General features: G+C 67.5%; 59 protein-coding genes, 3 tRNA genes and 2 pseudogenes (1 of these 64 cut by a window edge). 34 read left to right on the top strand and 30 right to left on the bottom strand.

Annotated features, from left to right (window positions below; all coding sequences use genetic code 11):
• Positions 1–30: the end of a hypothetical protein gene (locus ACIRVF_RS11295; RefSeq protein WP_402816051.1), read on the top strand. Its footprint begins 111 nt before the window's first position; only the last 30 of its 141 coding nucleotides appear in the window; the start codon falls outside the window, past its left edge; it ends in the stop codon at positions 28–30.
• On the opposite strand, the gene ACIRVF_RS11290 is transcribed toward ACIRVF_RS11295, so the two are convergent.
• Positions 9–290: a hypothetical protein gene (locus tag ACIRVF_RS11290; RefSeq protein ID WP_402816050.1), complete on the bottom strand. Its 282-nt coding sequence runs from the start codon at positions 288–290 to the stop codon at positions 9–11. The genes ACIRVF_RS11295 and ACIRVF_RS11290 overlap by 22 nt on opposite strands.
• Positions 291–363: 73 nt before the next feature.
• On the bottom strand, positions 364–1,284 hold the full coding sequence (locus tag ACIRVF_RS11285; RefSeq protein ID WP_402816049.1) for a hypothetical protein: 921 nt from the start codon (positions 1,282–1,284) through the stop codon (positions 364–366).
• Positions 1,285–1,433: 149 nt separating this feature from the next.
• On the opposite strand from ACIRVF_RS11285, the gene ACIRVF_RS11280 reads away from it, so the two are divergent.
• Positions 1,434–2,195 (top strand): toll/interleukin-1 receptor domain-containing protein, encoded by a 762-nt coding sequence (locus ACIRVF_RS11280; protein ID WP_402816048.1) that lies wholly within the window; start codon positions 1,434–1,436, stop codon positions 2,193–2,195.
• Here the strand turns inward: ACIRVF_RS11280 and ACIRVF_RS11275 are convergent.
• The 12 genes from ACIRVF_RS11275 to ACIRVF_RS11220 all read right to left on the bottom strand — a co-directional run bounded on the left by ACIRVF_RS11275 (position 2,161) and on the right by ACIRVF_RS11220 (position 9,800).
• Positions 2,161–2,553 (bottom strand): hypothetical protein, encoded by a 393-nt coding sequence (locus ACIRVF_RS11275; RefSeq protein ID WP_402816046.1) that lies wholly within the window; start codon positions 2,551–2,553, stop codon positions 2,161–2,163. The two genes, ACIRVF_RS11280 and ACIRVF_RS11275, sit on opposite strands and share 35 nt — an antisense overlap.
• Positions 2,550–2,897, bottom strand: coding sequence for a hypothetical protein (locus ACIRVF_RS11270; RefSeq protein ID WP_402816045.1), 348 nt, complete (start codon positions 2,895–2,897; stop codon positions 2,550–2,552). Before ACIRVF_RS11270 ends, ACIRVF_RS11275 begins: the two co-directional genes overlap by 4 nt.
• On the bottom strand, positions 2,894–3,220 hold the full coding sequence (locus ACIRVF_RS11265) for a hypothetical protein (protein WP_402816044.1): 327 nt from the start codon (positions 3,218–3,220) through the stop codon (positions 2,894–2,896). The genes ACIRVF_RS11270 and ACIRVF_RS11265 overlap by 4 nt, the downstream gene beginning before the upstream one ends.
• Positions 3,221–3,603: 383 nt before the next feature.
• Positions 3,604–4,680: a hypothetical protein gene (locus ACIRVF_RS11260; protein WP_402816043.1), complete on the bottom strand. Its 1,077-nt coding sequence runs from the start codon at positions 4,678–4,680 to the stop codon at positions 3,604–3,606.
• Between the two features lie 20 nt (positions 4,681–4,700).
• The gene (locus tag ACIRVF_RS11255) at positions 4,701–5,261 is read right to left on the bottom strand and encodes a hypothetical protein (protein ID WP_402816042.1); all 561 of its coding nucleotides are present in this window, start codon (positions 5,259–5,261) and stop codon (positions 4,701–4,703) included.
• Positions 5,262–5,336: 75 nt separating this feature from the next.
• Positions 5,337–6,743: a phage portal protein gene (locus ACIRVF_RS11250; protein ID WP_402816040.1), complete on the bottom strand. Its 1,407-nt coding sequence runs from the start codon at positions 6,741–6,743 to the stop codon at positions 5,337–5,339.
• Between the two features lie 42 nt (positions 6,744–6,785).
• Positions 6,786–8,363, bottom strand: coding sequence for a hypothetical protein (locus tag ACIRVF_RS11245; RefSeq protein WP_402816039.1), 1,578 nt, complete (start codon positions 8,361–8,363; stop codon positions 6,786–6,788).
• A gap of 14 nt (positions 8,364–8,377) precedes the next feature.
• Positions 8,378–8,800 (bottom strand): hypothetical protein, encoded by a 423-nt coding sequence (locus ACIRVF_RS11240; RefSeq protein ID WP_402816037.1) that lies wholly within the window; start codon positions 8,798–8,800, stop codon positions 8,378–8,380.
• Between the two features lie 259 nt (positions 8,801–9,059).
• Positions 9,060–9,130, bottom strand: a tRNA-Gly gene (locus ACIRVF_RS11235).
• 56 nt (positions 9,131–9,186) lie between these two features.
• Positions 9,187–9,262 (bottom strand) — tRNA-Trp (locus ACIRVF_RS11230).
• 31 nt (positions 9,263–9,293) lie between these two features.
• A tRNA-Pro gene (locus ACIRVF_RS11225) sits at positions 9,294–9,366 on the bottom strand.
• A 113-nt stretch (positions 9,367–9,479) separates the two neighbouring features.
• The gene (locus ACIRVF_RS11220) at positions 9,480–9,800 is read right to left on the bottom strand and encodes an HNH endonuclease (RefSeq protein ID WP_402816036.1); all 321 of its coding nucleotides are present in this window, start codon (positions 9,798–9,800) and stop codon (positions 9,480–9,482) included.
• Positions 9,801–10,188: 388 nt separating this feature from the next.
• Between ACIRVF_RS11220 and ACIRVF_RS11215 the strand changes: the two genes are divergently transcribed.
• The 19 genes and pseudogenes from ACIRVF_RS11215 to ACIRVF_RS11125 all read left to right on the top strand — a co-directional run bounded on the left by ACIRVF_RS11215 (position 10,189) and on the right by ACIRVF_RS11125 (position 23,237).
• The gene (locus tag ACIRVF_RS11215; protein WP_402816035.1) at positions 10,189–10,686 is read left to right on the top strand and encodes a hypothetical protein; all 498 of its coding nucleotides are present in this window, start codon (positions 10,189–10,191) and stop codon (positions 10,684–10,686) included.
• Between the two features lie 244 nt (positions 10,687–10,930).
• A complete protein-coding gene (locus tag ACIRVF_RS11210; protein WP_402816033.1) occupies positions 10,931–11,290 on the top strand; it encodes a hypothetical protein in 360 nt (119 codons plus the stop codon).
• Between the two features lie 14 nt (positions 11,291–11,304).
• Complete coding sequence (locus tag ACIRVF_RS11205) at positions 11,305–12,075, top strand: RecB family exonuclease (protein WP_402816032.1); 771 nt, start codon at positions 11,305–11,307, stop codon at positions 12,073–12,075.
• 122 nt (positions 12,076–12,197) lie between these two features.
• Positions 12,198–13,013: a hypothetical protein gene (locus tag ACIRVF_RS11200; RefSeq protein WP_402816031.1), complete on the top strand. Its 816-nt coding sequence runs from the start codon at positions 12,198–12,200 to the stop codon at positions 13,011–13,013.
• A gap of 77 nt (positions 13,014–13,090) precedes the next feature.
• A complete protein-coding gene (locus ACIRVF_RS11195; protein WP_402816030.1) occupies positions 13,091–13,438 on the top strand; it encodes a hypothetical protein in 348 nt (115 codons plus the stop codon).
• Positions 13,431–13,853 carry an endonuclease VII domain-containing protein gene (locus tag ACIRVF_RS11190; RefSeq protein WP_402816029.1) on the top strand — a complete coding sequence of 141 codons (423 nt, stop codon included), beginning with the start codon at positions 13,431–13,433 and terminating at the stop codon, positions 13,851–13,853. Before ACIRVF_RS11195 ends, ACIRVF_RS11190 begins: the two co-directional genes overlap by 8 nt.
• A 109-nt stretch (positions 13,854–13,962) precedes the next feature.
• A pseudogene (locus tag ACIRVF_RS11185) lies at positions 13,963–14,142 on the top strand (CHC2 zinc finger domain-containing protein); the annotation flags it as partial.
• Positions 14,143–14,176: 34 nt separating this feature from the next.
• On the top strand, positions 14,177–14,875 hold the full coding sequence (locus tag ACIRVF_RS11180) for a topoisomerase (protein ID WP_402816028.1): 699 nt from the start codon (positions 14,177–14,179) through the stop codon (positions 14,873–14,875).
• On the top strand, positions 14,875–15,069 hold the full coding sequence (locus ACIRVF_RS11175) for a hypothetical protein (RefSeq protein ID WP_402816027.1): 195 nt from the start codon (positions 14,875–14,877) through the stop codon (positions 15,067–15,069). The genes ACIRVF_RS11180 and ACIRVF_RS11175 overlap by 1 nt, the downstream gene beginning before the upstream one ends.
• Positions 15,066–15,539: a DUF3310 domain-containing protein gene (locus ACIRVF_RS11170; protein WP_402816026.1), complete on the top strand. Its 474-nt coding sequence runs from the start codon at positions 15,066–15,068 to the stop codon at positions 15,537–15,539. Before ACIRVF_RS11175 ends, ACIRVF_RS11170 begins: the two co-directional genes overlap by 4 nt.
• A complete protein-coding gene (locus tag ACIRVF_RS11165) occupies positions 15,536–15,745 on the top strand; it encodes a hypothetical protein (RefSeq protein ID WP_402816025.1) in 210 nt (69 codons plus the stop codon). The genes ACIRVF_RS11170 and ACIRVF_RS11165 overlap by 4 nt, the downstream gene beginning before the upstream one ends.
• Positions 15,742–16,551, top strand: a complete 810-nt coding sequence (locus tag ACIRVF_RS11160) for a metallophosphoesterase family protein (RefSeq protein ID WP_402816024.1) — start codon at positions 15,742–15,744, stop codon at positions 16,549–16,551. Before ACIRVF_RS11165 ends, ACIRVF_RS11160 begins: the two co-directional genes overlap by 4 nt.
• Positions 16,551–17,102, top strand: coding sequence for a hypothetical protein (locus tag ACIRVF_RS11155; protein WP_402816022.1), 552 nt, complete (start codon positions 16,551–16,553; stop codon positions 17,100–17,102). Before ACIRVF_RS11160 ends, ACIRVF_RS11155 begins: the two co-directional genes overlap by 1 nt.
• A 1-nt stretch (position 17,103) precedes the next feature.
• Entirely contained in the window at positions 17,104–17,313 is a 210-nt protein-coding gene (locus tag ACIRVF_RS11150) for a hypothetical protein (protein WP_402816021.1), read from the top strand.
• Between the two features lie 14 nt (positions 17,314–17,327).
• A complete protein-coding gene (nrdJ, locus tag ACIRVF_RS11145; RefSeq protein WP_402816020.1) occupies positions 17,328–19,334 on the top strand; it encodes a ribonucleoside-triphosphate reductase, adenosylcobalamin-dependent in 2,007 nt (668 codons plus the stop codon).
• Positions 19,335–19,404: 70 nt separating this feature from the next.
• A complete protein-coding gene (locus ACIRVF_RS11140; RefSeq protein ID WP_402816018.1) occupies positions 19,405–19,947 on the top strand; it encodes a hypothetical protein in 543 nt (180 codons plus the stop codon).
• Between the two features lie 493 nt (positions 19,948–20,440).
• Positions 20,441–22,267: a DNA polymerase gene (locus tag ACIRVF_RS11135; protein ID WP_402816016.1), complete on the top strand. Its 1,827-nt coding sequence runs from the start codon at positions 20,441–20,443 to the stop codon at positions 22,265–22,267.
• 123 nt (positions 22,268–22,390) lie between these two features.
• The gene (locus ACIRVF_RS11130; RefSeq protein ID WP_402816015.1) at positions 22,391–22,639 is read left to right on the top strand and encodes a hypothetical protein; all 249 of its coding nucleotides are present in this window, start codon (positions 22,391–22,393) and stop codon (positions 22,637–22,639) included.
• A gap of 52 nt (positions 22,640–22,691) precedes the next feature.
• Positions 22,692–23,237, top strand: coding sequence for a deoxycytidylate deaminase (locus ACIRVF_RS11125; protein ID WP_402816013.1), 546 nt, complete (start codon positions 22,692–22,694; stop codon positions 23,235–23,237).
• A 50-nt stretch (positions 23,238–23,287) separates the two neighbouring features.
• On the opposite strand, the gene ACIRVF_RS11120 is transcribed toward ACIRVF_RS11125, so the two are convergent.
• Complete coding sequence (locus ACIRVF_RS11120; RefSeq protein ID WP_402816012.1) at positions 23,288–24,823, bottom strand: recombinase family protein; 1,536 nt, start codon at positions 24,821–24,823, stop codon at positions 23,288–23,290.
• A 146-nt stretch (positions 24,824–24,969) separates the two neighbouring features.
• On the opposite strand from ACIRVF_RS11120, the gene ACIRVF_RS11115 reads away from it, so the two are divergent.
• From ACIRVF_RS11115 to ACIRVF_RS11105, 3 genes and pseudogenes are all read left to right on the top strand, one after another.
• Positions 24,970–25,995 carry an NADP-dependent oxidoreductase gene (locus ACIRVF_RS11115; RefSeq protein WP_402816010.1) on the top strand — a complete coding sequence of 342 codons (1,026 nt, stop codon included), beginning with the start codon at positions 24,970–24,972 and terminating at the stop codon, positions 25,993–25,995.
• A 63-nt stretch (positions 25,996–26,058) separates the two neighbouring features.
• A pseudogene (locus ACIRVF_RS11110) lies at positions 26,059–26,925 on the top strand (NADP-dependent oxidoreductase); the annotation flags it as partial.
• A 357-nt stretch (positions 26,926–27,282) separates the two neighbouring features.
• On the top strand, positions 27,283–27,777 hold the full coding sequence (locus tag ACIRVF_RS11105) for a DUF3145 domain-containing protein (protein WP_218197899.1): 495 nt from the start codon (positions 27,283–27,285) through the stop codon (positions 27,775–27,777).
• 90 nt (positions 27,778–27,867) lie between these two features.
• Here the strand turns inward: ACIRVF_RS11105 and fabF are convergent, their stop codons facing one another.
• The 5 genes from fabF to ACIRVF_RS11080 all read right to left on the bottom strand — a co-directional run bounded on the left by fabF (position 27,868) and on the right by ACIRVF_RS11080 (position 32,908).
• A complete protein-coding gene (gene fabF / locus ACIRVF_RS11100) occupies positions 27,868–29,130 on the bottom strand; it encodes a beta-ketoacyl-ACP synthase II (protein ID WP_402816009.1) in 1,263 nt (420 codons plus the stop codon).
• A gap of 182 nt (positions 29,131–29,312) precedes the next feature.
• A complete protein-coding gene (locus ACIRVF_RS11095; RefSeq protein ID WP_396236109.1) occupies positions 29,313–29,561 on the bottom strand; it encodes an acyl carrier protein in 249 nt (82 codons plus the stop codon).
• 80 nt (positions 29,562–29,641) lie between these two features.
• Positions 29,642–30,673 (bottom strand): beta-ketoacyl-ACP synthase III, encoded by a 1,032-nt coding sequence (locus tag ACIRVF_RS11090; RefSeq protein ID WP_402816008.1) that lies wholly within the window; start codon positions 30,671–30,673, stop codon positions 29,642–29,644.
• Positions 30,670–31,620 carry an ACP S-malonyltransferase gene (locus ACIRVF_RS11085; RefSeq protein WP_402816007.1) on the bottom strand — a complete coding sequence of 317 codons (951 nt, stop codon included), beginning with the start codon at positions 31,618–31,620 and terminating at the stop codon, positions 30,670–30,672. The genes ACIRVF_RS11090 and ACIRVF_RS11085 overlap by 4 nt, the downstream gene beginning before the upstream one ends.
• Positions 31,621–31,699: 79 nt before the next feature.
• On the bottom strand, positions 31,700–32,908 hold the full coding sequence (locus ACIRVF_RS11080; protein ID WP_046386013.1) for a CdaR family transcriptional regulator: 1,209 nt from the start codon (positions 32,906–32,908) through the stop codon (positions 31,700–31,702).
• A 207-nt stretch (positions 32,909–33,115) separates the two neighbouring features.
• Here ACIRVF_RS11080 and ACIRVF_RS11075 point away from each other — a divergent pair, with 207 nt between their 5' ends.
• Positions 33,116–33,892 (top strand): pirin family protein, encoded by a 777-nt coding sequence (locus tag ACIRVF_RS11075; protein WP_402816006.1) that lies wholly within the window; start codon positions 33,116–33,118, stop codon positions 33,890–33,892.
• Positions 33,893–33,946: 54 nt separating this feature from the next.
• Here ACIRVF_RS11075 and ACIRVF_RS11070 read toward each other — a convergent pair whose 3' ends face one another.
• The gene (locus ACIRVF_RS11070) at positions 33,947–34,780 is read right to left on the bottom strand and encodes a serine hydrolase domain-containing protein (RefSeq protein ID WP_402816005.1); all 834 of its coding nucleotides are present in this window, start codon (positions 34,778–34,780) and stop codon (positions 33,947–33,949) included.
• Between the two features lie 118 nt (positions 34,781–34,898).
• Here ACIRVF_RS11070 and ACIRVF_RS11065 point away from each other — a divergent pair, with 118 nt between their 5' ends.
• Together ACIRVF_RS11065 and ACIRVF_RS11060 are read left to right on the top strand one after the other, a co-directional pair.
• On the top strand, positions 34,899–35,402 hold the full coding sequence (locus tag ACIRVF_RS11065; protein WP_402816004.1) for a MerR family transcriptional regulator: 504 nt from the start codon (positions 34,899–34,901) through the stop codon (positions 35,400–35,402).
• Entirely contained in the window at positions 35,399–36,412 is a 1,014-nt protein-coding gene (locus ACIRVF_RS11060) for an aldo/keto reductase (protein ID WP_402816003.1), read from the top strand. Before ACIRVF_RS11065 ends, ACIRVF_RS11060 begins: the two co-directional genes overlap by 4 nt.
• 156 nt (positions 36,413–36,568) lie before the next feature.
• Here the strand turns inward: ACIRVF_RS11060 and ACIRVF_RS11055 are convergent, their stop codons facing one another.
• Positions 36,569–37,147: a TIGR03086 family metal-binding protein gene (locus ACIRVF_RS11055; RefSeq protein ID WP_402816002.1), complete on the bottom strand. Its 579-nt coding sequence runs from the start codon at positions 37,145–37,147 to the stop codon at positions 36,569–36,571.
• Between the two features lie 114 nt (positions 37,148–37,261).
• On the opposite strand from ACIRVF_RS11055, the gene ACIRVF_RS11050 reads away from it, so the two are divergent.
• The gene (locus tag ACIRVF_RS11050) at positions 37,262–38,263 is read left to right on the top strand and encodes a helix-turn-helix transcriptional regulator (protein ID WP_402816001.1); all 1,002 of its coding nucleotides are present in this window, start codon (positions 37,262–37,264) and stop codon (positions 38,261–38,263) included.
• Here the strand turns inward: ACIRVF_RS11050 and ACIRVF_RS11045 are convergent.
• The 7 genes from ACIRVF_RS11045 to ACIRVF_RS11015 form a co-directional block, all read right to left on the bottom strand.
• Entirely contained in the window at positions 38,248–39,462 is a 1,215-nt protein-coding gene (locus ACIRVF_RS11045) for an alpha/beta hydrolase (protein WP_402816000.1), read from the bottom strand. The genes ACIRVF_RS11050 and ACIRVF_RS11045 overlap by 16 nt on opposite strands.
• Before the next feature lie 185 nt (positions 39,463–39,647).
• Positions 39,648–39,995, bottom strand: a complete 348-nt coding sequence (locus ACIRVF_RS11040) for an MmcQ/YjbR family DNA-binding protein (protein ID WP_402815999.1) — start codon at positions 39,993–39,995, stop codon at positions 39,648–39,650.
• A gap of 113 nt (positions 39,996–40,108) precedes the next feature.
• Positions 40,109–41,338 carry an acyltransferase gene (locus ACIRVF_RS11035; protein ID WP_402815998.1) on the bottom strand — a complete coding sequence of 410 codons (1,230 nt, stop codon included), beginning with the start codon at positions 41,336–41,338 and terminating at the stop codon, positions 40,109–40,111.
• 60 nt (positions 41,339–41,398) lie between these two features.
• Positions 41,399–42,520: an alpha/beta hydrolase gene (locus ACIRVF_RS11030; RefSeq protein WP_402815997.1), complete on the bottom strand. Its 1,122-nt coding sequence runs from the start codon at positions 42,518–42,520 to the stop codon at positions 41,399–41,401.
• 143 nt (positions 42,521–42,663) lie between these two features.
• Positions 42,664–43,338, bottom strand: a complete 675-nt coding sequence (locus ACIRVF_RS11025) for a response regulator (RefSeq protein WP_402815996.1) — start codon at positions 43,336–43,338, stop codon at positions 42,664–42,666.
• Positions 43,335–44,639: a sensor histidine kinase gene (locus ACIRVF_RS11020; RefSeq protein WP_402815995.1), complete on the bottom strand. Its 1,305-nt coding sequence runs from the start codon at positions 44,637–44,639 to the stop codon at positions 43,335–43,337. Before ACIRVF_RS11020 ends, ACIRVF_RS11025 begins: the two co-directional genes overlap by 4 nt.
• 105 nt (positions 44,640–44,744) lie before the next feature.
• Positions 44,745–45,425, bottom strand: a complete 681-nt coding sequence (locus ACIRVF_RS11015) for a TetR/AcrR family transcriptional regulator (protein ID WP_402815994.1) — start codon at positions 45,423–45,425, stop codon at positions 44,745–44,747.
• A gap of 219 nt (positions 45,426–45,644) precedes the next feature.
• Between ACIRVF_RS11015 and ACIRVF_RS11010 the strand changes: the two genes are divergently transcribed.
• On the top strand, positions 45,645–47,246 hold the full coding sequence (locus ACIRVF_RS11010) for an MFS transporter (protein ID WP_402815993.1): 1,602 nt from the start codon (positions 45,645–45,647) through the stop codon (positions 47,244–47,246).
• Between the two features lie 70 nt (positions 47,247–47,316).
• Here ACIRVF_RS11010 and aceE read toward each other — a convergent pair whose 3' ends face one another.
• A complete protein-coding gene (aceE, locus tag ACIRVF_RS11005) occupies positions 47,317–50,067 on the bottom strand; it encodes a pyruvate dehydrogenase (acetyl-transferring), homodimeric type (RefSeq protein WP_402815992.1) in 2,751 nt (916 codons plus the stop codon).
• 517 nt (positions 50,068–50,584) lie between these two features.
• On the opposite strand from aceE, the gene ACIRVF_RS11000 reads away from it, so the two are divergent.
• From ACIRVF_RS11000 to ACIRVF_RS10980, 5 genes are all read left to right on the top strand, one after another.
• On the top strand, positions 50,585–51,025 hold the full coding sequence (locus ACIRVF_RS11000) for a DUF3052 domain-containing protein (RefSeq protein ID WP_402815991.1): 441 nt from the start codon (positions 50,585–50,587) through the stop codon (positions 51,023–51,025).
• Between the two features lie 272 nt (positions 51,026–51,297).
• Positions 51,298–51,756 (top strand): peroxiredoxin, encoded by a 459-nt coding sequence (locus ACIRVF_RS10995; RefSeq protein WP_402815990.1) that lies wholly within the window; start codon positions 51,298–51,300, stop codon positions 51,754–51,756.
• A 189-nt stretch (positions 51,757–51,945) separates the two neighbouring features.
• Positions 51,946–52,521, top strand: a complete 576-nt coding sequence (locus ACIRVF_RS10990) for a TerD family protein (protein WP_402815989.1) — start codon at positions 51,946–51,948, stop codon at positions 52,519–52,521.
• 279 nt (positions 52,522–52,800) lie between these two features.
• On the top strand, positions 52,801–53,379 hold the full coding sequence (locus tag ACIRVF_RS10985; RefSeq protein ID WP_396236129.1) for a TerD family protein: 579 nt from the start codon (positions 52,801–52,803) through the stop codon (positions 53,377–53,379).
• A gap of 167 nt (positions 53,380–53,546) precedes the next feature.
• Positions 53,547–54,641 (top strand): DUF475 domain-containing protein, encoded by a 1,095-nt coding sequence (locus tag ACIRVF_RS10980; protein ID WP_402815988.1) that lies wholly within the window; start codon positions 53,547–53,549, stop codon positions 54,639–54,641.
• The last annotated feature ends 145 nt before the right edge of the window (positions 54,642–54,786 follow it).

Genomic DNA, 54,786 nt, shown 5'->3' with positions numbered 1-54,786 from the left:
GACTTGGATCAGTTTCCCGAGCCGGCCTGAGCCTGGTTGACGCGGTCAGCGAGGGCCTGAAAGTCACGGATGGTGGGGCGGGTAGCGCGGTACGCGGCCCAGGTCTCCTCACCGACGATCAGACGAACTGCCTCAACCTCGGACTCGGCCTCCAGAATCTCAAGCGGCATGTCCAGAGGGGCAGGAACCGAGAAGGTGATACCGGCGTGCTCAAAGGTCGTCGGCTCGTCGGTGGCCTCCGCCTTCGCGGCAGCAGTCTTTGGGGCAGCGGTCTTCTTGGCAACGGCCATAGGGAACTCCAGCATCTAAAGGGAAGAAGGGGGCCGGGGACTATTGCCCTCCCCGGCAGGGGCCATCGGCTGGTTAGCCGGTAACGACGGTGCAGGCCTTCGAGGAGCCAACCTGGGTCTTGTCGGTCACGGTGTAGCAGTAATCCACACCCGCATGAGTGATCTTGAGCTCGGCAGTTGCCTGGCCCTTCGGAATGGTCACGTCGTAGTTGCCGTCAGCATTCAGCGTGGTCTGAAGCTGGAAGGCGGTGCCGGCAGCGTTGAGCAACTTCACGGTAGCCGGGCTGGTAACGCCGGTAACGGTCACACGGGCGGTCCACGAGGCATTTGCCGAGTCGTTGGACGCGTAACCCGGGACTGCAACCGTGGAAGCGAATGGAGCCGGTGGAGTGACACCACCGCCAGTGCCCTTCACGTTGTCATTAGTGAGGACGTAGCCCAGGGAGCCATTGGCGTCCAGGGCGCTAATCGTCAGCTCGTACTTCTGTGCCTCGGTCCGCTGAAGGGTGATCGCGCCACGGTCGGAAATCATGGCCCGCGGAATCACACAGCGGTACAGGGTGCCGGCCTGGGACCAGTCCACAGCCAGGGAGATTTCCTGGAGGTCCGGGGTCGAGGATAGGTCCAAGCGATAGGTGCCAGTCGCCTGGCCCTTGTCGTCCTTCACAGCCACCCATGGGGCGCCCCAGAAAAGCTCAGACGTGAGCTGGTTGGTCTCCAGAAGGGTCGCCTTGATCTGCATCGACGCAGACTTGACGTTGTAGAGAACCGGGGTGGCAGACTGCCACGCGTTAACCGGATCGGTCTCGATGCTCGGCGTAATCGTGACGCCGCCCTGGTCGACATAGCCGAAGGCCTTGTAACCGGCCGGGACGGCCTTACCGTCACCTACATCTACCGGAAGCTGAGTGCCGCCGGGAAGGCCGTTCGGGGCAGGGGCAACAAAAACGCCCCCGTTGGGGGCAAAGCGGATCTTCTGGGCGTCGTTAGCCATAGGCACTCCAAAGCAGGGGGAGGGGAACAACAAAGGCCGCGCTAGGCGAGGCTTGATGAAGAAGAAAGGGACTGCCATCCGCCTCAGGTGGCGGCCCGTTGGAATAAGAGAGAGACTGAGGGCAGAGAAGCGACCAAGGCAGGTCCGCTATGAAAGTCTTCATCTCGTGGTCGGGAAGGCGCAGTAAGGCTGCGGCAAAGGCTCTTCAGGAATTTCTGGGCGCTCTAGTGCAGCAGGTGGAGTTTTGGATGTCCGACCAGGACATTCGATCGGGCGTCAGGTGGTTCGAGCAGATTGGCACGCAGCTCGATAAGTCTGACTTCGGAGTCTTGTGCGTTACCGCCAGCAATCTGGAATCGAAATGGATGCTGTTCGAGGCTGGAGCCTTGGCGAAAAGCGTTAAAAAGGGAAGAGTGGTGCCACTCTGCATTGACCTGGAGCCTCATGAATTGACGGACCCCCTGTCTTCCTTTCAAGCGCGCAAACTTGAGCGGGAAGAATTGCATAGATTGGTGCGAGACATCTACGATCAGGCTGCCATAAAGATTAACGAAGGCAGGGTTGAGACACTCTTCAATGCGCTCTGGGATGATTTCTTCGAAGCGATTTCTAAGGCAAAAGCAATCGATGAGGCGGCAGCCGTGCATCCGCCTCGGAAGGTTGACGATATGGTCGGAGAAGTGCTAGACCGTGTCCGCGACCTCCAAAGGCTGGCCGAGTTGAGGAGGGGAACTATTGAGCCAGACGCGACCGCCTTCGAGGGAGCCCTCAAGACGTTGGATCCGAAACGTGAAATGCCGGATAGATGGAAACGCATGGCTGTCTCGGCATGGTTGGTATCCGCCCTCAGGATGTATGATGAGGATAGGCCGCTGTTTAATTACGATTGGTATAAGTCAAGAACAGAGTGACCTCGCCGCCATACATGTGCTCTCGACTCACGCTGTCCGGGTAGTACCGGGGACGGGAGATCTCGGCGACGTCGAGCACCAGGGCGCCGCCAGCCTCCCGGCCTGGCAGCTCCTCCAAGAGGGCCTGGCGGACCAGGAGCGCGAGGCGCTTAGCCTCTGCGCGGTCTTCGGCGTACACGTCGTACTCGACGTCCACTCGGTCCATGCGATCCCGGACCAGACGGAACCCGCCGGATTCATTCAGGTACACGGTCGCCTGGCCGGCCTCCCGGCCCACCAGGTCCCCGGTGACACAGCCACTCGGCAGACCAGGCAGTGAACTCAGGTACTCCCAGACAACCTTGACGGGATCTGTCACTCGATCCTCGCCTTCTCCAAGGCTGCCTTGAGGAAGAACCGCCCGGGGTGTCGGCGGCCCTTGCGGTCGCGCCAACCGAGTTCCTGAAGCATGGTGTGTCGAACATCCTTGTCGAACTCAATAACCACCTGGCCGTACCAACCGCTCTGGTAGAGGGTGACCATGGCCTCGATGTTCTTCTTGATCGAGTTCCAGTTACCTCGGGTCGCGCTCGCCCGCGGGGCCTCCTTGATGGCCAGGGCAGCAACGTCTGCCGTGTGGAGCTCGACAATCTCTCGGGCCTGGGGGAGAGACAGAACCTCGCGCTCCCATCCCTTATCCATGCGAAGGGTGAACCGGCTCATCGTCTGACTCTCACCGCCTTGATTACGACGTGGGACAGGACGCCGGCCCGCCAGTGGGCGGGCTCGTCCTCGATCTGGTAGGTGATCCCTCGGACCGTGATGCGGTCCGCGGAGTCAACATCAGCGGTCGGCGGGAGGTAGACGAGGAGCCGATCAACCGTGGTCTCTCGCTCCGGACTTCGGACCGTGTACGGCTTGCCCGGTTGGACCGAGGCGAGCCCCGACCACACCCGCTCTGCGTGCTCCCAGTCCCGCCGGTTGGTGTACGCGTCCGCCACCAGGGCGGCACGCGAGATTTCTACGGGCTCGGTGTACCGGGGCATGGTGGTACCTCCCGCGTGAGGTGGATAGAGGAGAGGCCTCGCCGGTAGCGGCGAAGGCCTCCCTTGGCAGCCTCGGACAGTCCGGACGTTGCGGCGGAGGCCGCGAACTGGACCTCCAGCTCGCCGGTGCGCTCGCTCACCACACCGGGTGTCACAGCAAGCCACCGGATTACCTCGGCGCAGGCCACAACCTTGAACGACGCCGGAGGGGCCGCATGGTCCCAACTGCCGTTACAGTAGTCGGAGATGAGTGCCGAGACGTCCTCAAGGAAAGCCTGAACTCGGGGCCTCTCGTCGTCGGAGACGGGCCGCCCAAGACGGGCGGCCACGTCATCAACGGATGCGTAGAGCACCAATACCCTCCCTTCCGTGAGGGAGGTCGATCACGGAGCGGTCGGCGCCTTGATCGCGCTGTTGTGGGCTCGGATCTCCGCCTCAACACCCTGAGCAATGAGAAGCTGCTCGGGCCGGCACACCTTCGCGTCGTAGATGACGCGGGACTTAACCGCACCAGTGAACTTCTTCTCAGGGTTGTAGGCGGCCATCTCGGCGAACGGCATCACAACCGAGACCGCGGAAGTTGAACCCATGAAGAGATCGACGGAACCGAACTTCTCATTCCCCTTCTTGATGACCGGGGAGTTCGGGCGGGTGTGGTTACCCAGCGCGTTAGCCACGATGACCGGCAGGCCCAGGATGGTGCCGATCTGACCCGAGGCGACGACGGAGCCGCCGCCACCGTGCTTCGAGGCGTCGATGAACTTCTCGTCCCGCAGCAGCAGCGAGCGCATGCGCGGGGAGACGTACAGCCAACGGTCCTGTGGGGCCGAGCGGGTGTCGAGGACTTCGAGCATCGAGACCACGTAGTCGTAGACCGACAGAACGTCAGTCGCGGCCTGATTCACGTCGGCCGCCTGGACCTTCGAGATGGGACCCAGCTCCAGAGCCGGCAGGCCGGAAACAGTCGCGTTCCGGTCCTCGGCGCCGTTCAGGTCCTTGCCGGAGAGGCCGGCCAGAAGGGTCAGGGCAACCAGCTCGTCAATGGAGCGAGCGGTAGCGCGGGCGCGCTGAGCGACCAGGTTGGACATCAGGTCGATGCCGCTCTGAGTCTGGAGCTGGTGAAGAGCGTCGATCTCCAGGTGGAAACTGGAGCCCTTGGCAACGGTCATCTTCATGTACTCAAGCTCAGCGTGGTCCGCGGCGCCGATCTCGCCGTACGCCTTGACGATGCCCTTGTCAGTGACAGTGCCGTCAACGAAGTGCGGGATGCGGACAACATCGCCGGACCGGCGGAATTCGCCCTCATAGTCCCGGTTCGTGAACGGGGACGCGGAGAGAATCAGATTCTCCTCGATGTCCTGGAGAAGCTGAGAAGTCCAGACCTCGGGAATGAACTGACCCGGAGTAGTCTGGAGCTGGCCGGCACCAGTGTTATTGCCGGTCTGAGAGTAAAGTGCCATGCGGTTACCTCACGGTCGAATCAGATTTCGCCTCGCATCAGGGCATCGAGCTGGCCTGCCTTACGGGCCGCATTGATTTCCTTGGGAGACATGCGGGAAAGGTCGTCACGGGTGAACTGGACAGGGCCAGAGCCGCCCTGACGACCGAGGCCAAGACCCTGTGCGAACTCGGGCTCAGAGACCGGCTTGGGAAGGGACGAGACGAAGTTCGAGACCAGCCCGGCGTTCACCGAACCGTCCTCACCGAGGAACTTGGAGAGGTTCAGGAACTCGGCGGCCGGAAGCTCAACACCAGCCTTTGCGGCCTGGGCGCGAAGCTCCGCGTCAGCAAGGCGAGTACCGACCTCGGCGAAGGCCGCGTTACGGGCCTCCGTACGGGCAGACTCAAGGGCCTTGTCCGCGTCGCTCATCTGCGACTGCCGAAGGGTCTCCAGCTCGCTGGAGGCGTCGTTCCAACGCTTCTCGTTGGTTCGGGAAAGGGCCTTCCACTTCTCGACCTGAGCCTGAAGCGACTCGATAGTCGGAACCTCCGGACCAGCGGCCGGCGGAGTTGTGCCCTCGGGGGTGTTCGTCTCAGTCATACGATCCATCCATTTCGGCGGCATCAAAAAAAGCCCCCATTGCGGGAGCCAGCGTGTTGAAAGGGATTGAAGGGATCAGCCCTTCACCGGGTTCACAGCCTTGCGGGCTGCGTTCCCTGAGTTGCCCTGTGGCGGCTTGTTGGCGGCCCTCTGGGCATCGAGTGCGGCACCGTCCTGCTGTGGAGGCTGAGGTGCCGGGTACTTCTTCGCCAGTTCCATTGCGGTCTTGGCATCGTCTTCCCGCATCGACTTGAAGCGGGCGATCTGCTGCGGGGTGTAACCCGCATCGGAAAGAAGCTGGTCGGTCGGAACACCGATCATCTTCAGCTTGAGAAGAGCGTCCATGTGCTGAGCCTCGGTGCGGTTCTCGGGGTCACGCCAGATGACTTCAGCGCTCCACGCTTCCGCCCTCTTGTCTTTGAGTACCTTGAAGCACAGACGCATTACGCGTTCCCATGCCTCGCCGAAGTGCAGCATTCGCTCTCGTGTCTTGGCAATCAGGCCCGCTTCGGCGGCGGTAATCGACTCGCCGGAAGGGACGACACCACCATTCAAAAAGTAGTGGAACGGGATGCGGCTCGTACTCGCCATGTGCTGTACGAGCATGTCCGCGAGCTTCACGTAATTCCCGAGGTCGGCAGCCTCGAACTGGCCGAACGTCACGTTCGGGTCCTCCGCCTGGAGGAGCTTGTCCACTGCCACCTTGAACGGCTCGACGGGGTTACCGTCCTGGTCCTCTACGATCTCCAGGCCCGTGACGTAGCGCTGTGGCCAGGCCGCAAACTCGGACGCCAGCAAGGCGTCAGACACGATCTTGTTCACCGCATCCTGAAGCGGGATGACCGTTGCAAGGTCGGAGACCGGAGATGTGGTGAGGCGGCTCCGGTTGTTCAGCGGAATGACCGGGACCTCGCCAAGCGGGTTGCGCTCGCTGCGAGTTGCAGTCGCATCGTTCCAACCGAAGGTGCCGGCCGCGAAGGTGTAGACCCGGTTCGCAAACCAGAGCGTTGCCCAGTCACGACCCCAGTCGTCTATGTAGAACTTGGCCGCGGCCTCGATCTCCCTGCGGGAGCCGGGCTTGTACTGCACGACGATGTGTTCGGCAGACTCCATCGTGATGGTGGGCTGGCCGTCCTGGTCGGCCCAGACGACCGCGTACGCAGAGCCCTGCACCATGGCATCGAGGTGGCCGGCGTTCGACTCGGCGTCCATGAAGTTGCGTTGCCAGATGTCGCGGGCGTCCTTGTCCGCGTCGGGCTCGTCCGTCATCCGGAAGCCGTCCACGGCAATGCGCTCGTTGACCGAATCCACGATCAGGCCGCAGAAGTTGTCACGCCACTTCTCGAAGACGTGACCGAATTCGCTCACGTGACGTGCCTGAGCAAAGGCTAGCTTCTGGTGATCTCCGTCGTAGTAGCGCGAATAGACCCTCACCTGTGCCCGCTGCTTCAGCAGCTTGGCATGAAGGTAGTCGAGCCACATCCGAGGATTCGTCGGCACGGGGCCGACAACAAGTCCATCCATTTACCAGCCCACCACTCTAGAGCGTCGTCGTGTAAGCCGCCCATCTGCAATCGCATCCGCCCTCGCCTCGAAAGCGAGGATGGCACACACGGCCAGGTCGATTTTCTTCTTGGAACGCGGGCTGTCCTTGGTAATCAGGAATCCCTGTGGAACCTCGCGTGTAACCGCGTTGAGGACGTGCCGGGAGAGGTCTTCGTTCCCGTCGTGGCGGAGATCCTTGACCATGGAGGCCGTACGGAACCGCTCAATGGCCTGGACCATCCGCGTGGGCTTATTGGTCCAGTATTCGAAGACGTAGTCAGTACCTCGGCCGTCGTTGTGTTCCAAGGCCCACCGGCCGATGTTCTCCTGCCAGTACGGCGGGTCCGCGTACATCCACTCAACCCGATAGGTGGAGAAGGCACGAGCAACAGCGGCTTCTACCGCCAGGACATCAACTTCCCAGTCAGGCTGACGGGGGTCGCGCGGGTTCTCCCACAAGCCAAGGACGAAGAGCTTGCCGTCTCGAAGCCGACAGCCGACAAGGCCTGTCGCATCGCCGCGGATCGAACCGTCGAAGCCCACTGCGATCTGATCGCCAGGCTTGATCGGATCGTCGTCGTCCTGGCAGGCCTCCCACTCCGCCTTGCTCATCCACCCGTCGGAGGACTCCGCAATGGTGTTGAAGAAGAAGCGGAGGTAGGTACTGTCCGGCGTCGTACGGTCGTGGAGGATCGTTCGAGTCAGGCCGGGAATGTCGGCCCAGGTGGCGTCACCGTACGCCTGGACCAGGGCGGCCTTGACCTTCTCCTCGTCCCGAAGCTCACCGGCCTCAATGTCGCCCTCGATGCAGTCGTAGAGCCAGTAGCCCTGACGGACCATGTCTGACTCGTGAATCTGCTGGGCGACGCTATCTTCGTTCGGATTGTACGCATTTGTGGTGGAGACCCACCGAGAACCCGCGGATGTCGTCTTCTCGATGTTTCGCTTAAGAGTCTGGAAGAAATCCGGACCCCCGTTTGACCCCACCCAGTGATGGCATTCGTCCATCAGGCAGAAGGTCGGCCGGTTACCTTCATTCGTTCGGCCGGCAGTCGCCTTCGGTCGGATCGTCCCCGGCTTGCCAGACTTGAACTGGATGACTGCCTTGCCGATGTCGAGATTGAATTCCTTCTCGGCAGGAGACTCCGAGAGCATTCCACGGATCATCTCCATGGTCTGATCGGTCTGGTCAAGCGCAGTGGCGCCGATCTGCACCGTTGGCAGCGGCACCCGCTTGGCTACCGGAAGCCCGAAGGCATCCCAGTGGGAGAATCGACAAGGGCCGATGAATTCCACGATGGCAAGGGCCGCCAGGAGCGGGGTCTTACCCCAGCCCTTGGCTCGCCTCAGGGTTCCGGCGCTGTAGCGCCAAGTTCCATCCGGGTTGATGGCATAGAACCAGAGGACAAAGCGAAGCTGTTCCGGGGTGAACTGCCAAGGCTCACCAGCTCGTTCACCATCAGGCTGGACGATGTACCTCTGGCACCAGCGGATGACCTGGTAACCAAGCGTTTCACTCGGGGAGGGAACCCCTGCGGGCAGGTTGCCTGTCTGCAAGGGCAGTCACCTCGTCACGAATTCAGCAGTCGGTACAGCTCCTCATCGAGGTCTGTGGGGGTGTCGGCCGGCGCCTGGTCGGCGCCCTGGTCCTGGTTCTCGTCCTTGATGGACATGCGAAGGCGGGCCCTGTCCTCCGTGGTCGCGCCCCACTTGGCGACGCGCTGGCGGATCTCGCCTGCAAGCCTCAAGTCGCCCTGGTAGAGGCCGTCCACGAGCTTCGTTGTGATCTCCAGCTCGGCCCAGTCGGTCTCAGTCCATGCGGAGGTCTGGGGGGCTGTGGACCAGGTCTTCCAGAAGCGCTTTGCCCCGGCAGTCGTAATGCCGAGCCCGCGGGGGAGTTCCCGGCCCGGCTGAGCCTCGGCGCTGAGCTCCTGGGCGTGTTCATGCTTGTTGCGCCTGACAGCGTTCTCCTTGGGCCGAGGTCCGCGAGTCATCGGATCCTCACCCGGCTCAGGTCGACGTCGTAGAGGTCACCCAGATCGTCAAGCTCCCCCTGGGCGTCCTGGCGCCAGTCCCGCCGGCTGGAGGCCTTCGAGGGACGCACAGGCACCGGGTTGCACCAGGTATACGGGCAGTCCTCGCAACGGCCGATGCAGTCGGCAGGCATGGGCGGTCCTTCCAAGGCAGTAAGGGAGGTGGGCGTGTCGGACCCCCATGGCACGCTGAAGCAGCTGCAGCAGAGAGGGGGTGGGGTGTGCTGGACCGGATTCGAACCGGTGTCGCCTCCGGGCAGGAGGGGTCCTAGGCCGCTGGACGACCAGCACCGCCCATCCGTCCCCTGATCAGGGGGAGGTTCAGGGCACTGCGGGAGCTACCCGCATGGCAGGGGCGGGAGGGCTCGAACCTCCGGCATGCGGTGTTGGAGACCGCTGCTCTACCAGCTGAGCTACACCCCTGGATCCCGTGTTACGCGGCACGGGCACCTCGTCTGATCGGCAGGGCATGATCCTGCGGCCTCTCGGTCCCAAACCGAGCGCTCTTCCAACTGAGCTACGACCAGAAGTCCGGTTGATTCAAGTGACACCGGAACACACGTACTGGGCAGCTTTAGACGAAGGGTCGAACCTGCAATTCGTCGCTCTCTGCCGCAAGGCAACTGTTAAGGACTAAACCTCACCCTCGGTCACCGTGAGTCTTGCTTCGATGACAGGACCGACAAAGGACCCAGAGGTTTTCCAGCTTCCACGAGCCCCCCCGACTGACAGGGATGAGGTGATCCACCTCAAGTGCTTCCCGAGCCCCGCAGCGTTGGCAGCGGAATCGGTCCCGAGCAAGCGTCCGTGCTCGTCGGCTGGACCAGTCGCTAGGACGGTCTAGGTTTCGGGCCGAGGGCCGGTCCCAGCTCCGCCGCAGCTGGTGGTCTAGACACCGACCGTCCCGTGTAGTCCGGGAAGTACAGCCAGTCACAAGGCAGATGCTCGCAGCTCTGGGCATGATGCTCCTCTCGGACTGGTGGTGTGTGCGGCCCCGGCCGGATACTGGTCTGGCAGCCGGGGCCGGCCTCACTGGACTCAACTCGGAGGTAGAAGCCTTCAACAAGAAGTCAACAGTGAGAAACTTTAGAAAGATTTATCTTTCAATGGGTAGAGATGTTCAAGTTCGAACGTGGGCCGTTCGTTCGCTCGTTTCACTCGCTCTCTCACTAATGATGTATGTGTCAACCGGAGGCAAGTTCGGGCCGATGCGGCAAAACTGTGGCGAGCGTCACAATCGAACACAGTTACGAGTGTTGTTCTGGTTGATGTGGGGGGTATCAACAGGTAAGCTCCACCGGACCGAGCCCCATATCTTTCAATCGTTGCAGAGTCAAGGGACCAAACACATGGCGAAGCTGCCGCCCGACGCCACTCTGTCTAAGCTCTACGCGCTAGGGCGAACAGACCGGCAGATCGCGGAGGAATACGGGGTTACGGTGCAAGCCGTCAACAAGAGGTTGACGGGCATGGGGCTGGCTCGCCGCCCCGTCGTGAACGAGGTCAGTGCCCTGCTGAAGCAGGTTTGGACTATCCAATCCCACGCCGGCCCTGGCAGTCATCACGACAGGAGCCCCGCGCAGTCTTTGAAGCTGTGGCTAAGGCTGAAGTTGCGGGATCAGGACATGAGCGAGAGGCAGCGGAGCACGGCTCTGGCCTTCGAACGCCGCCTGAAGCGTGAAGGTGCGGTCCTTTCCTACGCCCCGGACGAGGGTTGGTCGTTCGTCCCCAGAGTCGCTGCAGACGAGAACCTGGCCATTCGGTGGCCGAGTGACCGGCCGAGGCCCGAGGGGTCGACCCTGGACGTCTGGAGGCTCAACGAAGACACCGCGAACACTCCCCAGTAGGTCTGGGTTGAGCAAAGCGTGCACTAAGAGCAGGTCCCACGGTGAAGTGGGGCCTGTTTTGTTATCTAACCTCATGTCATCTGATATCTGACTCCCAGTCAGTTCACAACCTCGCAGGTAGAGGCGGGTTTTCTCCCAGGCATGTGACGAGCGTCACAGTTGAAGTGGGGGGAATGTCGGCGCCCTGTGAGATAAGTTGAACCTCGCCACAAATCCTCAAGTGGCTGAACTAGGAGGCGGGTACATGAACCTCACGCTTCGCCCATCCCAGCCGGCAGTTTTGCCGCGCCGGGAGCTGGTAGCGGCGGAGATTGAGGCGAGTAGGACCGTTTCTACGCGGGTAGTGCGGTCTGACTCACTTCTGATTATCCATCACGAAGCGTGCCCGGTGGGTGAGTACTGGGACATCTGCTACGGGAACAACCTGACCGACGCCGAGATCATTGAGTTCCTTGACCTTGAGGATGAGGTTCTTAGGCGCATCAGCGCTCGACTTCAGGACATCGAGGTTGAGCGACAGGAAAATGACTGGCCGCACCCCTTCTTCCCCGACAGCCCTCGACACACGTACGTCCGACTTTGCCCCAAGGTGGTGGAGGCTTGACTAACATCGAAAGCATGCCCCGGAGCGTCAGCCAGACTGAGCAGTATGAGAAGTGTGGCTGGCGGTTTTGGCTTCAGCGCATCGAGCGCGTAACCCCCCTGCCGGCGGCCTGGTCGCACCACGGAACGGCCTTCCACAGTGCCGCTGAGGCGGTTGAACGCTCCAACCGGAAGATGGGTGTGGAGGAGGCTGTACAACTCTTCTCGGACGAATACAGCGTACTGGTGAACAGGGCGCTGGACCGGGAGCCTGACACCAACAGGTGGCTCTCCGCCTCCGGCTCCGGCGGGGACGACATCGAGCGCCGGTACGTCCTGGGCCAGGAGCAGACAGCCCGGTACGTCGAGTGGGCCCAGGAGCACCAGCCGGCCATCTGGCAGGCCGGCGAGGACAAGCCGGCCTTGGAGCTGTACTTCAAGGTCGAGTTGGGTGGCGTCAAGGTTCGCGGGTACATAGACCAGCTCGTGACCGAGGCCGACGACTCGGTGAGGGTCCGCGACCTCAAGACCGGTACGACCAAGTCGAAGTTCCAGCTGGAGACGTACGCGGTCGCTGTTCGCCTGGCGTTTGGCGTCGAGGTCTACCGCGGAGACTGGTACCTCGCGAAGAACGGAGGGCTGTCCCGGGCGGTCGACCTCAGGGAGGTCACCGCCGAGCAGGTGGGAGAGCGGTACGCGGCGATGGACGCCGGGGTCAGAGCTGGACGCTTCGAGCCGAAGCCGGGCTTCGCGTGTCGGTTCTGCGACATGCAGCACGCGTGTTCTTTTTCTTCTCAAAGAAGTTGAAGTGGGGGAACTGGTGATGTAGGTTGAAGCCAGAGGAAGGGCCCGCTCTCGGCGGGCTATATTTTGGCCCTAGAAGTTGAAGTGGGGGAGTCTAGAAAGGCTCCCCCAGGGAAGGAGGTGTCTTGTACTCTCTCGCACAGTCGATCACGGTAAAGGGTGCGGCCGGCGAACCTCTGCCAAATCCGTTCCGGGGCCTGTCCAAGCATGAGGTCGAGTTCAGGCGGGGAGAGCTCAGTCTCGTAGTAGCCGGCCCGGGTACTGGTAAGTCGCTTCTCGCAGTGAACTTGGCTATGTACGGAAATCTGCCGTGCCTGTACTTCTCGGCAGATTCCGGTGCGGCCACTCAGCTTTCTCGGGCTACGGCCATTATTACTGGGGATGATGTCAAGGAGATCAAGAAGAAGCTGGTTGACGGCGACTTCGAGGAGTACACCCCGGTCCTGGGGAAGCGTTGGTGGGTCCGCTTCAACTACGAGGCCAGGCCCACGCTTTCGGACATGGAACTCGACCTTGACTGCTACTTCGAGATATTCGGCTGCCATCCCCACTTGATCGTGGTCGATAACGTGACCAATGTTGATGCCGGCGCGGTCGGCGACGCTGAGAGTTTCACCTTTTCCCTGGAGGGGCTGTGTGAATACCTCAGCGAGATGGCTCGGGTTACCCGGGCCCACGTTCTTGGCCTCCACCACGTGGTTGGGGAGCACTCCGACGGCTTGAAGCCGATTCCCCTTTCCGGCGTCAAGGGGAAAATCGGGCGAGTGCCCGCACTGATCCTTACGATCTTCAAGGAAATTGACGGGATGGATGGACGAGTTCTCCACATCTCGCCGGTCAAGAACCGTGAGGGGTTTGAGGATTCATCGGGGGAGACCTACTCCTCGTACGACTTCAATCGCACCAATATGCGCCTCACTGACGTGATGGCCACCTTCTAGTTGACCTCGCCCAGGCGCCACAAATGCGGTTGAGTGGGGGCCTCTGGCGACTAGTATCGAATCGGAAGGAAGACGCAATGGGAAAGTTCTCCGGAAGCGGCTACGTCATTCAGCCGGAGATCGTTTCGGCTCTCCTGGCCAATAACCCTTCGATCTCCGAAAAGGAGATAGAAGAAAATGGCGGCGGTCTCGTGGTTGTCGTTCTCAAGATCCACGACAGGCGCCGCATCAACCTCCGACAGCTGGCCCGTGACCTCATAAGGATGGCCGGGACTGGCATCGAGCTGGCCGTAATCTCCGCACCGCTCTCCGGCGGGCCGACCTGGAGCATTGTCAAGTTGGATCAACTTCGCGAGCTGGCCCAGGGCCTCTACGACATGAAGCAGCAGCTGCGACTTGAGCAGACGTTGAGGGCCCGTGCCTGACCCGCGCGCCGGCTATCGGACCTGCAAGAAGTGCACCAAGAACCGGGCGCTCAAATTCTTTACTCCGCGGGGAAAGACCTGCTCCACGTGTCGCAAGACGTCTCGAAGTAGGGCCGCGCGAAACGCCCGCATTCAGGCAACCTACGGGCTCTCAGCCGAGGACTACAAGGCGCTCTTCGAGGCTCAGGGCGGCGCGTGTGCCATCTGCCGCGAGACCCGCCGCAACAATCTCGCAGTCGATCACTGCCACAAGACCGAGGCTATTCGAGGTCTCCTCTGCCAGAGGTGCAATGGGCAACTGCTGGCCCGTGGAGCCCGCGACCGGCCAGAGGTGCTGCGGCGAGCGGCTGACTACCTCGAAAGTTACCCGGCCTGGAAGGTGCTCGGGCCCCGGTACACCTACGACAAGGACTAAGCCATGTGCGGTATTGCATTTGACTTCCGGAAGTGGCGCGGCGAGCACGAGACCATGAACGGTACCTACCGCCAGTACAACTTCCCCGTGACAGTTCGGAAGGTCGGAGATGACGCCCAGCCCGAAACCGCCGATCGCTGAAGTTCTGCGGCACTTTTACGGGGTCCAGCTCCAAAGCCGTGGGGGGTGGCAGAAGATTCTCTGTCCGCTCCACTCCGAGGAGAATCCGAGCGCATCGGCAAATACCGACAAGCAGCGGTGGTCATGCTTCGTCTGTGGTGTGACGGAGGACAGTTACGACGTGATTCAGAGAGAGAGGGGCTGTGGCTTCCGAGAAGCACAAGAGTTCGCACATGAGTGGTTCGGTGGAGGCGGCGAAGGCGTACTTCCAGCAGTACAGCAACAGCCCCGCCGAGTCGTACATGAGCGCCCGCGGTTTGGGAGCGGCGGCGCTCAAGTTCGGAGTGGGATACGTCGGTTCGGCACTCACCGGTCATGAGCGGTACACCGGCATGCTTGCGGTTCCGTACGCACGGCCGGCCGGCGGCGAACACGGAGTCGCAACCGTGCGCTTCCGTTGCATCGCCGACGAGTGTGTGAAGGACGAGGCCGGGAACTACCTCGCCCCAACGCAGAAGGAGCGCCACGAGGGCCACGGCAAGTACCGGTCTGTTCCCGGTGACCACCCCCGCCTATACAACACCGCCGCTCTGATCCGACCGACGCCGTTCATCGCCTTGTCCGAGGGCGAGTTCGACACTCAGGCCTCGGAGGAGGCCGGCGTCCCCTGTGTGGGCACCCAAGGCGTATCAGCTTGGCGCCCCCACTTCGACCCGGCATTCAAGGGATTCGAAACGGTCTACATCATCGCCGACGACGACAAGCCCGGGCTTGATGCCGCAGACGCGCGGGCCGCCGAGATGCCAAATGCCAAGGTCATCGTCCTTGGCGGAGGGCACGACATCAATTCGTTCATCTACACCCACGGCAACGAGGCATACCGAAGGAAGCTGGGTCTCTGATGATTTTGAAGAGCAAGTGGCAGCCGGGTGCGCGGGTTCGAGTGAAGGCAGGCCTCGACAGCCTTTCCGGCGAGACCGGCACCGTTGAAGACGTGTGCTACGCAAAGGTCAGCGAGGAAACCTCCGTTATTCTCGACATGGATCCGGACGGGCCCGGGGCCTGGTTCTACGATCACGAGCTGGAGGCAGAGTGACTGCCATCCTTCAGTTCAAAGTCGGTGATCGAGTTGTCATCGCAAGTCCGCCCGACAGGGAGTTGAGTCCGGCTGCGAAGCTCTACGCTGACAACCTTGGCGTCATCGTAGGAGTGAACCCGGAGTACGTCCCATACCCCTACCAGGTGCGCTTCGTAGGTGTCGGAGTGATCTCCTTCGCGCCTGATGAGCTTGTTCACGAAAGCGAGGCCCTGTTGGCTGCAGCCGACCTTTTTTCTGACACAAACGTTGAAGTGGGGGGAAGTGATGCGGTGAACCACCCGGATCACTACACGTGGCTCCCTGGTGGGCTCGAAGTCATCGACATAACCCGGAACTTCTCCTTCGTGCGGGGAAACGCAATGAAGTACCTGTTTCGGGCCGACTTCAAGGGCAACCCCCTCGAAGACCTCAAGAAGGCCCGTTGGTACATCGATTACGAAATCAGCCAGTTGGAGGCTCAGCAGTGAAGCGCATTCAGTTTGGTGATGTACCTCTCGCCGAATGCAGCTACTTCACGGTCCAGACGTTCGGCAGCGCGTTCATCGGAATTGACCTTGTCGAGGACAGTCCGTATGGGCTGAATCGCGTTCCTGCCAACATCTCGATTGAGGAGGCGCGAAAGCTTCGCCGGGCTCTCAAAAACGCTATCAAGGTCCTGGAAGGGCGTGCATGAAGCGAATCGTCGTCATCAGTGACACCCAGATTCCCTATGAGGATAAGCGGGCGCTGAAAAACGTCATCGAGTTCATTGGGGAGTACCAGCCAGACGAAGTGATTCAGATTGGCGACCTGGTGGACTACCCGGCTCCGTCCCGGTGGTCCGTCGGCAGCAAGGCTGAGTTCGAGGGCAACGTCATTAAGGACTCCGAGTACGCGAAGCGTGCGTTCCTCGCACCGCTTCGCGAGGCCTACCAGGGACCCATCAAGGTCCTGGAGGGCAACCACGACGAGAGGCCGCGGAAGTACCTCGCGTCCAGGGCGCCAGCGCTCGCAGCGGAGGACCAGTTCTACCGGTTCGAGAGCCTGTTGGACTTTCAGGCCTACGAGGTAGAGAAGGTGGAGCCCTATTACGGTTTCGCACCTGGCTGGGTGGCCATCCACGGGCACGAGTCCCCAGGGCTCAACCAGGTGCCTGGTGCGACCGCCCGCATGAAGGCGGTCAAGGCAGGCGTGAGTGTGGTCATGGGGCACACTCACCGGCTCGCCATCTCGCCCCATACGACTGGCCACAACGGCAAGCTCAAGACGATCTACGGGTTCGAGGTCGGACACCTGATGGACGTGCGTCAGGCCGGCTACCTCAAGAACGGGCCGGCCAACTGGCAGAGAGGCTTTGGCCTTTTCTACGTCGGAAAGTACGGCGCAACACCCCAGGCAATCCCGGTCGAGGATGACGGCTCTTTCGTCGTCGAGGGGAAGCGGTTCGGAGAGATCAAGCGTGTAGGCGGAAGGTTCGCCAAGAAGAAGGAGTCCGCGTAGTGCCAGAGCTGAATTGGAAGCGGGTCGATGAGATCGCCCGCAAGGTGGCCAAGGAGATGGCACTTAAGTGGGCCATCGTTGAGGCTGACGACGTGCGGCAGGAAATTATGCTGCACGTGGTCGAGCAAGCCTCTCTTGTAGCCCAGAAGGCGGACGACGATGAATTCATTCGGCGCCTCGCATGGCGAGTAGCAAAAGCCTATGCGTCCAAGGAGCAAAACTACCGTGACCTGGTTGATGACCAGTACTACTACACCCCTGATGAGGTGCGAAACACCCTCCGCTCCTTCATCTACACGGATGAAGAGGTCTCCAGCATCCTGGGGAAGAAGGACGACCTTTCGAAGTGTCGAATCTCCGACAACATCACGTCTGCCCGACTTGATGCAACTGCAGGCCTGAAGAAGCTAACCGATCAGTACCGCGAGGTGCTGGTACGGCTCTACATCTACGGGCTGCCGGCCCGAAGCGATGGTGAGCTTCGAACCGGATACCGGGCGGTCGACGCCCTAGCAATCGCGATGAACTCTCACCTGCGGACGGGGCGGTGACGTGATCGAGACCCGGAAGAGCTACCGGCGCCGGCTCAGCGAGGGCCGAGCCGTGGAGATCGAGGTCGTCTACGACGACTCGGTATCCAGTAAGACGCTTATCACCATCACCACCGAGGCTGGAACAGCCGAACTGCTACTCGAACTCCCGGACCTTCGGGCCCTGGGCGAGCTGGTCAACGCCGCCCAGGCGGACTTCCCACCCTTCTGACAGAAAGGCACTGCATGGCCTTCAAGACCGAGACCGCACAGACCGTGTACGAGCGCACTTACCGCCGCGAGAAGCCGAACGGTGAGCTAGAGACCTGGCCGGAGACCGTCCGCCGCGTGGTGGACGGCAACCTCAAGCTGGTCGATCCCCGGTACATCGAGCCGGGCGAGCGTGAGGCCCTGCTCGACCTGATTGAGTCCTTCAAGGTGCTGCCCGCTGGCCGACACCTCAAGAGTTCCGGCGTGAACGACTTCGCCTTGAATAACTGCTGGGCCGCAGGCTGGAATCCGGAGAAGCCGGAGGAGCATTTCACCTTCACCCTTCTCCGTCTGGCCGAGGGCGGCGGCGTTGGGGCTAACTACTCGAACCGCTACCTTCGCGACTTCCCGGCCGTCGAGAACGTCCTCAAGGTGCACATCGTTTGTGACCCGGACCACCCGGATTACCTGGACATGGTTGAGGCCGGTCTCATCTCTACCGAGTACGCCCACACCTGGGCCGGCGCCTACAGCGTTGAGGACTCCCGCGAGGGCTGGGCGGAGGCTCTGGGTGACCTGATCCGCACCGCACACCGTGATGACGTGGTGCACCAGGACCGCGTGTACGACGTGACCCGAGTCCGACACAAGGGCGCCGCCCTCCGCAGCTTCGGCGGCACAGCTTCCGGGCCGGCGCCGTTCGCAGAGATGCTGATCGAGGTCGGCCGGATCGTCTCGGACGTGGCTGGCTGGCCGCTCTCCGGCATGGACGCGATGCTCATTGATCACGAGATCGCTCGGTGCATCGTCTCGGGCGGTGTGCGTCGCTCCGCCCGCATGTCGATCATGCATTGGGACGACGGGCAGATAGGTCTGTTCCTCTCCTCCAAGGAGGACATGACGAAGCACTGGACCACCAACATCAGCGTCGAGATTGATGAGCGCTTCATCGAGCAGGCGGAGGCCGGAAACTCCAAGGCCTCCTTCGTCCTGGACCAGCTAGCCGCAGGCGCCACGAAGAACGGTGAGCCGGGCTTCTGGAACTCCGACCTGACGGCCGTTGGTGAGGTGGACGGCACCTACACGACCAACCCCTGTGGAGAGGCGACCCTCACGCCCTGGGAGCCCTGCAATCTCGGCTCCATCAACCTCGGTGCGTTCGTGGACCGGTACGGATTCATCGACTTCGACGGGCTCCACCAGGCGCACAGGCTGTTGACTCGCTACCTGATCCGGGCAACGTGTGCCCCGGTGGCTGATGCGAGGTCGGCCGCGGCCATCGCGCGGTACCGCCGTATCGGTGTGGGGCACCTTGGCTTCGCCGATTTCCTGGCGATGCAGGGCATCCTGTACACCGAGGCCGAGAAGGACACGACTGTCCGGGGTGCCCTGGCCCTGATGGCTGACTGGGTAGACGACGCTGCTGCCGAATACAGCAACCAACTCCGTATTCCGATCCCGATCAAGAAGCGTGTGATCGCCCCGACCGGTTCCATCTCCAAGGTTGCTGGCGCGAGTGGCGAGGGCATCCACCTGCCCTTCGCGCTGTACTTCAACCGGCGCATCCGCTTCTCGCTCCTGGAGCCGGAGGAGGCGAGGAAGGTTGAGGAGTATCGCGCCGCCGGCTACCACGTCGAACCGTGCATCTACGCGGCGAACACCGCCGTGGTCACGATCCCGACCCGGGACGCCCTGATCAGCGAGGTACTGGACCCGGAGTCGGTCCAGCATGCTGGGCAGGTGAGCCTTGAGGAGATGCTGAGCGTCCAGCGGCTCTATCAGGACCTCTGGGCCGACCAGGCGGTGAGCTACACGGCCTCCGTCGATCCCGAGAAGTACACCGTCGAGGACGTCAAGCGCGTCCTGCTCGACTTCATGCCGGACCTGAAGGGCAGCACCATCTTCCCGGAGCTGTCTCGGGCTCAGGCCCCGTACGAGCGCATCACCCGCGAGGAATACGAGGCCGAGGCAACTCGTCTGGGAATTACCAGTTCTGACACGTCGTATGACGAATCCTGCGCCAATGGGTCCTGCCCGGTGTGATGACAGACAAGAAATAAGTTGAAGTGGGGGCAATTCTGTCCCATACTGAAGACATAGGAAGGGTTCTGAAATGAGCTACCCCGACCCGTTCGACAACACCTCGCCGTGGGGAGAGTCGAACTCTGCCCCTGCGGATCACTCCACCCCCAATGCCTCGGAGGCGCCTGTGACCACTCCCGCCAGCACTACCCCGACTTCCGCCCCCTTCAAGATTGGTTTTACCCTCAAGGCGGCTGCCGGCTACGACGCCGAATGGCTCACGCCTACGGTCTGGGGCTACTCGGCCGAGGAGACCGCGAAGCGCGGTGCCGAGCTGCTGACCGCGATGAAGAACGAGGGGCTGATCGACCTTACGGCGAAGGCTGCGGACTACACCCGAGGGCTTTACAAGGGTGGTGGCGGTGCAGGCAGCGCGGCCCCGAAGCGGTTTGAAAACGGGCGCGTGACCTCGAAGTCGGCGCCGGCCGCCGGTCCGGGTGACGACGACTGCCCGCACGGCCGAAAGCTGGTCGACAAGGGATCCTGGTCCGCGATGTTCTGCCAGGCTCAGAATAAGGGTGACCAGTGCGAGCCGCTATGGAAGCAGAAGGACGGCAGTTTCAAGGCCAAGTAGGGCTTGTTTTTGTGCCCTAAAAGTTGAAGTGGGGGTCGCGTGACTGCGGCCCCCACTTCCCTCCTCTGGAGAAGCATGAAACTAATTTCATTCGTTACGCTCGTCGCAGTCCTCGGCATTCTGGTGGCCTCCCTGTGGGTGTGGGCGGAAGCCCCCTGTTCCCTTTGGTCCTGGTCCCGGGCGGGTGACATGCCGGCCCGCTGCATTACGGAGCTTGGATGAGTCGGCTGATGCACTTCTACGTTGAAGGCTGGGAAAACGGGGGTGTTGAGCTGACTCACGGTCCTTGTAAGGAACCGGTGGCCTCCGGCGGGTGTACCTGCTGCGAAGGGCAGACGGTCACCCTGTTTGACCTCGTGCAGGCCTCCCGGGATCACCTTTGTGAGGACGTCATCTAGTGGTCGAAGCCGTTGTCACCTGGGGTTCGCTCGGATTTGCCGTGGCCTACCTCGCCGTTTACATATTTCTCGAACTCCGCAAGTAAGGGGGCTCCATGCAGGTCATCACCTACAACATTCGACGCCAGACCGTACGAATCAACGTCGTTGAAACCGTGATGGATCTGTGGGGCTTCATCGACTTCGTGGAGGCCAATCCGGTCATGGGTTTCGACACGGAAACCACGGGGCTCGACTACTGGAACTCGGACCGCGGGTTCCGAATTCGACTTGCACAGTTCGGAAACGCCGTTGAGAGCTGGGTACTGCCGGCCGAGCTGGGTCCGGAGTTCCGAGAAGCCGCCGCATGGGCCCTGCGGAAGGCCCATCGGATCATTGCCCACAACGGGACCTTTGATCAGAACGTTGCCGAATGGTGCCTTGGCGTCCCGCTCGAAGAGACCGGCCCCAAGATGCTGTGCACGAAGATTACGGCCCATCTCGTAGACCCTCGACAGGTCAAGGAGCGCGGTCCTGGGCTCAAGCTGGAAGAACTGACGAAGTTCTACATCTCCCAGGAGCTGGCCGAAGAGGTCAAGGGCTCCATGGCCCGAATAGCCAAGCGCTACAAGGTCAAGAAAGACGACATCTGGCCGGTGGTCAGGCTTTTCGATAGGGAATACTTGCTCTACGCAGGTATGGACCCCATTCTCGCCTACCGGCTCTTCCACATCCTCTACCCACTCATTCCGCTCCGCTCCAAGCGCAAGGGCCTGTTTAGCTGGGAGCATCGGACCGCCTACATCACGGCCAAGATGGTAAGGCCAGGCTACCTTCTCGATGCGGAGTACACCGCGGCCAGAATTGCGGAACTGAAGGCCGAGCAACAGCACTGGGAAGCCGAGGCAGTCAAGTACGGAGTTGAGAATGTGAACTCCGACAAGCAGTTGATCGAGGCATTCACCGGATTCGGCGTCAAGCTGACAAAGAAGACGGCCAAGGGCAACCTGTCCATGGATGCCGAAGTCTTGGACTCTATCGACCACCCGCTAGCTGAAGCCGTGAAGAAGGCGACGAAGGCGGGGAAGTGGCGGAAGACGTGGTTCGAGGCCGCTTTTAACGGCCAGGACTCACAAGGGCGCGTCAGGGCTTCAATCAATTCGCTCCAGGCCAGAACGGCACGGATGTCCATTACCGGAAGCATCCCGGCGCAGACATTCCCCGCAGGGGACGGCTACGTTCGGCACTGCTTCTTGGCTGATGAAGGTCATGTCTCCGTAAGCATCGACTTCGGAAACATGGAGCTGCGGGTAATGGCCGCGGCCTCCGGTGACCCGATCATGCTAGAGGCCTTCCGCCGCAACGAGGACCTGCATAACCTGACTGCCATTGCAGCCTTCGGGCCGATGCCGGAGGGTGCCGAGAAGCACCCAATGCGTAAGGCTGGCAAGGGAACCAACTTCACCGTCTGTTTCGGTGGAGGCGCCGGCGCGGTCTCTTCTCAGTGGGGGATTGCCGAGGACGACGCCAAGACGGCCGTAAAGGCCTTCTGGGACACATACAAGGGTGTTAAGGCGTTTTCCGAGAAGCTACAGAAGGAGGCCCGCCGGTACGGCGGGATCTACACGGCTACTGGCCGGTGGCTTCCGGTGGACCGCGAGCGGGCTTACGCCGCCCTCAACTACTACATTCAGTCTTCAGCCCGGGACATCACTGTTCGAGCCCTCATTGAGCTCGACAAGGCAGGGTTCACCCCCTGGATGCGGCTCGTAATCCACGACGAGATCATTTTCAGCTTCCCGAAGGAACGATCCGCGGAGCTGACCGAGCAGGCGGCCCGAATCATGGAATTCGTTTTCAAGGGGCTGTTGATTCCTGCGGACGGAGAGATTGGGATGCAGTCCTGGGGGTCTGTCCTGGAGCTGGAGGAGAGTAAGCACTGACCGATACCGAAGACTGCGAATACTGCCAGAACGCTGACGCTGTAGGGCTGTTCTGGCTTGATGACGTCGACACCGGCCTGTGTGCCGAGTGCGCTGAAGATAACGACGCTCAGGAGTGCTTTTATGAGTGAGACCCCGCAGGACCCCTTTGCCGAGATCATGAACGGGATTGAAGAGCAGTTCGGTCAGGCGCTCTTTGAGCGGCGCGTGGTTGCTGCCGCACTGGCCGCCGAGGCCACAGGCCTCGTGTACCGTCGCGCGGTTTCCTCGGGCGTCCCTCACGATCTGGCTCAGGCCATGGCCGCGGAGTTCTGGGATGCCGAGACCGCCCAGGCCCCCGGCGTTGAGGAGCCGGAGGGCGGTGACGAGTGATCGTCATCCGGTATGACGGGTCTGCGGTGATCTGTATTCACGACGGGGCGCCGTGCCCCCGCTGCCAGACCCCAGAGAAGGACTGGCCGGCGATCTGGAGGACCGGGTGGACCCTGGTCCAGGAGCCTGCCCAGCTTGCCGAGGAGGGCCAGTGAGCTGCCATCACCGGGGTTTTGGGAAGAGCTGGGCCCGTCCGTGCTGGGACTGCTACTTCCTGGGCCTGGCGGGCGCTGTAGCGGCCCGTGGAGACTGCATCAGGAAGCGCGTGGGGGCCGTGCTCGTCAGCCCGGACCACAGGGTCCTCAGCACGGGCTACAACGGCTCCGCACCGGGTCAGCCGTCCTGCAAGGCCGGCGGGTGCGATCGGTGCCTCTCAGCAGTCCCTCCGGGGTCCGGGTACCACGACTGCATTGAGTACCACGCCGAGTGGAACGCGATCCTGTGGTCCCGGCCGGAGGACCGCCAGGGCGCCGTGCTGTACGTGACGTTCGAACCTTGTGATGACTGCCTAAAGCTGATCACAGGCGTAGGAATCGTACGAGTGGTTTGGGTCGATCCGGCTGGCTCGCAGCGGGAGCTCATACCTGGTACCAAGTAACACGACGGACCCCCCGCATTACGACTGCGGGGGGTCCGTTTGGCGTGCCGTCAGGCCGTGGTGGGGTCCAGCTCATCCTTCTTCGGGAGAGGGACCTTATCGAGCCACGCAGTCTTCTTGCCGATCAGCATCCGGAACCCGGAGTCGATGAGCTGCTTCCGCTGGCCTTCGCGATCAAGGCCCCGCCACCGCTCTAGGTAGGTCACACCCTGGCCCTGCTCGACCCATCCCGAAGGGATGCGAGGCATAGCTTCAAGAGCGGCCTTGCGCGCCTTGTAGCCGTCCATCCGGCTCCGGTACCCCGCTGGGTCGTGGTCCCAGTCACCTTCTTCGTCCTGGCGGCGAAGCCGGTCCATGCGCTTCAGAACCTCGGCAAGCTCTTGGCTGGAGTCACTGCCCGGAACCCAGACGCGCTTCGTCACCTCAGTGTGGCCGTACTCCTGAAGGAAGTGAATCTCAACCAGCTCCTCCACGACCTCAGCCCGACAGCTGATGCCAGTGCATCGAGCTTCCTTTGGCCAGGCTCCGCACTGGTAGTACCGGTATACGACTTCGATGCCGTCGCTGTTTACGCTCCGCGAGACCTTGTGGATGGCCTTAGAGAGGCAGTTCCCGCAGTGGGCCACCCCGTACATGGGCGAGGTGTCGTTGATCCGCCGTTCGCCCGTCTGGCGGCGACGGCCAACCGCGGCCTGCAATGTTGCCCACTCCTCCGAGGTGAACACCGGAGGCGCAAGCACGATGGGCTGGCCGTTTTCATCATGTATGACTTCCTTGCGGTGCTTCTTGTGGCCTAGGCATGCTTCGTCCGTAAGCACAAGCCTCACCGAGGACTCGGACCACCGCTCTGGAGTGCCGGCCTCGCCGCCGCGGGCCTTTACCGGCTTGCCCTTTGCCACCCGCGCCCGGTCCCGGGCGGTCAGGACGCCCTGCGCATTCAAGCGTTGGGCGATCTTGGTGAACGTCACGTCGCGATCGTTGATCATCTCATGGCGCATGCGATGCAGCTCGGCCACCGCCTCCTCATCAAGCTCAAGGTAGGCAGCCGTCTTTCCGCTCTCATAGCGGTGAACGATCTTGTAGCCGAAGGGCGCGATCCCACCAGGCCATCGGTTCGAGTACCGGCGCCGATCGTGGGAGTCCTGGACCCGTTGCTTAATCCGCTCAAGCTCCTTGTGGGGCCCAAGGCTCTTGACGTGCAGAATCGCCCGGCCCTCGGGAGTCTGCATCTGTCGGGTGAACTCGGGGTCATCTAGGACGACTATGAGCTTGCCCCACTTCAGCACCTCAAAGATGAGTGCCATCACGTGGGGCTCGCTGCGACTGAGCCGATCTTGGGTGGTCACCCACAGTTCGTCCCACCGATCCCGGTTGTGCTCCTGCAGCCAGGGGCCCAGCTTGGGGCGACGAAAGGGGTCAATGTCTCCGGAGATGCTGAGGTCTTCCGTGTCCCCCACCACAATCACGCCCTCTTCGTGGGCGCGGGCGCGAAGTTTCTTGTCCTGAGCCTCAATCGACTCGGACACCTCGCCCTTGTCGTCAGAGATGCGCTTACTCAGCAGCACTCGACGTAGCTGATTGTCCATCCCGGCATCATGCTGACTGGTGCACTCTCTGTCAACAGGCAGTTATAGAGCGTGGTATGTACGGGGCAAAACCTATACTTGACTGTCTGAACCTTTCATGTGCAGCATTGGTTCATTCGTTCAACCTTTCACGTAGGAGCAGCGCAGTGACCGACAACGTGATTCCTGTCACTAGCCGAGAGTGGCACCTTGCCGCCCGCCCTGAGGGCTGGCCGGTGCCCTCCGACTTCGCCCTGGTCGAGGCCCCGGTCCGAACGCCGGGTCCGGGCGAGATCCTGGTTCGCAACATCCACCTCTCGGTCGACCCGTACATGAGGGGCAGGATGTCGGCGCGCAAGTCGTACGTGGAGCCGTACGAACTGGGCAAGCCGATGCTGGGTGGGGCGGTCGGTCAGGTGGTCGCCTCCCAGGCGGAGGGTTTCGCCGAGGGTGATTACGTCCTGCACTTCTTCGGCTGGCGTGAGTACGCAACCTTCGACGCCAAGACGTCCGTCAAGGTCTCCCCGGACGCGGCGCCTCTCTCGACCTATCTGGGCGTGCTGGGCATGCCGGGTCTGACCGCCTACGCGGGTCTGACGCGGATTGCAGAGATCAAGGCCGGCGACGTGGTCTTCGTGTCCGGCGCGGCCGGTGCTGTGGGTGGCATCGTCGGCCAGATCGCCAAGCTGAAGGGTGCGGCGCGGGTGATCGGCTCCGCCGGCTCGGACGAGAAGGTTCAGCTTCTCGTGGAGGAGTACGGCTTCGATGCCGCGTTCAACTACAAGAACGGCCCGGTTGCCGAGCAGCTTCAGGCGGCGGCCCCCGACGGCATCGACGTGTACTTCGACAACGTGGGCGGCGAGCACCTGGAAGCTGCCATCGAGGCAATGAACCTGCATGGCCGGATCGTGGTCTGCGGCATGATCTCGCAGTACAACGCCACCGAGCCCACGCCGGCCCCGCGCAACCTCGCGCAGATCATCGCCAAGCGCTTCCGCATGGAGGGGCTGCTCGTCGGCGACCACTACGACCTCCAGCCGAAGTTCGTCGAGGAGGTCTCGGCGTGGGTGCGCTCGGGTGAGCTCAAGTACCGCGAGACGGCGACCCATGGCATCGACAGTGCTGTGGACGCCTTCCTCGGCCTGCTCAGCGGTGACAACGTCGGCAAGATGCTGATCACGCTTCCGGAGTAGTCGCGCCCAGGCCTGCCCGCCTCTTTAGCGGGTACGGGCAGGCCTCCCAATTTTGGTGAAGAGCCCGGTATCCGAGGCCGGATGAACGACGTGAAGTCGTACGTGCCCCCGTTCCAGCTCGGCCAGGCCATGGACGGCGGCGCCGTCGGCTACGTGGTCGCCTCGGAGGCGGAGGGCTTCGCCCCGGGCGACGCCGTGCTGCACGGGCTCGGCTGGCGCGAGTACGCCACCCTCGACGCCAAGCACGCGGTCAAGGTCGACCCGGAGGCCGCCCCGCTCTCCGCCTACCTCGGCGTGCTCGGCATGCCCGGCCTGACCGCCTACGCCGGACTGCTCGCCGTCGGCGGCCTCAAGGAGGGCGACAAGGTCTTCGTCTCCGGCGCGGCCGGCGCGGTCGGTTCGCTGGTCGGCCAGATCGCGAAGCTCAAGGGCGCGTCGCTGGTGGTCGGCTCGGCCGGCTCGGCGGAGAAGGTCGCCAAGCTGGTGGACGAGTACGGCTTCGACGCCGCGTTCAACTACAAGGACGCCCCGGTCGCCGAGCAGCTCGCCAAGGCCGCCCCGGAGGGCATCGACCTCTACTTCGACAACGTCGGCGGCGACCACCTGGAGGCCGCGATCGGCGCCCTCGGTGTGCACGGCCGGGCGGTGCTCTGCGGCGCGATCGCCCAGTACAACGAGACCACCGCACCCGCCGCCCCGCGCAACCTGGCGCTGGCCATCGGCAAGCGGCTGCGCCTGGAGGGCATGCTGGTGCGCGACCACGCCGACCTCCAGCCGCAGTTCGTCACCGAGGTGGCCGGCTGGCTGAAGTCCGGCGAACTGCGCACCGAGGAGACCGTGGTGGACGGCTTCGAGAACGCCGCCCAGGCCTTCATCGACCTGCTGCGCGGCGTCAACACCGGCAAGATGGTCGTCCGCCTGGAAGGCTGACGCTCCGTCAGAAGCCGTGACCGCCCCGCCGCCGCCCCCCGACCGGGCGCGCGGGGCGGTTCGCGTGCACGGCGCGGAGGATCCGGCCGCACTACCGCATTCCGGCCGGATCCGAAAGAGCGTCATCCATCCCGCGGCGCCGCGCGGTACGGTGGTCCCGCCCGGCGATGGGGCCGTTCGGGGGAGAGATCCGGCCGAGGGGTAGACCTCGTTGAGGATTCGACTAGCATTGAGCGAAAGCCTGTCCGTTTTGCTCAATTTAGTAGCTTAATGTCGGCTAACGTGGGTAACTGTGGATCAACTGCAGGCACGAGGCAGCTGGGGAAGGCGACCCTCGTCCACAGCCTGGAGGTCCCGGTGACGACACGTGGAGTTCTGTACATCCACTCCGCGCCCCGCGCGCTGTGCCCGCACGTCGAGTGGGCCGTCGCGGGGGTGCTCGGTGTACGGGTGAGCCTGGACTGGATCCGCCAGCCGGCCGCACCCGGGCACTGGCGCGCCGAGCTCTCCTGGCAGGGGGAGCCCGGCACCGCCTCGAAGCTCGCCTCCGCACTGCGCGGCTGGCAGCTCATGCGGTACGAGGTGACCAGCGAGCCCTGCGCCACGGCGGAGGGGGAGCGGTACAGCAGCACGCCCTCGCTCGGCATCTTCCACGCCGTCACGGGCATCCACGGCGACATCCTGATCCCCGAGGACCGGCTGCGGGCCGTCCTGCTGCGCGCCCGCAGCGAGGGGGCCGACCTGGAGGCCGAGATCTCCCGGCTGCTCGGCAAGCCCTGGGACGACGAGCTGGAGCCGTTCCGGTACGCGGGCGAGGGCGCCCCGGTGCGCTGGCTGCACCAGGTGGTCTGAACGCCGGGCGGCCCCCAGGGCCGGCGGGTACGACGGGTACGACGAAGGGGCCGGCGCTCACGGAGAGCGCCGGCCCCTTCGGTCCGGGCGTCAGCGGGTGCGGAAGGCCAGCACCACGTTGTGGCCGCCGAAGCCGAACGAGTTGTTCAGCGCGGCGATCCGGCCCTGGGGCAGCGGGGTCGCCTCGGTGACGATCTTCGCGTCCACCTCGTCGTCGAGCTCCTCGACGTTGATGGTCGGCGGGGCGACCCGGTGGTACAGCGCCTGCACGGTGGCGACGGTCTCGATGCCGCCGGCGCCGCCCAGCAGGTGGCCGGTCATCGACTTGGTGGCCGAGACCAGGATGTGGTCGAGGTCCTCGCCCAGTTCCTTGCGCAGCGCCTTCAGCTCGGCGGTGTCGCCCTGGGGGGTCGAGGTGGCGTGCGCGTTGACGTGCACGATCTCGGACTTGTCCAGCTCGTTGCGCTCGAACAGGTCGGCCAGCGCGCGGGCCACGCCGGCGCCGGTCGGCTCGGGCTGGGCGATGTGGTGGGCGTCCGAGGACAGACCCTGGCCGACCGCCTCGCAGTAGATCCGGGCGCCCCGGGCCTCGGCGTGCTCAAGCGACTCCAGCACGACCACACCGGCGCCCTCGCCCAGCACGAAGCCGTCGCGGGCCTTGTCGTACGGGCGCGAGGCGCGCTCGGGGTCGTCGTTGTTCTTGGACATCGCCATCATGTTGGCGAACGCCGCGATCGGCAGCGGGTGGATCGCCGCCTCGGTGCCACCGGCCACCACGACGTCGGCGCGGCCGCTGCGGATCATCTCGATCGCGTAGCCGATCGCCTCGGCGCCGGAGGCGCAGGCGGAGACGGGGGTGTGCACGCCCGCGCGGGCGCCGACCTCCAGGCCGACGTTGGCCGCCGGGGAGTTGGGCATCAGCATCGGGACGGTGTGCGGGGAGACCTTGCGGGCGCCCTTCTCCTTCAGCACGTCGTACTGGTCGAGGAGGGTGGTGACGCCGCCGATGCCGGAGGCGATCACGGCGCCCAGGCGCTCGGGGGCGAGCTTGGAGGACTCGTCGGTGGCCGGGGTCTCGAAGCCCGCGTCGGACCAGGCCTCGCGGGCGGCGATCAGCGCGAACTGCGCGGAGCGGTCCAGCTTGCGGGCCAGCGGGCGGGGCAGGATCTCGCCCGGTTCGACGGCGGTGCGCGCGGCGATCCGGACCGGCAGGTCCTGGGCCCACTCCTCGGTCAGGGCCGCCACGCCGGAGCGCCCGGCGACCAGGTTCTCCCAGGTCGTGGCGGCGTCGCCGCCCAGCGGCGTGAAGGCGCCGATACCCGTGACGACCACGGCTCGGTTCTCAGCGGTCACTGGTTTCTCTTCTTTCACGTTCGTGCGAGGTCGGCGGCGAGCCGAAGAAGGGCCCGGCCGGGCGCCCGGTGGGGCGTCCCGGCCGGCGGGTCGGCCTGGCTCGGGGGAGCTGGACCGACGGGTCAGCCGTCCGAGGCGTGGTTCACGCCGGACGGACTGGGCGACTCGAACGAGTCGATCGCTCAGGCGGCGGCGTTGGTGAGGATGTAGTTCACCGCGTCGCCGACGGTCTTGAGGTTCTTGACCTCGTCGTCCGGGATCTTGACGTCGAAGCGCTCCTCGGCGGCCACGACGACCTCGACCATGGACAGCGAGTCGACGTCCAGGTCGTCGGTGAAGGACTTGTCCAGCTGGACGTCCTCGACCGGGATGCCGGCGATCTCGTTGACGATCTCGGCGAGACCTTCCTGGACCTCGTTCTGCGTAGCCATACTGGCTGCTCCTCTTCGGTGTTGAACGTGTCCGACCGTCGGCCGAACACGGGCTTGTGGATGGATGGGGCGAAACGCGCCTAGGGGAGCGTAACGACTGCCGCGGCGTAGACGAGACCCGCCCCGAACCCGATGATCAGCGCGAGGTCGCCGCTGTGGGCCTCGCCGGACTCCAGCATGCGTTCCATCGCCAGCGGGATGGAGGCGGCGGAGGTGTTGCCGGTCTCGGCGATGTCACGGGCGACCGGCACCGACGCCGGCAGCTTGAGCGCCTTGATCATGGCGTCGGTGATCCGCATGTTGGCCTGGTGCGGGATGAAGGCGCCGAGCTGGTCGGCGGTGACCCCGGCGGCGTCCAGCGCCTGCTGGGCCACCTTGGCCATCTCCCACACCGCCCAGCGGAAGACCGGCTGGCCGTCCATCCGCAGGGCCGGCCACTTCTGCTCCTCACCCTGGCCGTTGATGGCGTCGGGCTTGGCGAAGGCGGTGTCCCAGGCCTCGGTCTGGCTGATGACGTCGGCCTGCGAGCCGTCCGACCCCCAGATCAGCTTGCCGATGCCGGGCGTGTCCGACGGGCCGACGATCGCGGCGCCGGCGCCGTCGCCGAAGATGAAGGCGGTCGAACGGTCCGACTTGTCGGTCAGGTCGCTGAGCCGCTCGACCCCGATCACCAGCACGTACTCGGCGCTGCCGCCGCGGACCATGCCGTCGGCCAGGCCCAGGCCGTAGCCGAAGCCGGCGCAGGCGGCCGAGATGTCGAAGGCCGGGGCGGTGCCGCAGCCGAGCCGCTGGGCGATCTCGGTGGCGATCGCGGGGGTCTGCTTGAGGTGCGAGACGGTCGAGACGATCACGCCGCCGATCTGCTCGGGAGCGATGCCCGCCTGGGCGATGGCCTTGCCGGCGGCCTGCACCGACATCTCGGCGACGCTCTCCTCCGGGCCCGCCCAGCGGCGCTCGGCGATCCCGCTGCGGGTGCGGATCCACTCGTCCGAGGAGTCGATCCACTCCAGGACCTCGGAGTTGGGGATGACCCGGACCGGACGGTAGCCGCCGACGCCGTGGATGCGGGAGTACTGCGCGCCGGTGGCGGGGCGGATCTGCGGCTTGGTCATGCCTGCTCCTCCTGGTCCTGACCGCCGTGCTCGGCGACGAGCTCGCGGGCCTTGTCCAGATCGGCCGGGGTCTTCAGGGCGAGCGTGGCCACACCCTTGAGGTTGCGCTTGAGCAGCCCGGTGAGCGTGCCCGCGGGGGACAGCTCGATCACGGCGGTCGCGCCCAGCCGGCCGAGGGTCTCCATGCAGAGGTCCCAGCGGACCGGGTTGGAGACCTGCGACACCAGGCGCGCCAGCACCTCGGCGCCGGAGTCGACGACCCCGCCGTCCTTGTTGGACACGTAGCGGACCTGCGGGTCGGCGACGGTCAGGCTGGGGGCCAGCGTGGCCAGCCGCTCGACGCCGGGGGCCATGTGCTCGGTGTGGAAGGCACCGGCGACCTTGAGGGCGATCAGCTTGGCGCCGGCCGGCGGGTCCGCCTTCAGCGCCTCCAGCTGGGCCAGCGTGCCGGCCGCGACGATCTGGCCGCCGCCGTTGTTGTTGGCCGCGGTCAGGCCGTGCTCGGCCAGCTTGGCCGCGACGGCCTCCGGGTCGCCGCCGAGCACGGCGGTCATGCCGGTCTCGGTGACGGTGGCGGCCTCGGCCATGGCCCGGCCGCGCTCACGGACGAAGGCGAGCGCGTCGTGGGCGCTGAGCACCCCGGCACCGGCCGCGGCGGTGATCTCGCCGACGCTGTGGCCGGCGACGGCGCCGACCAGCTTGCGGGCGTCCGCCTCGTCCGGGAACAGCTCACGGGCGGTCACCAGACCGGCCGCGACCAGCAGCGGCTGGGCGACGGCGGTGTCCTTGATCTCCTCGGCGGACGCCTCGGTGCCGGCGTGCACCAGGTCGAGCCCGGCGACCTCCGACCAGCCGCGCAGGCGGTCGGCGACACCGTCGAGCTCCAGCCAGGAGCTGAGGAAACCGGGGGACTGGGCACCCTGTCCAGGGGCGACGATTACGAGCACGGTTCAACCCTCTCTCGCCAGGCGCCCAGGGGCGGGTAGGCGACGGTAACGAAGAAAACCATCCGGGATTGTATGGTCCCTACACCCCGGCCCGACCGGGCTCGGCGGCGGAGGTCAGCCGGCCGAGGGCAAGTGCGATCCGCAGGGTGAATGCCGAACGTACGTCGGAGGGGGCGTACCCCGTGACGTCGGTCACACGTCGTAGCCGGTAGCGCACCGTGTTGGGGTGCACGAAGAGCATCCGGGCCGCACCCTCCAGCGAGGACGCCTGCTCCAGGTAGACGCTCAGCGTCTCCAGCAGGGCGGAGCCGGCTTCGTCCAGTGGTGTGTAGATCTCCTCCACCAACTGGCGGCGGGCGGCCTGATCCCCGGCCAGCGCCCGTTCGGGCAGCAGGTCGTCGGCGAGCACGGGGCGCGGGGCGTCCGGCCAGGCGGCGCAGGCGCGCAGGCCGGCTGCGGCGGCGTGCGCCGAGCGGGTCGCCGAGAGCAGGTCCGGCACGGTCGGGCCGATCACCACCGGGCCCGGCGCGAACTGGCCGATCAGCGCCCGGGCGGCGTGCACCGGCTCCTTGTCGCCGCCGACCACGACCACCAGGCGCTTGCCCAGCACCCCGGTCAGCACGTTCAGCTTGGCGTACCGGGCGGCTCGGCGGATCGCCTCGACCACCAGCTCGCTGTCGCCGTCCGGGGCGCTGCCCATCACCACCCGCACCTGGCTGGGCTGCCCCCAGCCGAGCGCGGCGGCGCGGGACAGCACGCCCTCGTCGGCGTCGCCGGACAGCAGGGAGTTGACCACCAGTGCTTCCAGTCGGGCGTCCCAGGCGCCGCGCGCCTCGGCCGCCTGGGCGTACACCTGGGCGGTGGCGAAGGCGATCTCCCGGGCGTACACCAGCACGGACTCGCGCATGTCCGCCTCGTCGCCGGGGGCGGCCACCTCCTCGATGGCCTCCTCCATCACCTCGATCGTGGTGCGGATCAGCTCGACGGTCTGGCGCAGCGTGATCGCCCTGGTCAGCTCGCGCGGGGCGGTGCCGAAGACGTCGGTGGAGATCGCCCGGGCGGCCTCGGGGTGGCGGTACCACTCGGTGAAGGCGGCGATGCCGGCCTGGGCGACCAGGCCGATCCAGGAGCGGTGCTCCGGCGGCATCCGCCGGTACCAGCCGAGTTGGTCGTCCATCCGCGCGATCGCGGCGGTGGCCAGCTTCCCCGAGGACTTCTCCAGCCGCTTGAGGGTCGCCGCCCGGCGCTCGGCCCGCTCGGCGGCGTTTCTGCGCTCCTGCGCCGTCAGGCGGGGCGCCGGGCGGCCGGGGCGGTCGCGGCCGGCCCGGGGAGCGGGGCTCTTCCCGGTGGGTTCGGCTGCGGGACTGGGTTCGCTCTTGGGGTTCGAGGAAGCGGCTGGCACAAGGACAAGACTGCCTCACGCGAGTGACTGCTCGTGCACACCCCCCGGCGCCGGGGCGCGGTGGTCCCGGTCGCAGCGGTTACGGTGAGGGGCGTGACCGACGCCCCTGAACGCCCCCGCGCCGACCTGCGCCGCGCCGGCGAGCGCTACCGCTCCACCCCCGCCGAGGGCATCGAGACCCGACACGCGTTCTCCTTCTCCGGCCACTACGACCCGAAGAACACCCACTTCGGCGCGCTGCTCGCGTGCAACGAGGAACTCCTCGCCCCCGGTGCCGGGTTCGAGGAGCACAAGCACCGGGACACCGAGATCCTCACCTGGGTGCTGGAGGGCGCGCTGGCCCACCGGGACTCGCACGGCCACAGCGGCGTGGTGCGCCCGGGGATGATCCAGCACCTCAGCGCGGGCTCCGGGGTCACCCACACCGAGCGCAACGTCGGCGGCGCCACCGGGCCGGTGCGCTTCGTCCAGATGTGGCTGCAGCCGGACGAGTTCGACGTCGCCCCCGGGTACGGGCTGCGCGGGGTGGAACCGGCGGACGGCGGGTTGACGCTGTTGGCCTCCGGGCTGGAGCGGGACGCCGGGACGGACGCCCTGCGGCTGCGACGCCGCGACGCCGCGCTCTGGCTGGCCGCCGCCGGCCCGTGGCAGCCGCTGCCGCAGCTGCCCGGGGCGCCGTGGCGGTACGCGCACCTGACGGCCGGCTCACTGGGGTACCGGACGGTCCCCGGGCCCAAGGGCGGCGGCCGTTCGATGGTGCCCGGCGACAGCGTGCGGATCACCGGGGACGCCTTCGCCGACCCGACGGCGGGCGACACCGGCGCCGAACTCCTGCTGTGGGAGATGCACTCGCCGGTCTCGTACGGCTAGGGCCCGTCCGGCGTCGCGCGCCCGGCACGATCCGCTGGACAGGCCCTCGGGCCGTCAGCTGCCGAGCTCGGCCAGGACGGCGTCGGACAGCGGCGGCCAGGCGTCGACCGACCAGGGGCCGAAGTCCCGGTCGGTGAGCGTGAGGCAGGCCACGCCGGCCTCGGGGTCGACCCAGAGGAAGGTGCCGGACTGGCCGAAGTGGCCGAAGGTCCCGGGGGAGTTGGCGGTGCCGGTCCAGTGCGGGCTCTTGCCGTCGCGGATCTCGAAGCCGAGGCCCCAGTCGTTCGGGCGCTGGTGGCCGTAGCCGGGCAGCACGCCGCCGGTGCCCGGGAAGGCGACCTCGCGGGTGGCCCGCCGGACGGTCGACGGGTCCAGCAGCTTCGGGGACTGGAGTTCGGCGGCGAACCGGGTGAGGTCGGCCGCCGTGGACAGGCCGCCGGCGCCGGCCGGGGACTTGCTCGCCGTGTTGATCAGGGTGTCGTGCATGCCCAGCGGCTCGAACACCGCCTCGGCCACGTACTGGTGGAAGGCGATCCCGGCGGCTTCGGCCAGGGTCAGGGCGAGCACGTCGAAACCGGCGTTGGAGTAGAGCCGGCGCTTGCCGGGCTCGGCGAACGGCCGGTGCTCGTCGAAGCCGAGGCCCGAGGTGTGGGCGAGCAGGTGGCGGACGGTCGAGCCGGGCGGGCCGGCCGGGTCGTCCAGCTCGAACACGCCCTCCTCCAGGGCGACCAGTGCCGCATAGGAGGTGAGCAGCTTGGTCACCGAGGCCAGCGGGAAGAGGTGCTGCTGGGGCCCGTGGGCGCCCAGCACCGCGCCGTCCGACCCCCGGACGACCGCCGCGGCGGCGTGGGGCACGGGCCAGTTCTCGATCATCCGCAAGCTCTCCATGCGGTCGATGCTAGCCGGGGCCGGAGAGGGGTGGTGGGGCCACCCGGCTGCGCGGCTTGCCTGGAGTGCACTCCAACTCGGTAGCGTCGTGCTCGTCACAGGACAGGGGGAATCGATCATGGCCACACCCGCGCGTGCCCGGGCCGGTCTGCGCAGCTGCGCCGAGGTGTTCAACCACCCGGTCGGCGATCCGGACCGGACCGCCCGGCACACCATCAGCGAGGTCGCGGCGGCCAGCGGGCTTACCGCCCACACCCTGCGCTGGTACGAGCGGATCGGCCTGCTCGACCCGGTCGACCGCGCGGTCGGCGGCCAGCGCCGCTACAGCGACGGGGACCTGCACCGGCTGGCCTTCCTGGGCCGGCTGCGGCTGACCGGGATGTCGGTGGCGGACATGCTCAAGTACGTCGACATGGTCCGCCGCGGCGAGCAGACCTACGTCGAGCGCCGACAGCTGCTGGAGGCGCAGCGCGAGGAGGTCCGGCAGAGGATCGTCGACCTCCAGGCCACCCTGTCCGTCCTCGACCACAAGATCGATCTCTACGCCGGGAGGATCGTCGACGCCACCGGCGCCCCGGTCCAATGCCAGTACTACCGAGCAGAGGAAGAGCAGAGCGCATGACCCACCCCCTCCTTCCCACCGCCCCCCTCGGCACCGACGGCCCGCTGGTGGGCATCCAGGGCCTCGGCTGCATGGGCATGAGCGAGTTCTACGGCCCGACCGACTCCGACGAGGCGCTCGCCACACTGGACGCCGCGCTGGAGGCCGGTGTCACGCTGTTCGACACCGCGGACATGTACGGTGCCGGCCGCAACGAGGAGTTCATCGGCCCGTTCGTCCGGGCCAACCGGGACAAGGTGGTGCTCGCCACCAAGTTCGCCATCGAGCGCGACCCGGCCGACCCGACCAAGCGCGCCATCCGCAACGACCCGGAGTACATCCGCACCGCCGTCGAGGGGTCGCTGCGCCGCCTCGGCGTGGACGTGATCGACCTCTACTACATGCACCGCCGCAACCCGGACGTGCCGCTGGCCGAATCGGTCGGGGCCATGGCCGAGTTGGTCCGGGCCGGCAAGGTGCGCCACCTGGGCCTGTCCGAGGTGACCGGGGCCGAGCTGCGCGAGGCGCACGCCGTCCACCCGATCGCCGCGGTGCAGTCCGAGTGGTCGGTGTTCGCCCGTGACGTCGAGCGCTCGGCGGTGCCGGCCGCGGCCGAGCTGGGTGTCGCCTTCGTGCCGTACTCGCCGCTCGGGCGCGGCTTCCTGACCGGCGCGTTCCAGGACGCCGCGACGCTGGCGCCGGACGACTTCCGCCGCACCCACCCGCGGTACACCGGTGAGAACGCCGTCGCCAACGGCGAACTCCTCACCCCGATGCGGAAGATCGCCGAGGCCCACGAGGCGACGCTCGCCCAGGTCGCGCTGGCCTGGGTGCACCAGCGGGCCGAGGTGCACGGGCTGACCGTGGTGCCGATCCCGGGCACCCGCAAGCGCAGCCGGCTGGCCGAGAACACCGCCGCGGCGACCCTGCGGCTGAGCGCCGAGGAGCTGGCGCTGCTGGAGACGCTGGCCGGTCAGGTGGCGGGCGACCGCTACGCGGACATGCGCAACACCTCGGTCGGGCGGGAGTAATGCCGCGGGGGCCGGGGGGGGGGGGCCCCCCCCCCCCCCCCCCCCGGGGGGGGGGGGCCGGGGGGCCCCCCCCCCCCCCCCCCCCGGGGGGGGGGGGGGGTTGGGGGGGGGGGGGGGGGGGGGGCGCCCCCCCCCCGCCCCCGGGCCCCGGGTCGTTCAGACCTTGCGGCCCGTCCAGGCGGCCAGCCGGGTGTGGACGTCGGCGTCCTCGGCGACCGGCCGCACCGGGCCGAACGGGACGCCCTCGACCCGGCTCTCCGGCGGCAGGACCAGCTCGGCGACGGCCAGCGCGGTGCGGGCCACCCCGTCGTCCAGCACGAAGCCCTTGTCGAGGGCGGTGGCGATGTCCCAGCAGTGGGTGGCGAGTTCCATCACGTAGCCGCCGACCGCGACCGCTCCGGGCACCTCGCCCCAGGGGGCGAAGGTCGGGCGGCCCAGCTTGCTGTCGTCGGCCCAGGCGGCGGTCACCCGGGCGCGGGCCCGGTCCAGCACGGCGGTCCAGCCGTCGTCCGACGGGTCGTCGATGGCGGCCACGACGTCCTCGGCGTGACCTCCCTCGCCCATGTACGCGAAGCGGTGGATGCCGCCGATCACGTGGTTCATCAGCTGACGCAGCGTGTACTCCTCGCAGGGAGTGGGCCGGTCGAGGTCGGCGGGCGTGACGGTGGCGAACAGCCGGTCCAGCTGGGCGAGGGCGGTCTGGTACTGCGGGCGGGCGTCCTGGACGGCGCTCATGTGTGGTCAGCTCCCTTGTGCGGTGCGGTGGTTCGGGTCGCCCTTGCGGGCCCGGAACGCAATCTCCCAGTAAAACCTGACAACGGCCGTCAGGATTTCTGGGAACCTGGTGTCATGAAGGCCGACCGCCTGCTCTCGATCCTGCTCCTGCTCCAGACCCGCGGCCGGGTGCCCGCCACCGAACTGGCCGAACGGCTGGAGGTGTCCGTCCGCACCATCTACCGGGACGTCGAGTCGCTGTCCGCCGCCGGGGTGCCGGTGTTCACCGAACGCGGCCGGCACGGCGGCATCAACCTGCTGCCCGGCTACCGCACCGACGTCACCGGGCTGACCGCCGACGAGGCCCGGGCGCTGTTCGTGCTCTCCGCCCAGGGCGCGCACAGCGACCTCGGGCTGGACGGCGCGCTCGGCTCGGCGCTGCGCAAGGTGATGGCGGCGCTGCCCGCCCCGCACCGCCCGGCCGCCGAGCGGGTCAGCGAGCGCATCCTGGTCGACCCGGCCCGCTGGATGCAGAACTCCCAGGCGGGCGCCGCCGCCGGGCCGGACCTGGGTGAGCTGCAGTACGCCGTTTTCGCCGACCGGCGGCTGCGGCTGCGCTACCGGCACAGCGGCACGCCCGCGCCGGTGGAGTACACCGTCGACCCGTACGGCCTGGTGAACAAGGCCGCGGTCTGGTACCTGGTGGCCGATCTGCACGGTGAGCCGCGGCTGTTCCGGGTCGACCGGGTGCTGACCGCCGAGACCACGGAGGAGACGGTGCGCCGCCGGGCCGGGGTGGCGCTCGGCGAGGTGTGGGCGGCGCTGCGCGAGCAGGTCGAGCGGCTGCCGAAGGAGGTACCGGTGCGGGTGCGGGTCCGGCGCGGGCGGCTGGACATGTTCCTGCGCATCCACGGCGGCCGGGTCACGGCGCAGCCGCCGGACCCGGGGGCCGGCCCGGCCGAGGAGTGGGTCGAGCTGGCGCTGGCCTTCCCGGCCGCGGCGGCCGTCCGCTCACTGCTGGCCTTCGGCGCGGACGCCGAGGTGCTGGCCCCGCAGGCCGCCCGGCGCGAGCTGGCCCGGGCGGCGGCGGAGGCCCTGCGGCTCTACCAGGACGAGGTGCCTCAGGAGTTGGGCTGAGCCCGGACCACGTCGCCGTAGTCCCCGAGGGAGATGGCCGCGAAGTTGTGCAGGCTGTCGGTGCCGTCGGTGAAGTACCCGTTGTGGCCGGAGGCCCGGGCGGAGGAGATCTGCTCGGCGCCGAAGCCGCTGCCGGTCGGGTCGGCGCCGTGGCCGAGCTTGCCGACCTCCAGGAACGGGACGTTGCCGATCCAGTCGCTGGGGTTGCGGGTGGCCCACACGTGCACGCCGCCGCCGAGATCGCCGGCGGACTGGACGCCCATGCCGGGGCTGCCGAACACCATCATGTCGGTGATGCCCGAGGTGTCGGACGGCGAGGCGGCCGCGCGCGGGATCTTCGGGCCGGCGGTGCCGCAGACCACCGAGCCGTAGGAGTGGCAGAGCAGCGCCGGGGGCGCGTCCGGCCGGGTGGTCTCCTTGAGGCCGGCCAGCAGGCGCTGCAGCCGGGGTGCGGCCACGTCGGCGAGCCGGGAGGTGGCCGCGTCCGGGCCGAGGCCGGAGGGGGTGACGTACCCGGTCCAGGCGATCACGGCGGTGCGGGTGCCCGGGGCCTGGCGCTGCTCCTCGGCGTACAGGGCGCGGGCCATGCCGGCGGCTCCGCGCAACGGCTCGGCCGTCTGGTCGAAGTGGCCGAGGTCGGCGTCCGAGCCGGGGACGATCACGGAGATCCGCTCGGCATCGGCGAGGTCGCCCCAGACCTCGGTGACCAGGCCGCGGCCGCGGGGGTCGAAGGCGAGGATCTGCCGGCCGGGGGCGAGCAGGTGGTCGACGTCGTTGGCGCGGGAGACGGCCAGCGCGCGGGTGTCGGCGTCCAGCTTCCGGTCGGCCGCGCGGACCCGGGCGGCGTCGCGTTCGTCGGCCAGGGCGATGCGGTTGGCCCGGTAGCGCAGGTCCAGCGGGGCGCCGTCGTAGTTGCCGACGACCAGGGGGTACTGCTTGATCAGCCGGTCCAGCTCGGTGGGGGCGAGCGAGGCGAAGAAGGCGGCGGCGTCGGCCGGGCTGGTGGTGGCCGGGTCGGGCAGGGAGCGGCCGAAGGAGTGGTCCTGCACCCAGGCGGCGCTGCCGGCCGGGGGCGTGGAGATCGCCAACTGCTCGGAGGAGACCGCTGCCGCGGCCGCCGAGGCGCCGGCGTCGGCGAGCACGGCACAACCCGCGAACGCCCCGATCAGTACCCGCTTCCAGCGTCGACGCTTGCGCACCGCACCAACTCCCTCGGGCCCGTCACCGTTTCTCGGGCGGTGCCCGGAGGGTGCGATTGGACTGCTGAACTTCCCTGCGCAAGCGTAGAGGTCACGAGAGGGTGACGGACCCGCCTAAACTGTGGGATGGATCACATGAACCACGCGTGTCCTGGCGGCGTCCTCGTGTGGCCCTTCGGAGGGTGCTAAGTGGAGGACCGGGCGTCGAATTCGCGGACCGATCGCCGCGGGGCCGTCCTCCGCCAGGCCTCGGTGAGCAGGTCGTGCAGCTCCTCCGGGTCGACCAGGTCCAGCCGGACGCTCACCCAGCCGTGCCGCCCGACGTACCGGGCGAAGGAGAACACCTCGGGCTCGGCGGCGATCAGCTCGGCCTGGTCCTCGTGCGAGGCCTTGACGGTGACGCTGTCGCCGTCGGGCGCGCCCATCGCGAAGACCTTGCCGCGGACCCGCAGGGTCTCGATGCCCCAGGTCGGCTCCTGGGCGGCCTCCGGCAGGGCCAGGGCCATCGCGCGGAACTCGTCGAACGTCACCATGACGGCAGGTTAGAGCAGAGTGCCGACAGCGCGTCCTCGGTGCGGGCGGTGGCGCACCGGGGGCGCGGACCGGCTGGTCCGCGCCCCTCTCGTGCCGTGGTCGACGGCGTGCGTCACACCATCCCCAGCGCGTACGCCGCGAAGAGCGCCGCCGCGCCACCGGCCAGTGCCTTGCCGGCCCGGGAGATGCCCGTCCAGGGGCCGTCGAAGCGCCGGGTGACCCAGCCGATCGCCACCAGGGCGGCGCCGAACAGCGGCAGCAGGGCCAGTCGGGCGGCGACCCAGCCGAGCGAGTCCGGCGCGGTGGTCAGCCCGGGCAGGGCGCCGAGGCCGGCCGCACCGGGCACCGCCACCGCGAGCATCGCGCTCTGGTGCCAGCAGAAGATCGTCATCGCCGACAGGTTGACCACCACCACCGGCAGCCAGAGCAGCGGACGGCGGCTCAGCAGCCGGCCCAGCCGCTCCCGCAGCAGCACCGCGGCGCCGCACTGCACCGCCGCCAGGGCGAGCACCAGCAGGGACGGCGGGTGCGAGTTGGTCCGCTCGGCGCCCGGCACGCCCACCATGCTGGCCGGGTAGTGGAACACGACCAGCAGCACCGCGAACAGCGCGCCGCCGCCGAGCAGCAGGGCCCGGGCCGCAGGACGGCCGAGGCTGCCCCGCGCCCACAGCACGCCCAGCTGGTAGCCGAACATCCAGCCCGGCAGCAGGTTCAGCAGCCCGACCCAGGACGGCACCGCCTCGGCCCACGGCCCGTACCGCAGCAGGTCGACCGCCGCGACCGAGGCCACCAGCAGGCCCGCCGACCACAGGCCGAGCCGGCGCCCGAAGGCCACGCAGAGCGGGGTGAGCGCGGTCAGCGCCAGGTACACCCCGATGTACCAGAGCGGCTGCACCACCAGCGTCGCGCCGGTGCGCAGGGTGTCGGCGGGCACGCCGAGCCGGGGCAGCAGCGGGATCATCAGCGCCCACACCGCCGTCACCCCGAGCACCGGCCGCAGCAGCCGGACGGTCCGGGCCCGCAGCCAACTGCCGTAGGTCAGGCCCTTCTCCCGGGCCCGTTCCAGCGAACGGACCGAGGAGTGGCCGCCGACCAGGAAGAACACCCCGAGCATCTGGAGCACCCAGCTGACCGGGGCGAAGAAGCCGAGCGAGGAGAGCGGGCTGGCGTTGTGCAGGGCGCCGTCGGAGGAGAGGGTCAGGCCGCCGAGCATCCAGTGGCCGATGGGGACGGAGAGCAGGGCGAGGGCGCGCAGCCCGTCCAGGGCGCGGTCGCGGGTCACGGGGGTCCTGGCGTCGACCTTCTCGGCGGCGCGGCGCAGGGTGGCGAGCGGGTGGGCCATGGCGGTGCTCCTTCCGGTGCGGGTGTCGGGGCGGAGAGCGGTTCGGGTGCCGGAGGGCGCTCAGCGCCCGAGGGCGATGGCGGCGTAGGCGGCGAGCGAGGCAGTGCCGGGGGTGAAGTAGCCGGTGTGGCCGTGGGATCCGGTGGAGGGCAGCGGGCGGGCGCCGAAGCCCGGGTCGGTCGGGTCGGTGCCGTGGCCGAGGCCGAACAGCCGGACGTTGGGCACGTTGCCGATCCAGTCGGAGCCGTTGCGGGTGGTGGCCCAGAGCGGGACGCCCGGGTCGAGGTCGGCGGCCGAGCCGACGCCCATGCCGGGCGAGCCGAGCACCACCAGGGCGGAGGCGAGGGCCGGGGTGGGGCGGGCCAGGCCGCAGACCACCGAGCCGTAGCTGTGGCAGAACACCGTGGGCGGCGCCTGCGGACGGGTGCTGACGGCGAGTCCGTCGAGCAGCCGGGTGAGGCGGGCGGCGCCGGCCCGGGCGAGGTCCTCGGTGGCGGCGTCGACGCCGACGCCGACCGGGGTGGTGTAGCCGGCCCAGGCGATCACCGCCGTCCCCCCGTCGGTGGCCTGCCGCAGGGCGCGGGCCATGCCGGCCGGGGTGCCGTACGGGTCGGTGGCGCGGTCGAAGGTCAGCAGGTCGATGTCCGAGCCGGGGACGATCACGGCGGTGCGGGCGGCGGTGGCGAGGTCGCCGAACACCTCGGCGACCTGGCCGCGGCCGCGCGGGTCGAAGGCGAGGATCTGCCGGTCGCCGTCCAGCAGGGTGCGGTAGCGCTCGGCGCGGGTGCGGGCGGCCTGCTGGTCCTGCGGGGTGAGGGCCGGGTCGGTGGCCCGGGCGAGTTCCCGGGTGCGTTCGGCGGTGAGCGCCAGGGTGTTGGCGCGGTACCGGAGCCGGACCGGGGCGCCGTCCAGGTTGCCGACCACCAGGGGGTGCCGGGCAGCCAGGGTGTCCTGTTGCGCGGGCGTCAACCCGGCGAAGAAGGAGGCGACTTGGGCCGGTGTGCCGACGGCCGGGTCGGGCGGGTGGAGGCCGAGCGCGGTGTCGGCGGTCCAGGCGGCGCTGCCGGGCGGCGGACCGGTGACGGCGGTCTGGGTGTCGGCGGCCCAGCCGCCCGCGCCGAGTACGGCCGCCAGTGCCACCGCGGTGGCGGCGATCGCCCGCCTGGTCCGGAACCTGCGCATGTCCCTGCTCTCCCTTGCCCGTTGGGCCGGCGACCGGATTCGGTTGCCGACGGGGAGGAAGGTAGGAACGCGACGGCCCCGCGGACGTCACACCGCGGGGCCAACTCCCGGGTGCTACCCGGGTATGAGGGGGATATCCCCCCTTATTCGCCGGGGGTCACCAGCCCCGACTCGTACGCCAGCACCACGGCCTGCGCCCGGTCGCGCAGGTCGAGCTTGCCGAGGATGCGCCCGATGTGGGTCTTGACGGTCTGTTCGGCCAGCACCAGCTGGGCGGCGATCTCCTGGTTGGACAGGCCCCGGGCGATCAGTTCCAGCACCTCGGTCTCGCGCGGGGTCAGGCCGTTGAGCCGCAGCTTGGGGTCGCGGCGCTTGGCGGGCCGGTTGCGGGCGAAGTCCGCGATCAGCCGGCGGGTGACGGAGGGGGCGAGCAGCGCCTCGCCGGCCGCGACCACCCGGACCGCGGCGATCAGGTCGGCGGGCGGGGCGTCCTTGAGCAGGAAGCCGCTGGCCCCGGCGCGCAGGGCTTCGTACACGTAGTCGTCCACGTCGAAGGTGGTCAGCATCAGCACCTTGGGGCGGTGCGCACCCGGGACGGCGGGGTCGAGCAGCTTCCGGGCGGCCTCCAGGCCGTCCATGACGGGCATCCGGACGTCCATCAGCACCACGTCCGGGTGGGTGCGCCCGGTGACCTCCAGGGCCTGGGCGCCGTCCGCCGCGTCCCCCACCACGTCGATGTCGCTCTGGGCGTTGAGCAGGGCGGCGAAGCCGGCCCGCACCATGGCCTGGTCGTCGACGATGATCACGCGGATGGTCATGCGGGTTTCTCCAGAGGCAGGTCGAGGGGCAGGACGGCGGCCACCTTGAAGCCGCCGTCCGGCAGCGGGCCGGTGTCCAGCCTGCCATCGACCAGCCGGACGCGTTCCCGCATTCCGACCAGACCGTGACCGGTGCCCTCGACCGAGGCCTCCAGCGACTCGGTGCGCTGCGGCGGGGCCGCGTTGACCACGGTGAGCCGCAGTTCCGGGCCGTCCGCCGACAGTGACACCCAGGTCCGCGCGCCCGGGGCGTGCCGGACCACGTTGGCCAGCGCCTCCTGGACGATCCGGTACGCGGAGAGGCCGACGGCCTGCGGCACCCGTTCGGCCAGCCCTTCGTCCACGGTCAGCTCGGCGGGCACCCCGGCCCGCCCCACCGTCTCGACCAGCTGGGCGAGTTGGCCGACCCCCGGCTGCGGGGCCGTCTCCCCCGCGGACTCCTCGCTGCGCAGCACGCCGAGCAGTCGGCGCATCTCGGCCAGCGACTCGCGCGCGGTGCCGGCGATCGCCGTGAACTCCTCGGCGGCGTCGGCCGGAACGCCCTCGATCCGGTACGGCGCGCTGGCGGCCTGCACCGCGATCACCGACATGTGGTGGGCCACCACGTCGTGCAACTCCCGGGCGATCCGGGCGCGTTCCTCCAGCAGGGTGCGCCGCTCGCGCTCCACCTCGCTGATCTGCTCCTGCTCGGTGAGCAGCCGGCGGGCGACCGTGCGATCCCGGACGGCCCAGCCGAGCAGCAGGACGGCGCCGCTGAGCGCGATCAGCAGCACGGTGGTGCCGTCACCGGCCCGGGGCAGGCCGAGGGTGGTGGTGAGCACGGTGAGCAGGAAGGTGGCCACCCAGACCGCGATCACGGTGGCCCGTCGCTCGCGCAGCCCGAGGGCGAGCAGCAGGAAGAGATAGGAGAGGATCATCGGCGCCGTCCACGGCCAGCTGCCCTCGACCTGGTGGTGCCGGGCGGTGATGGCGGCGGTGGTGACCAGCGTGGCGGCGCTGATCCACCAGGCGGCCAGCGGCCGGGTGATGGCCAGGAACAGCGGGGTGGTCTGGCTGACGGTGAGTGCGGCGGCGACCGGCAGGACGAGGCCGTAGAAGTTGACCAGGTTGGCGATTCCGGTGGGGATCAGGACGGCCTGGAGGATGACCGCGACGATGTAGGGGAGTCGGCGGACCCAGGGCCTGCGGGAGTCCCCGAGCAGCGGGGTGTGGTCGTCGCTCGGAGTGGTCAGGTGGTGCCGCAGGACGCGCAGTTGGCGCATGGCGAACCCGCGGGCGTCGGCGGTGGTGAGCGTCTTCATCGCGGGCCAGCCTAGGAGGGTGGGCCGGTGCGGGGCGTCGGACTGGAGCCCGAACTTCCGGGGGCTCGCGGGGTGCTGGGTGATACTCCGGTATGACAGCGGGGACTACGGCCGCCAGTGCCCGGCCAGGGCGGGGCCGAGCTGGTCGAAGTAGCGCTCGATGACCACGACCATGCCCTCGGGCCCGGCCGGTTCCTGTTCGGCGGTCCAGGACAGGTGGGCGGCGCGCAGCAGGCTGCCGAAGACGGCGGCGAGCACGACCGGGCGAAGGTCCCGGGCCGGGTCCAGCCCTTCGCGCTCGGCGAGCACCTGGACGACCAGCCGCTCCTGTTCGGTGACCCGGCGCAGGTGGGCGGCGAGCAGCGCCGGCGTCTCCTCGATGATCCGCAGCAGTTCGAGGGCGCTGCTGATCGAGCCGGGGCCGGAGGTCCGGGCGTTCCCGAGGTCGCGCCAGGCCTTGACGATCGAGGCGCGCAGGGCCTGGAGCGGGGTCTCCTCGGCCGGGCGGTGGCGCAGGCAGTGGATGAAGTAGTCCTCGGCGTCGGCCATCACGGCGAGGGCGACCTCGTCCTTGTTGGCGAAGTACCGGAAGAAGGTGCGCTGCGAGACGTCGACGGCGGAGGCGATCTCGTCGACGGTCGTCCGGGCGAAGCCCTGCCCGAGGAAGAGCGCGTGGGCGGCCTGCACCAGGGCGTCCCGGGTCTGCTGCTTCTTGCGCTCCCGCAGGCCGGGGGCCCGGCCGAGGTCCTCCGCGGTACCGACGGGGTGGGGGGTGCGAGCGGCCATGGCGGGGGCCTTCCGGGGGCGCTGGGGCGAGGGGTGGGAGGACAACCTTAGCCGCCTGACAAATGTCAGTGCAGGTCAGAAGTCACTGTTTGCCGAATGTCAGTAGCTGACATAATCTGCCCGGAGTGGCGCTCGTCGGCCGGGCACTCGTGGGGACGGGTGGGTCGTCGCAGCGCCACCGTCATGTCCGGTCTCTGTCACGGCCACCGGAGGGCCCAGATGAGTCAGTCCGTCGTCAAGAACTCCGAGGCGGACGCACCGCCGCCGAATCCGTCGTCCGGGGGAGGGCTCAAGGGGCACCCCTGGCTCACCCTGCTGACCGTTGCGGTCGGCGTCATGATGGTCGCCCTGGACGGCACCATCGTCGCCATCGCCAACCCGGTGATCCAGGAGAAGCTGGGGGCCGCGCCCTCGGAGATCCAGTGGGTCACCAGCGGCTACCTGCTGGCGCTCGCCGTCTTCCTGATCACCGCGGGCAAGATCGGCGACCGCTTCGGCCACAAGACCACCTTCCTGGTCGGCGCGGTCGGCTTCGCCGCCACCTCGGCCGCGATCGGCTTCGCGGGCAACATCCAGACCGTGATCGCCTTCCGGGTACTCCAGGGCCTGTTCGGTGCGCTGCTCCAGCCGGCCGCACTCGGTTTGCTGCGCGGGGCCTTCCCGGCCGAGCGGCTCAACATGGCGATCGGCATCTGGGGCGGGGTGATCGGTGCCTCCACCGCGGCCGGTCCGATCGTCGGCGGCCTGCTGGTCGAGCACGTCAGCTGGGAGTCGGTGTTCTTCATCAACATCCCGGTCGGTCTGATCGCGCTCGCCCTCGGCCTGTGGATCCTGCGCGACGTGCGGGCCGAGAACGCCGCCAGGTCCTTCGACCTGCCGGGCATCGGACTGCTCTCGGCCGGGATGTTCGCCCTGGTCTTCGGCATCATCAAGGCGCCCGAGTGGGGCTGGGGCGACGGGCGGACGCTGCTGTTCCTGGGCGGCGCCGTGGTGCTGATGGTGCTCTTCGCGCTCTGGCAGGGCCGGGCGAAGGAGCCGCTGGTCCCGCTCAGCCTGTTCCGCTCGGTGCCGCTGTCGGCGGGCGTGCTGCTGATGGTGCTGATGGCCTTCGCGTTCTTCGGCGCGATCTTCTTCGTGACCTTCTACCTGCAGAACGTGCACGGGATGAAGCCGGTCGACGCCGGCGTCCACCTGCTGCCGATGACCGGCATGATGATCGTCGGTTCGCCGCTGGCCGGCATCGCGATCGGCAAGCTCGGCCCGCGCATCCCGATCATGGCCGGGATGCTGATCACCACCGCCGCGATGTTCGGGATGTCCACCCTGGACACCGGCTCCGGCACCGGGGTGATGTCGCTCTGGTTCGTCCTGATGGGCCTCGGCATCAGCCCGGTCATGGTCGGCGCCACCGAGGTGATCGTCGGCAACGCCCCGCTGGAGCTGTCCGGCGTGGCCGGCGGCCTCCAGCAGGCCGCGATGCAGGTCGGCGGCAGCCTCGGCACCGCCGTGCTGGGCGCCCTGATGGCCGCCGAGGTCGGCGACGTGCTGCCCGGCAACTGGGCCAAGGCCGGCCTGCCGCCGGTCGAGGGCCCGCAGGCCGACCTCCTCAAGCAGGGCGCCCAGCTGGGCATCGCCCCGCCCGCCCAGCCCGGCATGCCCCAGCAGGCGGTGGACGCGATGGCGGGCGCCGTGCACCAGTCCTTCGTCAGCGGGATGTCGCTGGCCTTCGCGGTCGCCGCCGTGGTGGCCTTCGCCGCCGCCCTGCTCGCCCTGCTGACCCGCCGCGGCGAGACCGACGCGGGGCCGGCCGTGCACATCTGATCCGCCCGGGCGGAGCAAGCCGAAAGGGCCGGACCCCGGGGGTCCGGCCCTTTCAGGCGTCAGCGGGTGGTCAGGCGTCGCCGCCGGCGGCACCCGGGTCGGCCGCGGCCACGTCCAGCAGCTGGTAGCGGTCGATCGCGTCCTTCAGCACCGAGCGCTCCACCTTGCCCTGCTTGGCGAGCTCGGTGAGCACCCCCAGCACGATCGACTGGGCGTCGATGTGGAAGAAGCGACGGGCCGCGCCACGGGTGTCGGCGAAGCCGAAGCCGTCGGCGCCCAGCGACTGGTACTGGCCCGGCACCCAGCGGGCGATCTGGTCCGGAACGGCGCGCATCCAGTCGGACACCGCGACGACCGGTCCCTCGGCGCCCTGGAGCTTCTGGGTGACGTACGGCACGCGCTGCTGCTCCTCGGGGTGCAGCAGGTTGAACTCCTCGGCCTCCACCGCGTCGCGGCGCAGCTCGTTCCAGGAGGTCGCGGACCAGACGTCGGCCTTGACGTTCCACTCCTCGGCGAGGATGCGCTGGGCCTCCAGGGCCCACGGCACGGCCACGCCGGAGGCGAGGATCTGGGCCGGGATCTGGCCGGCGGTGCCCGGCGCGTACCTGTGCAGACCCTTGAGGATGCCCTCGACGTCCACGTTCTCGGGCTCGGCCGGCATCTTGATCGGCTCGTTGTAGACGGTGAGGTAGTAGAACACGTCCTCGCCGTGCGGGTGCTCGGCCGTGGAGCCGTACATCCGGCGCAGACCGTCCTGGACGATGTGCGCGATCTCGAAGCCGTACGCCGGGTCGTACGCGACGACGCCGGGGTTGGTGGAGGCCAGCAGGTGCGAGTGGCCGTCGGCGTGCTGCAGGCCCTCACCGGTCAGGGTGGTGCGACCGGCGGTGGCGCCGAGCACGAAGCCGCGGGCCAGCTGGTCGGCCATCTGCCAGAACTGGTCACCGGTGCGCTGGAACCCGAACATCGAGTAGAAGACGTACACCGGGATCAGCGGCTCGCCGTGGGTCGCGTAGGACGAACCGGCGGCGATCAGCGAAGCGGTGCAGCCGGCCTCGGAGATGCCGTCGTGCAGCATCTGGCCGGTCGGCGACTCCTTGTAGGCCAGCAGCAGGTCGCGGTCGACCGACTCGTAGGTCTGGCCCATCGGGTTGTAGATCTTCGCCGACGGGAACAGCGAGTCCATGCCGAAGGTGCGGTACTCGTCCGGGGCGATCGGCACGAAGCGGTTGCCGATGCCCTTGTCCCGCATGAGGTCCTTGAGCAGCCGGACGAACGCCATGGTGGTGGCGATGGTCTGGTTGCCGGAACCCTTCTTGACCGCCTTGTACGCGTCGTCGCCGGGCAGCGTCAGCTGGCGCGGACGCACCTTGCGGGTCGGCACGAAGCCGCCGAGGCCCTGGCGGCGGTCGTGCATGTACTGGATCTCTTCCGAGTTCCGGCCCGGGTGGTAGTAGGGCGGGTAGCCCTCGTCCAGCTGCTTGTCGGTGATCGGCAGGTGCAGCCGGTCGCGGAAGCGCTTCAGGTCGTCGACCGTCAGCTTCTTCATCTGGTGGGTGGCGTTGCGGCCCTCGAAGTTGGGGCCCAGCGTCCAGCCCTTGACCGTCTGGGCCAGGATCACCGTCGGCTGGCCCTTGTGCTCACGGGCCGCCTTGAACGCCGCGTAGATCTTCTTGTGGTCGTGGCCGCCGCGACCAAGGTGCTGGATCTGCTGGTCGGTCATGTTCTCGACCATGGCGCGCAGGCGCAGGTCGCCGCCGAAGAAGTGCTCGCGGATGTAGTCGCCGGTCTCGGTGGCGTAGGTCTGGAACTGGCCGTCCGGCGTGGTGTTCATCTTGTTCACCAGGACGCCGTCGCGGTCCTGCGCGAGCAGCGGGTCCCAGCTGCGGTCCCAGATGAGCTTGATCACGTTCCAGCCGGCGCCCCGGAACTGGGACTCCAGCTCCTGGATGATCTTGCCGTTGCCGCGGACCGGGCCGTCGAGGCGCTGGAGGTTGCAGTTGACCACGAAGGTCAGGTTGTCCAGGCCCTCGCGGGCGGCCAGCGAGAGCTGCCCCAGCGACTCGGGCTCGTCCATCTCGCCGTCGCCGAGGAAGGCGTAGACGTGCGAGTCGGAGGTGTCCTTGATGCCCCGGTGCTCCAGGTAGCGGTTCATCCGGGCCTGGTAGATCGCGCCGAGCGGGCCGAGGCCCATCGAGACGGTCGGGAACTCCCAGAAGTCCGGCATCAGCCGCGGGTGCGGGTAGCTGGACAGGCCGTACGGGGCCTTCGACTTCTCCTGGCGGAACGCGTCGAGCTGCTGCTCGGTGAGTCGGTCCAGCAGGAAGGCGCGGGCGTAGATGCCGGGGGAGGCGTGGCCCTGGAAGAAGACCTGGTCGCCGGACTCGCCCTCGGCGTCCTTGCCGCGGAAGAAGTAGTTGAAGCCCACGTCGTACAGCGACGCGGAGGAGGCGAAGGTGGCGATGTGGCCACCGACGCCGATGCCCGGGCGCTGCGCCCGGGAGACCATCACGGCCGCGTTCCAGCGGGTCGCGTTGAGGATCTTGCGCTCGATCTCCTCGTTGCCGGGGAAGAAGGGCTCGTCCTTGGTCGCGATGGTGTTGACGTAGTCCGTGCTGCGCATCTCGGGCACGGCGACACGCTTCTCGCGGGCGCGCTCGATCAGCCGCAGCATCAGGTAACGGGCACGCTCACGCCCCCGCTCGTCGATGGCCGCATCGAGCGACTCCAGCCATTCCGCGGTCTCCTCGGGATCGAAGTCCGGGACCTGACTCGGAAGGCCGCCAATGATGATCGGGTTGCGATCGGATCCGGAAGCCACGCTGTTCCTTCACTGTCGGTCGAAACTGAGGTGTGTCGCGCCGCCTCCATCGTGCTACCGCGCTCGGAGATCCGTCATCTCTACCGATCGGTAACCGTTCCGCCTGGTGGGCGGAGCGGCTTGGTGGCGCGCGTCGCGGGCGTCTTCGTCCGCTCCGAACACCCCCGGGTGTTACGAAAAGAGGTGGTCCGACCTGGTGTCCCGTCCACCCGATGGCGGGTGGCCGGGGTGAGGGCCAACAGGAGACTCTACGCCCGCGCATGCGCGGACCCCGAATGCCGTTCGCATCTCGGGCACACGTACGGCCTGTGGGCCGGGACCACCTGAAGCATCCTTGTCCCACGCAGAGAAGGGCAAATCGGTGTGATTCCCGACACCTCGACCGGCGTGTCCCGCTGTGACACGTCAACCTTTGGAGGGGATCGGCGGTCGGGTACTTGCGCGAACCGCCGCGCCCGTGTGGACTACGGCCACAGCCTCGGCATGGACGCCGAGCCGAATACTGGAGGTTATTCCCGTGAGCGCGACCGCGGACCCCGCGGACAAGTCCAACCCGGCGACCCGTCTCGGCTTCGAAGAGGGCCAGATCGTCCAGGAGCTGGGGTACGACGACGACACTGACCAGGATCTCCGCGAGGGCATCGAGGAGATCACCGGGACGGATCTCGTCGACGAGGACTACGACGACGTCGCGGACGCCGTCCTGCTGTGGCACCGCGACGACGACGGGGACCTCACCGACGCCCTCGTCGACGCCCTGGAGTACCTGGCCGAGGGCGGCCTGATCTGGCTGCTGACGCCCAAGACCGGGCGGGACGGCCACATCGAGGCCTCCGACATCGCGGACGCGGCGAAGACCGCGGGCCTCTCGCAGACCAGCTCGATCGCGATCGCCAAGGACTGGGCGGCGACCCGCCTGGCGACCAAGTCGGCGACGAAGCAGTCCAAGCAGCGCTGAGCGGGTCCCCGAGCCCCGTGCCGGGCCCCGCCGGAGGTCTCCTCCGGCGGGGCCCGGCGCATTTCCCGGGCGTTCCGCGGCGCACCTCCCCGGGGCGGCGCGGTGCGGGTCCGGGTGTCTCCCGGGTCCGCTCGTGCGTTCGCTCAGGGCGGAAGGAACGGGCCCGCCCGGCGGAGCGGGTCATCCGTTCGGCCCAACGCGGGTGAACGGATGCGAGGATGGCGGCTGCCGTGCCCGCCGCGCGGCCCGGTCGCGTCAGAAAGGTCCCGCTCATGGCCATCGAGGTCGGCACCCCGGCTCCGGACTTCGAACTCCGCACCCAGCACGGTGAGACGGTCCGGCTGGCCGACTTCCGCGGCCGCAAGCACGTCGTGCTGGTCTTCTACCCGTTCGCCTTCACCGGCGTGTGCACCGGCGAGCTGGGCGCGATCCAGCGCGAGCTGGCCGGGCTGCAGAACGACGACGTCCAGGTGCTCGGCGTCTCCTGCGACTCGCAGTTCGGCCAGCGGGTGTTCGCCGACCGGGAGGGCCTGGAGTTCCCGCTGCTGGCCGACTTCTGGCCGCACGGTGCGGTCGCCCGGGCGTACGGCGTCCTGGACGAGGAGAAGGGCTGCCCGCTGCGCGGCACCTTCGTGATCGACAGGGCCGGCACGGTGCGCTGGAGCGTCGTGAACGGGCTCCCGGAGGCCCGGGACGAGCAGGAGTACCTGAAGGTCCTGGCCGGCCTCTGAGGCCCGCGCGGACCGCCCCGCGGGGCCGGTGCGACGCGTCCGCGTCACCCGTTCGGGCGTGCGTGCGGGAACCCGGTACTACGCTCGGGCCGTTGGCGGAGTGGGGCGTACATCCGTTCTCGGCGGACGGCGCCCCCGAACCGCACCACCGGGGGCACCGGCCGGTGCCTCCCGATTCTTGGAGGACACGTGGGAGTCAGCCTCAGCAAGGGCGGAAACGTCTCGCTCACCAAGGAGGCCCCCGGGCTCCAGGCCGTCGTGGTCGGCCTGGGCTGGGACGTCCGGACCACCACCGGGACGGACTTCGACCTGGACGCCAGCGCGCTGCTCTGCAACGAGCAGGGCAAGGTCGGTTCGGACGGCAACTTCGTCTTCTTCAACAACCTGAAGAGCCCGGACGGCTCCGTGGAGCACACCGGTGACAACCGGACGGGTGAGGGTGAGGGCGACGACGAGGCGATCAAGGTCAACCTGGCCGGCGTCCCGGCGGACGTGCAGAAGATCGTCTTCCCGGTGTCGATCTACGACGCCGAGAACCGGGGCCAGAACTTCGGCCAGGTGCGCAACGCGTTCATCCGGGTGGTGAACCAGGAGAACAACGCGGAGCTCGCGCGCTACGACCTGTCCGAGGACGCCTCCACCGAGACCGCGATGGTCTTCGGCGAGCTGTACCGCAACGGCGCCGAGTGGAAGTTCCGCGCCATCGGCCAGGGTTACGCCTCCGGCCTGCGCGGCATCGCCCAGGACTTCGGCGTCAACGTCTGAGTCCTCCTGCGGCGCAAGGGTTCTGCGCCGGATCACCCGGGGCGGCCCCGGACCTCTCGCGGTCCGGGGCCGCCCCGGCTTCGTCGGAGGTCCGGGGCCGCCCCGTCGGGGGTCCGGGGCCGCCCCGTCGGGGGTCCGGGGCCGGCCTGGCTTCGTCAGGGTCCGCCGCGCTGCGAGGATGTGAGTTCAGGAAGTTCAGCCGGCCGAAGCGGGCCGGCCGGGGCTGCGGGGGACTACACCTGTAAGGCGCCCCGGGAGAAGCAAGGGAGGAAGAACACCATGGTGGTCACGCTCGCCAAGGGCGGGAACGTCTCGCTCACCAAGGCCGCGCCGAACCTGACGCAGGTCCAGATCGGCCTCGGCTGGTCCGCCCGTTCGACCACGGGCGCACCGTTCGACCTCGACGCGAGCGCCCTGATCTGTGGTGGCGGACGGGTGCTCGGCGACGAGTACTTCGTCTTCTACAACAACCTCAAGAGCCCCGAGGGCTCGGTGGAGCACCAGGGCGACAACCTCGTGGGCGGCGACGACACGGGTGACGACGAGCTGGTCCTGGTCAACCTGGAGCTGGTCCCGGCCCAGGCGGACAAGGTGGTCTTCGCGGTCTCGATCTACGAGGCCGAGGCCCGGCTGCAGAACTTCGGACAGGTCCGCAACGCCTACATCCGGGTCGTCAACTCCGTCGACGGCCAGGAGATCGCGCGCTACGACCTGTCCGAGGACGCGTCCAGCGAGACCGCGATGATCTTCGGGGAGCTGTACCGCTACGCGGGTGAGTGGAAGTTCCGCGCGGTGGGCCAGGGCTATGCCTCCGGCCTGCGCGGAATCGCTCTCGACTTCGGCGTCAACGTACAGTGAGGGCGTAAATCGGACTTATCGCACCCGATCAACGGTCAACGATCAACGATCACGATCATGAGAACAGAGGGCAGTGCGGGGGTGACCTGACCGGGCCCGGCCCGGTCGGGCGCCTCGGGACCAGGCCGCCCCCGGCACGGCCAGAACCCGAAAGGTAGCCAACTCCCGTGTTCCTCCGCACATTCGGCTGGTCATTCGCGATCACCGCAGTAGGCCTGATCGCGGCCGGACTGCTCTGGGGAGCCCAAGGCTTCGGCATCGTGCTGATCCTCTCCATCCTGGAGATCTCCCTGTCCTTCGACAACGCCGTGGTCAACGCCACGGTGTTGAAGCGGATGAACCCGTACTGGCAGAAGATCTTCCTGACGGTCGGTGTGCTGATCGCCGTCTTCGGGATGCGGCTGGTCTTCCCGCTGCTGGTCGTGGGCCTCACCGCGAAGCTCAACCCGGCGACGGTCATCGACCTCGCCCTGCACTCGGACAAGACCCACAACGGCCTGACCTACGGCCAGTACCTGGAGGCGGCCAACCCGGCCATCGCGGCCTTCGGTGGCGTCTTCCTGCTCATGATCTTCCTGGACTTCGTGTTCGAGGAGAAGGAGCACAACTGGCTGGGCTGGCTGGAGCGCCCGCTGGAGAAGGTCGGCAAGCTGGACGCCCTCTCCGTCGTCGTCGCCCTGATCGCGCTGGTGCTCGCCTCGCGCTTCTTCGCGGCGGAGCACGCTGAAACCGTTCTGCTGGCAGGTGTGCTCGGCATGATCACCTACCTCGTGGTCGGCGGCCTCTCCTCGATCTTCGAATCGGGTCTGGAGGAGGAGGCCGAGCGCGAGGAGGAGGCGGAGAAGTCCGGCAAGTCGGTCGTCCAGGTGGCCGGCAAGGCCGCCTTCTTCCTGTTCCTCTACCTGGAAGTGCTGGACGCCTCGTTCTCCTTCGACGGCGTCGTCGGCGCCTTCGCGATCTCCAGCGACATCTTCCAGATCACCCTGGGCCTCGGCATCGGCGCGATGTACATCCGCTCGCTGACCGTCTTCCTGGTCCGCAAGGGCACCCTGGACGACTACGTCTACCTGGAGCACGGCGCCCACTACGCGATCGGCGCGCTGGCGGTGATCCTGCTGGTCGGGATCAAGTACCACATCCCGGAGATCGTCACCGGGCTGATCGGCGTCGCCTTCATCGGGCTGGCCCTGGCCTCCTCGATGGTGCGCAACCGGCGCGAGGCCGTGACGGACGAGAAGGAACTGGTCGGCAGCGGGCAGTAGTTCGCGAGAGGTTTCGGCAGAGCGCGACGGGCGCCCCCCGGGGTGCCGGGGGGGGGCGGCGCGCGGCGGTTCAACGGCGAGGGGGGGGCCCCCCCCTGGAGCGCGAACGCGCGCCCCGTGCGCCCCCCCGTGGACCGGGTAGGCA

Origin of the sequence: Kitasatospora sp. NPDC101157, from assembly GCF_044768255.1 — a bacterium.
Lineage (GTDB): Bacteria > Actinomycetota > Actinomycetes > Streptomycetales > Streptomycetaceae > Kitasatospora.
This window is presented reverse-complemented; position numbering and strand designations above follow the sequence as displayed.

What these genes read in the sequence shown, in the direction of transcription:
- ACIRVF_RS11035 (WP_402815998.1), bottom strand. Translation starts at nt 41,338, where the DNA reads ATGGCCCACCCGCTCGCCACCCTGCGCCGCGCCGCCGAGAAGGTCGAC.
- ACIRVF_RS11090 (WP_402816008.1), bottom strand. Translation starts at nt 30,673, where the DNA reads ATGACCAAGCCGCAGATCCGCCCCGCCACCGGCGCGCAGTACTCCCGC.
- ACIRVF_RS11135 (WP_402816016.1), top strand. Translation starts at nt 20,441, where the DNA reads ATGCAGGTCATCACCTACAACATTCGACGCCAGACCGTACGAATCAAC.
- ACIRVF_RS11095 (WP_396236109.1), bottom strand. Translation starts at nt 29,561, where the DNA reads ATGGCTACGCAGAACGAGGTCCAGGAAGGTCTCGCCGAGATCGTCAAC.
- ACIRVF_RS11065 (WP_402816004.1), top strand. Translation starts at nt 34,899, where the DNA reads ATGGCCACACCCGCGCGTGCCCGGGCCGGTCTGCGCAGCTGCGCCGAG.
- ACIRVF_RS11060 (WP_402816003.1), top strand. Translation starts at nt 35,399, where the DNA reads ATGACCCACCCCCTCCTTCCCACCGCCCCCCTCGGCACCGACGGCCCG.
- ACIRVF_RS11055 (WP_402816002.1), bottom strand. Translation starts at nt 37,147, where the DNA reads ATGAGCGCCGTCCAGGACGCCCGCCCGCAGTACCAGACCGCCCTCGCC.
- ACIRVF_RS11210 (WP_402816033.1), top strand. Translation starts at nt 10,931, where the DNA reads ATGAACCTCACGCTTCGCCCATCCCAGCCGGCAGTTTTGCCGCGCCGG.
- ACIRVF_RS11195 (WP_402816030.1), top strand. Translation starts at nt 13,091, where the DNA reads ATGGGAAAGTTCTCCGGAAGCGGCTACGTCATTCAGCCGGAGATCGTT.
- ACIRVF_RS11030 (WP_402815997.1), bottom strand. Translation starts at nt 42,520, where the DNA reads ATGCGCAGGTTCCGGACCAGGCGGGCGATCGCCGCCACCGCGGTGGCA.
- ACIRVF_RS11220 (WP_402816036.1), bottom strand. Translation starts at nt 9,800, where the DNA reads ATGCCCAGAGCTGCGAGCATCTGCCTTGTGACTGGCTGTACTTCCCGG.
- ACIRVF_RS11070 (WP_402816005.1), bottom strand. Translation starts at nt 34,780, where the DNA reads ATGGAGAGCTTGCGGATGATCGAGAACTGGCCCGTGCCCCACGCCGCC.
- ACIRVF_RS10985 (WP_396236129.1), top strand. Translation starts at nt 52,801, where the DNA reads ATGGTGGTCACGCTCGCCAAGGGCGGGAACGTCTCGCTCACCAAGGCC.
- ACIRVF_RS10995 (WP_402815990.1), top strand. Translation starts at nt 51,298, where the DNA reads ATGGCCATCGAGGTCGGCACCCCGGCTCCGGACTTCGAACTCCGCACC.
- ACIRVF_RS11285 (WP_402816049.1), bottom strand. Translation starts at nt 1,284, where the DNA reads ATGGCTAACGACGCCCAGAAGATCCGCTTTGCCCCCAACGGGGGCGTT.
- ACIRVF_RS11160 (WP_402816024.1), top strand. Translation starts at nt 15,742, where the DNA reads ATGAAGCGAATCGTCGTCATCAGTGACACCCAGATTCCCTATGAGGAT.
- ACIRVF_RS11290 (WP_402816050.1), bottom strand. Translation starts at nt 290, where the DNA reads ATGGCCGTTGCCAAGAAGACCGCTGCCCCAAAGACTGCTGCCGCGAAG.
- ACIRVF_RS11175 (WP_402816027.1), top strand. Translation starts at nt 14,875, where the DNA reads ATGATTTTGAAGAGCAAGTGGCAGCCGGGTGCGCGGGTTCGAGTGAAG.
- nrdJ (WP_402816020.1), top strand. Translation starts at nt 17,328, where the DNA reads ATGGCCTTCAAGACCGAGACCGCACAGACCGTGTACGAGCGCACTTAC.
- ACIRVF_RS11240 (WP_402816037.1), bottom strand. Translation starts at nt 8,800, where the DNA reads ATGACTCGCGGACCTCGGCCCAAGGAGAACGCTGTCAGGCGCAACAAG.
- ACIRVF_RS11040 (WP_402815999.1), bottom strand. Translation starts at nt 39,995, where the DNA reads ATGGTGACGTTCGACGAGTTCCGCGCGATGGCCCTGGCCCTGCCGGAG.
- ACIRVF_RS11250 (WP_402816040.1), bottom strand. Translation starts at nt 6,743, where the DNA reads ATGTGGCTCGACTACCTTCATGCCAAGCTGCTGAAGCAGCGGGCACAG.
- ACIRVF_RS11205 (WP_402816032.1), top strand. Translation starts at nt 11,305, where the DNA reads ATGCCCCGGAGCGTCAGCCAGACTGAGCAGTATGAGAAGTGTGGCTGG.
- ACIRVF_RS11010 (WP_402815993.1), top strand. Translation starts at nt 45,645, where the DNA reads ATGAGTCAGTCCGTCGTCAAGAACTCCGAGGCGGACGCACCGCCGCCG.
- ACIRVF_RS11025 (WP_402815996.1), bottom strand. Translation starts at nt 43,338, where the DNA reads ATGACCATCCGCGTGATCATCGTCGACGACCAGGCCATGGTGCGGGCC.
- ACIRVF_RS11255 (WP_402816042.1), bottom strand. Translation starts at nt 5,261, where the DNA reads ATGACTGAGACGAACACCCCCGAGGGCACAACTCCGCCGGCCGCTGGT.
- ACIRVF_RS11265 (WP_402816044.1), bottom strand. Translation starts at nt 3,220, where the DNA reads ATGCCCCGGTACACCGAGCCCGTAGAAATCTCGCGTGCCGCCCTGGTG.
- ACIRVF_RS11120 (WP_402816012.1), bottom strand. Translation starts at nt 24,823, where the DNA reads ATGGACAATCAGCTACGTCGAGTGCTGCTGAGTAAGCGCATCTCTGAC.
- ACIRVF_RS11140 (WP_402816018.1), top strand. Translation starts at nt 19,405, where the DNA reads ATGAGCTACCCCGACCCGTTCGACAACACCTCGCCGTGGGGAGAGTCG.
- ACIRVF_RS11215 (WP_402816035.1), top strand. Translation starts at nt 10,189, where the DNA reads ATGGCGAAGCTGCCGCCCGACGCCACTCTGTCTAAGCTCTACGCGCTA.
- ACIRVF_RS11015 (WP_402815994.1), bottom strand. Translation starts at nt 45,425, where the DNA reads ATGGCCGCTCGCACCCCCCACCCCGTCGGTACCGCGGAGGACCTCGGC.
- ACIRVF_RS11130 (WP_402816015.1), top strand. Translation starts at nt 22,391, where the DNA reads ATGAGTGAGACCCCGCAGGACCCCTTTGCCGAGATCATGAACGGGATT.
- ACIRVF_RS11050 (WP_402816001.1), top strand. Translation starts at nt 37,262, where the DNA reads ATGAAGGCCGACCGCCTGCTCTCGATCCTGCTCCTGCTCCAGACCCGC.
- ACIRVF_RS11020 (WP_402815995.1), bottom strand. Translation starts at nt 44,639, where the DNA reads ATGAAGACGCTCACCACCGCCGACGCCCGCGGGTTCGCCATGCGCCAA.
- ACIRVF_RS11280 (WP_402816048.1), top strand. Translation starts at nt 1,434, where the DNA reads ATGAAAGTCTTCATCTCGTGGTCGGGAAGGCGCAGTAAGGCTGCGGCA.
- ACIRVF_RS11270 (WP_402816045.1), bottom strand. Translation starts at nt 2,897, where the DNA reads ATGAGCCGGTTCACCCTTCGCATGGATAAGGGATGGGAGCGCGAGGTT.
- ACIRVF_RS11260 (WP_402816043.1), bottom strand. Translation starts at nt 4,680, where the DNA reads ATGGCACTTTACTCTCAGACCGGCAATAACACTGGTGCCGGCCAGCTC.